Origin of the sequence: Streptomyces cacaoi, assembly GCF_006539165.1 — a bacterium.
In the GTDB taxonomy this organism is placed as follows: domain Bacteria; phylum Actinomycetota; class Actinomycetes; order Streptomycetales; family Streptomycetaceae; genus Streptomyces; species Streptomyces cacaoi.
Map to the genome: position 1 here is coordinate 690,825 of NZ_BJMM01000002.1, position 48,181 is coordinate 739,005.

The following is a 48,181-nucleotide window of genomic DNA, read 5'->3' on the forward strand; positions in this document are numbered from 1 at the left end:
CCAGCTGCGCGCCCATCTGCTGGCCCAGGCCGACGACTGGCACACCGTCGTCCTCACCCGGCCCTGGGGCGTCTTCGACGGCTGGTCGGTGCGGATCGTCCTGGGTGAACTCCTCGCCCACTACCACGCGTTCGTCCGCGGCGAGGAACCCGGCCTGGCGCCCCTGCCGCTCCGCTGCACCGACGTCGCACGCCGCCGCGGCCTGCACGACGCCGAAGCCGCCGCCGAGCGGGACCGCCAGCTGGACCACTGGCGCAAGCAGCTGGACGGCCTGCCCCGGTGCGTGTCGCTGCGCACCGACTACCCGCGGGGGCCCGTGAAGTCCTACCGCGGCGCCTCGGTCGACTTCGAGGCCGGAGCCGAACTGCTGGACCGGCTGCGGAAGACGAGCCAGGAGCACGGCGTCACCCTCTACATGACGCTGCTGTCGGCCTTCGCCGTCCTGACCGGCGGCCACACCGACGACCACGATCTGGCGATCGGCGCACCGGTGACCAACCGGCCCACGGAGGACGAGGAACGCCTCGTCGGCTACTTCGTCACCACCCTGGTGATGCGGCTGGACATCACACCGGAACGCGCCTTCACCGACGTGCTGGCGCAGGCCAGGGAGGTCGTCTCGCAGGCGCACGAGCACAAGGACGTGACCCTCACCGACCTCGTCGAGGCCCTGGCACCCGAGCCCGACCCGGCCCACTCCCCGCTGTTCCAGGTGATGTTCAACCTGATCCCCTCGCCCGACCCCGAGGTCGAGGCCGACGGCGGCACCGGGGACCTGTCGATCGTCCCGCTGCCCGCACACCCCGGCACCACCAGGTACGACCTGTCCCTGACGGTGCAGGAGACGGCGTCCGGGCTGCACGGCTCCCTGGAGTACAGCACCGACCTGTTCACCTCGCGGACCGCCGAGGACATGGCCCGCACCTACGAGCGCCTGCTCCAGGAGATCGCGCGCCACCCCGGCAGCGACCTGGCCCGGCTGCGGGCCGAGGCGAACACCAGCCACACCAGCGAAGGAGAGCAAGACCGGTGACCAGTCCGCACCACCCCGAGGACGCGCCGGTGGCCGATACGGATGTCGCCATCGTCGGCATGGCCGGCCGCTTCCCCGGCGCCGACGACCTGGACGCCTTCTGGCAGCTGCTCAGCGAGGGCCGGGAGGGCATCACCCGGTTCAGCCGCGAGGAGCTGGCGGCGGCCGGAGTGCCCGACCAGCTGCTGGACGACCCGGCGTACGTCCCGGCGCACGGCGTCATCCCCGACGTCGACCTGTTCGACACCGGGTACTTCGAACTGACGCCGTCCGAGGCCGCGATGACCGATCCGCAGCACCGCCTGCTGCTGACGGCCGGGCACGCGGCGCTGGAGCACGCCGGCTACGACCCGTCCCGCTACGACGGGCTGATCAGCGTCTACGCCGGCGCCGCGATCAACACCTATCTCCAGCAGCAGGTGCTGCCCCGCGTCGACCAGACCGTGACCTCCAACCACTTCGCCGTGATGGTCGGCAACGACAAGGACTTCCTGGCCACCCGGCTGTCCTACAAGCTCGACCTGAAGGGGCCGAGCTACGCCGTCCAGACGGCCTGCTCCACCTCGCTGGTGGCCATCCACCTCGCCTGCCAGGGGCTGATCAACGGCGAGTGCGACATGGCGCTCGCGGGCGGCGTCACCGTCAAACTCCCGCAGACGCGCGGCTATCTGTACGAAGAGGGCGCCATCCTCTCCCCGGACGGGCACGTCCGCGCCTTCGACGCGGAGGCCGGCGGCACCGTGCTCGGCAACGGTGTGGGCGTCCTGGTGCTCAAGCCGCTGCGGGACGCACTCGCCGACCGCGACACCGTGCACGCGGTCATCAAGGGCACGGCGACCAACAACGACGGCTCCGACAAGGTCAGCTTCGCCGCGCCCGGCGCGGCCGGACAGACGGCGGCCATCCGCGAGGCCCACGCGGTCTCCGGCGTCGACCCGCGCACCATCAGCTACGTCGAGACGCACGGCACCGGCACGCGGCTCGGCGACCCGGTCGAGGTGTCCGCGCTGACGAAGGCGTTCCGCGCCGCCACCGACGACACCGGCTTCTGCGCGATCGGTTCGGTCAAGTCCAACGTCGGCCACCTCGACGCCGCCGCCGGCGTCGCCGGGGTGATCAAGACCGCGCTGATGATGAAGCACCGCACCCTGGTGCCCACGCTGAACTACCACGAGCCCAACCCCGCCATCGACTTCGCCGCGGGCCCGTTCGAGGTGAGCAGCGCCACCGCGCCCTGGAACGCCGGCGGACCGCTCCGGGCGGGTGTCAGCTCCTTCGGCATCGGCGGCACCAACGCGCACGCCGTCCTGGAGGAGGCCCCGGCCACGGCCGCCACGGGCGACTCGCGCCCCGCCCAGGTCCTCGTGCTCTCGGCCCGCACGCCCACCGCGCTGCGCACCGCCGCCGGCCGGCTGGCCGCCCACCTCGAAGCGGAGGACGACCGGGAGACCGGAGCGGCACCGCTCGCCGACGTGGCGCACACCCTGGCGGTGGGCCGCAAGGCACACGAATACCGGCTGGCCGTCTGCGGCGACGACCGGCGCGGCCTGGCGGAGGCGCTGCGCGAGGCGGAGATTCCCGAGCGGCCCGCCACCGGCGGCATCGCGTTCGTCTTCGCCGAACACGTCGCCGACGCCGCGGCGCTCGCCCAGGAGTGGTCCGCGGCCGAGCCCGCCTTCGCCGCACACCACGAGGCCGCGCTGGCGGCCGGCGCCGGTGAACACGGCGAGCGCGGCGACACGTTCGCGCTCCAGTACGCGCTCGGGCGGCTCTGGCTCGACTGGGGCCTGCGCCCCGACGCGGTGCACGGCGACGGCGCCGCGGCGCTCGCCGCCGCCTGTGTGGCCGGGACGCTCACCCTGGAGACCGCCACCGCCCGACTGGCCGACGCCGACACCGACGCCGACAACTACGAAACCCACGCCGCCGCCGACGCGGACGCCGACTCCGGCGCCGCCGATGCCGCCTCCGCCGCCGGACCGCACATCCCGCTGCGCGGCGCACAGGACGAGGTGCGCGGCGTTGCCCTGGAGACCGCGCACGGCCCCTGGGAAGCCGTCGCCCGCGCCTGGGCGGCGGGCGCCGCGATCGACTGGGCCGCCTGGTTCGCCGGGCAGGAGCGCGCCCGGGTGCCGCTGCCGACCTACCCGTTCGAGGGCCGCCGCTGCTGGATCGAGGGCCGAGCCGGTGACCTCCTGCCCGCCGCCGACCCGCTCACCCCCGGCACGGGCGACGCCGAAGCGGCGCACACACCGTCCGGGCAGGGGCCGCACCCGATGCTGGACGAGAACGTCTCCACCCTGGACACGCTCGCCTACCGCAGCACCCGCACCGGCGACGAGTTCTACCTGGCCGACCACCGGGTCGGCGGCGAACCCGTGATGCCGGCCGTCGCCTACCTCGAACTCGCCCGCGCCGCAGGGGAATTGGCGACCGGCGGCACCGTCCGGCTGCGCGACGTCTCCTTCGACCGGCCGCTGTCCTTCGCCTCCGGCCCGCGCACCGCCCTGGTCGGACTGTGGGGCGACGACAGCGACGGCATCGGCTTCGAGGTCACCGAGGGCGAGCACGTCCACGCGACGGGCACCCTCCACACCGACAGCCACACCGACAGCCACACCGACACTCACACCGACAGCCGCACCGCCGAAGCGCCCGCTGCGGCCGACCCGTCCGCCGTCGCCGCCCGCTGCCCCGAGGTGCTCGACGGGCCCGCCTGCTACGACCTGCTGCGCCGCCGCGGCCTGGACTACGGGCCCCGGATGCGGGCGCTCACCGAGGTGGCACTCGGCGAACACGAGGCCCTGGCCACGCTCCGGCTCCCCGACGGGGCCGCGCTGGACGGCGCCCGCCTCAACCCCGCCGTGCTGGACGGCGCCCTGCACGCCGTGGTGGCCCTGCTCGCCGGGGCCTACGGCGAAGTCGCAGGCGGCTTCCTGCCCATGGCGCTCGGCGAACTGGCCGTGTACGGCCCGGTCACCGGTGCCTGCCGCGCCCATGTGACGGTCGGCCGGCTCGCCGAGCGCGCCGCACACGCCGAGGTGACGCTGCTGGACACCGAGGGGCGCCCGCTGGCCCGGCTCGACGACCTCACCGTCCGGGTGCTGCCCCGCACCGACGGTGCCGCACTGATGGCCCGCGACTGGACGGCGACCCCGGCGGAGCACGCCGGACACACCGGCACCGCCGTCACCACCGGCGCCGTCGTCGCCGCCGACGCCTCCCGCCGCACCGCGCTGGCCGGACTGCTGACCTCCCTGGGCGCCGAGGACGTCACCACGCTCGCCCCCGGAGCCGAGGACGAGCTGACCGCCGTGCCCGACGCCGTCCTCGTGGACGAACCCGGGCCGCGGGACGCCCTGCGCCTGGTGCAGCGCCTGCTGCACCACCGCCCCACCTCGCCCGTCCGCGTCCTGCTGATCCACCGGCACGACGCGGACGGCGCGCTGCCCGAACGGGCCGCCCTGGGCGGCTTCGCCCGCACCGTGCGCGCCGAGAACCCGCTGCTCGAACTCCAGGTCGTCGGACTCGGCCCGGACGTCCCCGCGACCGACGCGGCGGACCTCCCGGACGGCACGGACCCCGCGGGCGCCTCCGGCGAGGCCGCCGCCCTGGCCGCCGAACTCGCCGGGCCCGGCGGGGACACGGAGGTCCGGTACACCGGCACGGCGCGGCAGACCCCGCACGCCGTGCCCGCGCCGGCCACCGAGCCCGCACCCGTGCGCCCCGACGGCGTCTATGTGATCACCGGCGGCGCCGGCGGCGTCGGCAGGCTCGTCGCCGGCCGCCTGCTGGAGCGCGCCGCGGGCCGCGTGATCCTCCTGGGCCGCGGCGAGGACCCCGAGGGGGACGACGCCGCACAGCGGGACGAGCGGATCGCCTACCGCCGCGCCGACGTCACCGACGCCGAGGCGCTGGGCGCCTGCCTGGCCGCCGTACGCGAGGAGTTCGGCCCCCTCAACGGCGTCGTCCACGCCGCCGGCGTCCTGCGCGACGGCTTCGCCCTGACCAAGACGGCCGCCGACCTCGACGCCGTGCTCGCCCCCAAGACGGACGGGCTGCGCGCACTGCTCGACGCCACCGCGGACGACCCGCTGGACTTCTTCGTCGCGTTCTCCTCGATCGCCGCGCACATCGGCAGCGCCGGGCAGGCCGACTACGCCTACGCCAACGCCTTCCTGGAGGCGTACGCCGAGCGCGTGCCCGGCCTCACCGCCGTCGCATGGCCGCTGTGGGCCGAGGGCGGCATGCGCCAGTCGGCCGACGCGACGGCCCGGATCACCGCCCGCACCGGCTTCGGCGTCCTGCCCACGGCCACCGGGCTCGACCTCTTCGAGCAGGCGCTCGGCACCCCCGGCGCCCTCGTCGCCGCGTACGGCGACACCGCCGCCATCACCACGGCGCTCGCCGCCCCGGCCCCCACGGCGGCCGGCACCGCACGCCCCACCGCCGAGGGCGCCGACAGCGCCGAGGGCGCCGACGGCGGCACGGCCACCACGGGCGCCGGCGCCGACGACGACGGACAGGCGTACGCGCGCGCCCTGGCACTGCTGCGCGAGCTGATCGCCGCCGAGACGGGCCTCGAACCGGCCGAACTCACCGAGGACACGCCCTTCGACCGCTACGGGATCGACTCGCTGCGGATCACCAAGCTCAACGCGGAACTCGACCGCCACTTCACCGGCCTGTCCAAGACCCTGTTCTTCGAGTACGCCACCCTCGGCGAACTGGCCGGCCACTTCGCCGAACACCACGCGTCCGAACTGGCCGGCACATCCGGCGACAACGCCCACCCGGCCTCCGGCACCTCACCCGGGGCCGAAGCGCACACCGACGGCGCACCCCGCGCCCCGCGCACGCCCCGCACGCTGCGCCGCACCCGCGGCGCCACCGCGGCGGCCCGCCCCGCACCCGGCACCTCCCGCGACGGCGCCCCCGGCGACGACGCACCCGAGGACGACCACAGGATCGCCGTCATCGGCATCGCCGGCCGCTACCCGATGGCGGACGACGTGGACGAGTTCTGGCGCAACCTGCTGGAGGGCCGCGACTGCATCACGGAGATCCCCGAGGACCGCTGGGACCGCGACCGGTGGTACGACCCCGACCCGGCGGCACCCGGCCGCGCCCACACCCGCTGGGGCGGCTTCCTGCGCGACGTCGACCGCTTCGACCCGCTGTTCTTCGGCATCTCCCCGCGCCAGGCCGAACTGATGGACCCGCAGGAGCGGCTCTTCCTCCAGAACACCTGGCACGCGCTGGAGGACGCCGGCTACCGGCGTACCGACCTGTCCGGCCGCCCCGTCGGCGTGTACGTCGGCGTGATGTACGGCGAGTACCAGTTCCAGGGCGCCGTCGACGTGCTGCGCGGCGGACGGCCGCTGACCGGCTCGTCGTTCGCCAGCATCGCCAACCGCGTCAGCCACCAGTTCGACCTTTCGGGGCCGAGCCTGGCCCTCGACACCATGTGCTCCTCCTCGCTCACCGCCATCCACCTGGCGTGCGAGAGCCTGCGCCACGGCGAGAGCGAACTGGCCATCGCCGGCGGCGTCAACGTCTCCGTGCACCCGTACAAGTACGCCTTCCTCAGCCAGGGCCGCTATCTCTCCTCCGACGGCCGCTGCCGCTCCTTCGGCGAGGGCGGCGACGGCTACGTGCCCGGCGAAGGCGTCGGCGCCGTCCTGCTCAAGCCCTACCGGCAGGCGCTCGCCGACGGCGACCGCATCCACGGCGTCATCCTCGGCAGCGCCGTCAACCACGGCGCACGGACCAACGGTTACACCGTGCCCAGCCCGCGCGCCCAGGCCCGCGTCATCGGCGCCGCGATGGAACAGGCCGGGCTGGCACCCGAGCAGATCGGCTACGTCGAGGCGCACGGCACCGGCACCGCGCTGGGCGACCCGATCGAGCTGACCGGCCTCACCACCGCCTACGGCACGGCCCCCGAGACACCCGGCCACTGGCCGATCGGCTCCGTCAAGAGCAACATCGGCCACCTGGAGTCCGCCGCCGGCATGGCCGGACTGACCAAGACCCTGCTCCAGTTCACCCACCGCACCCTCGTGCCCTCCCTCCACTCCGAACAGCTCAACCCCAACATCGACTTCTCCCGCTCGCCGTTCCGCGTGCAGCGCGAACGCGCCGCCTGGACCGGCGGCGACGAGCCGCGCCGCGCCGGCCTCAGCTCCTTCGGCGCCGGCGGCGCCAACGCCCACCTGGTGCTGGAGGAATCGCCCCGCCCCGACCCGGCCGCCGGGGCGCCCGCCGCCGAGCAGTCCGCGGCCGAACCCGTGGCCTTCCTGCTGTCCGCACGCGACGAGGAGCGGCTGCGCGGCTACGCCGAACGGGCCGCCCGCTTCCTGGAGAGCGAGCACGTGCCGCTGACCGACCTCTGCTACACCACCCAGGTCGGCCGCGAGACCCTCGACGTCCGGCTGGCCGTGCTGGACACCGACGGCGCCGGGATCGCCGCCGCGCTGCGCCGCTTCGCCGAGGGCGGCCCGCTGCCCGAGGTCTCCGGCGACGGCGCGCTCGCCGAGCGGGCCCGCGCCTGGCTGGCGGGCGACCCGGTGGACTGGGCCGCCTGGCACGCCTCCCGCCCGGGCCCCGCGCCCCGCCGGGTACGCGCCCCGCACTACCCGTTCGCACCCGAACGCCACTGGGTCCCGCTGGACCCCGGCCCCCTCGCCGAGCCGGGCGGCGCGCCGCTGCACCCGCTGGTGGACGCCAACGAGTCCACCGTGGCGGAGGTGCGGTTCCGCAAGACGCTGCGCGCGGCCGACCCGCTGCTGCGCGACCACGTCATCGAGGAGCGCGGCATCCTCGCCGGCGCGGCGACGCTGGCGTTCGTCGCCGCCGCGGCCCGCCTGGCCGAGCCCGGCACCCGGCACGCACTCCGGGACGTGCTGTGGGGACGGCCGGTCGAACCGGCGGCCGGCGGCACGGCGCTGTACGTGTCCTTCCGCCGCGAGCCCGGCGGCCCGGACGCCCTGGCCTTCGAGGTCTACAGCGAGACCGGCGCCGGCCGGGTCACCCACGCCCGCGGCAGCGCGGCCCCCGACCCCGGCCCGCGGACCGGCACCGCCGTCAGCGACGACGCCGTCGACATCGGAGCGCTGCGTTCCCGGCTGCCGGTGCTCGCCGACAAGGACACCGCGTACGCCGACTACCACGCCGCCGGCTTCGCCTACGGCCCGTCGTTCCAGGTCATCGAGGAGGTCAGGGGCGGCCCCGAGGAGGCGCTGCTGCGCCTTCGCGGGGAAGGCGCCGGCCCCGACGACACGGTGCCGCCCCCGGCGCTGCTCGACGGCGCCCTGCGCGCCTGCCACTGGGTGGGCCGCACCGAGCCGTTCCGGGCGGGGGAGCTGGCGGTGCCGTTCAGCCTGGACGAACTGGTGATGTCCGCGCCCCTGCCCGCGGTCTGCTACGCCCACGCCCGGCTCGTCGGCGAGGCGCGTGGCGTCCGCCGCTTCGACCTCACCGTCCTGGACGAGCAGGGCCGGGCGCTGGCCGCCCTGCGCGACTTCGCGGGCCGACCTCCCGCCGGAACCGCCACGGCCGGAACGGCCGGGGAAGCCGGGGGAGTCGAGGAGGTGGAAACGGCCGAGGAGAACGCCGGGGAGAACGCCGAGGAGAACAAGGCCCGCTTCCACGAGCCGTACTGGCGTACCGACCCCGCCCCCGAGCCCGGCCCGGCCGCACCCACCCTCGCCCTGCTGGGTGAACTGCCCGGCCTGGAGGAGGAGTTGACGCGCACCGGGACGTGGAGCCGCGTGGTCCACCTGCCGGACGCCGTCGCGGATGCCGACAGCGCCGACAGCGCCGACGGGCTCGCTGAGCGGCTCGCCGAACTGGCCGGGCCCGAGGGGCTCGACCTCGTCCTCGCGCCCGCTGCCGCGCCGTCCCCGGCCACCGGGCCGGACGCGGAGACGGACGCGGAGACGGACGCCTCGGCCGTGGACACCCTGGAGCGGACCTGCTCCGCGCTGCTCGACGTGCTCACCGCCACCGCGTCCGGCGCGCTGCCCGGCCGCGTCCGCTGCGCCCTCGTCCACCCGCAGGACGACGGCGCGGACCGGCCCGAGCACGCCGCGGTGGCCGGCTTCGCCCGTTCGACCGCCGCGACGGCGCCCCGGCTCGAACTGCTCACCCTCGGCGTGCCCGCCGGGACGTCCGCCGCCGAACTCGCCTCCGCGGTGGCCGTGGAACTGCGGGCCGCGCCCCGCGCGGGCGGTCTGGAGGTGCGCAGGACGGCGGACGGCGACCGCCAGGTGCGGGCCCTCCGCCCGTTCGAGGAGCCCGCGGCCGGACCGGCGGAACCCGCGCTGCGCGAGCGCGGCGTCTATGTGATCACCGGTGGCCGCGGCGCCATCGGCGGGGTGCTGGCCGGACATCTGGCCCGCGCCCACCGGGCCCGGCTGGTCCTCATCGGCCGCACCGCACCGGACGCCGGGACGCTGCGGAGCCTGACCGACCAGGGCGCCGAGGTACTGGCGCTCCGCGCCGACGTGGCGCGGAGCGACGAACTCGCCACGGCCCTGGACGCCGCACGCGAACGCTTCGGCACGCTGCACGGCGTTTTCCACCTGGCCGGGGTCGGCGACGACGGCCGCGCGAGCGACGGCGACCGGCAGCGCTTCGCACGGGTGCTGGCCCCCAAGACCCGCGGCCTGGTCCAGCTGGACCGGCTGACGAGGGACGACGCACTCGACCTCTTCGTGGTGTTCTCCTCGGTGTCGTCGCTGCTCGGCGACTTCGGCGCCGCCAGCTACGCCACGGCCAACCGCTTCGCCGACCTGTTCACCGCCCGCCGCGACTCCCTGGTGCGCGCCGGCTCCCGGCACGGCCGCAGCCTGTCGCTGGCCTGGCCGCTGTGGTCCGTCGGCGGCGTCGACGCGCTGGTGAGCGAGGACGAACTGGCCGCCTACACCCGGCGCAGCGGCATGCGGGCGCTCACCGCCGAGCAGGGCCTCGACGCCTTCGAGCGCGCCTTGTCCACCACGGCGCCCTGGCTGCTGCCCGTCTTCGGCGACGCCACCACCGTCGACGCCGCACCGGCCGGGCCGGGAGCGCAGCCCGCACCGGCCACCCCGCGGGCCGGATCCCCGGCAGCTTCGGGCGACGGGCTGCGCAGCCGGCTGGTCGAGCACCTGCGCGGCGTGCTCGCCGGAGTGCTGAAGCTCGCACCGGAACGGCTCGATCCCCGGACCCCGCTGGACGCCTACGGCCTCGACTCGGTGCTGATCATGGAGTCCAACGCGGTGCTGGGGAAGGACTTCCCCGGGCTGCGCGGCACGGTCTTCTTCGAGTACCGCACGGTCGACGACCTCGCCGACCACCTCCTGGCAGAGCACCGCGACGCCGTCACCGCGCTGCTCCCCGAACCGGCCGCACCCCGGACACCGGCCGGGGAGCCGTCCACCGGCCGCGAACCGTCCGCACCCACCGGGCAGTCCGCCGCGGCCGGCACCGTGCCGCGCGACACACGCCGGAACAGCGACACACCCCGGAACGGCGAGGCACACGAGGACCGCGCAGCGCGCGAGGACGACGAGCCCATCGCCGTCGTCGGCGTCAGCGGCCGCTATCCCGGCGCCCGCGACCTCGACGAGTTCTGGGACAACCTCGTCGCGGGCCGCGACTGCGTGACCGGGATCCCCGCCGAACGCTGGGACGCCGACGCGCTGTTCGACCCCGACCCGTCCACCCCGGGCCGCAGCTACAGCCGCTGGGGCGGCTTCCTGTCCGACGTGGACGCCTTCGACTCGCTGTTCTTCCAGATCTCGCCCAAGCAGGCCCGCTCCATGGACCCGCAGGAGCGGCTGTTCCTGGAGACCGCCTGGTCGGCGCTGGAGAACGCCGGCTACCCGCCGTCACGCATCCCCGCGCCCAAGTTCGGCGGGCAGGGGCACGACGCCGGCGTCTTCGTCGGCGTCATGTGGGACGACTACGCGGTGCTGGCCGCCACCGAGTCCGCGCGCGGCAACCACCAGTCGGTGCTGGCCAACCGCTCCTCGATCGCCAACCAGGTCTCCTACGCGGGCGACTTCCGCGGCCCGAGCGTCGTCGTGGACACCGCCTGCTCGGCCTCCCTCGTGGCCGTGCACCAGGCGTGCGAGAGCATCCGCCGCGGCGAGTGCTCCTACGCCGTCGCCGGCGGCGTCAACGTCTCCGTGCACCCGGACAAGTACGTCCACCTCAGCCGCCGGAACATGCTCTCCACCGACGGCCGTTGCCGCGCCTTCGGCGCCGACGGCAGCGGCTACGTGCCCGGCGAGGGCGTCGGCGCCGTCGTGCTCAAGCGGCTCTCCGAGGCCGTCCGGGACGGCGACACCGTGCACGCCGTCATCCGGGCCACCGCCGTCAACCACGGCGGACGCACCAGCGGCTTCACCGTGCCCAACCCGCACGCCCAGCAGGCCCTGGTCGAGCAGGCGCTCGCCTCCGCGGGCATCGACGCCCGGACGATCGGCTACGTCGAGGCACACGGCACCGGCACGGCACTCGGCGACCCCATCGAACACACCGGGCTGGCCCAGGCGTTCGCCGGGCACACCGCCGACACCGGGTTCTGCGCGCTGGGTTCCGTGAAGTCCTCCGTGGGACACCTGGAGGGCGCCGCCGGGATCGCCGGACTCACCAAGGCCGTGCTCCAGTTGCGGCACGGCACACTCGTGCCCACCCTGCACGCCGAAGAGCTCAACCCCGTCATCGACTTCAGCCGTTCACCGTTCACCGTGCAGCGCGAGACCGCGCCCTGGCCGCGCGAACGGGCAGCGGACGGAGCCGAGTTGCCGCGCCGCGCCGCCGTCAGCTCCTTCGGCGCCGGCGGGACCAACGCCCACGTCATCCTGGAGGAGTACGTACCGCCCCGGCCCCCGGCCGACACGCCCGGGGAGCCCGAGCTGATCGTGCTCTCCGCCCGGGACGCCGACCGCCTGCGGGAGTACGCCGCGGAGCTGGGCCGCACCCTGGCCGAGCCCGCCGGGCCCCAGCCGCTGCGGCTCGCCGATGTCGCCTACACGCTGCGCGTGGGCCGGGAACCGCTCGCGGAGCGGCTGGCGTTCGTCGCCCACGACCTCACCGAGGCGGCCGAGCTGTTCACGGCCGCCGGCCGGGGCGAGAGCGGCCCGAGGCTGCACCGCGGCACCGTCGGCCAACACCCGCCGCTGGGCGGCCTGTTCACCGACGGCGTCGGCGGACAGGACTTCCTGACCGCGCAGATCACCGCCGGCGGCGACGATCTGCTCGCCCGGCTGTGGGCGTCCGGCGTCACCGTCGACTGGGAGCTGCTGCACCGGCTGCGGCCCGCGACCCGGCTCCGCGTGCCGCTGCCGACCTACCCGTTCGAGCGGGCACGCCACTGGCTCGACATCCCCGACAGGCCCGCGGACGCACTCCCCGGCACCGCTCCCGCCCTCGCCGCCGCCCCGCCCGGGGACGTGGCGCTGACCCTCGCCGCCGACGCGCCCGCCCTGCGGGACCACATCGTCGAGGGACGCCCCCTGCTGCCGGGGGTCGGCCACCTCGACCTGGTCGCCGGTGCCCGGGACCACCGGGACACCGCGGCCTTCACCGACGTGCGCTGGATCGCGCCGCTGACCGCCGACGGCGAACGGACACCCGTGCGCATCCGCCTCACCACCGAGGCCGGCCAGGAGCACTACCAGGTGCTGGGCGCCGACGGCACCGTCCGCTCCCGGGGCCGCCTCGCCGAGGCCGCCGGGCCGCCCGCGCCCGTCGACGTCGCACAGCTCACCACCCGCCTGGACAGCGGCCCCGAACACGACGCCTTCTACCGGCAGCTCGACGAACAGGGCCTGCCCTACGGGCCGTTCTACCGCCGGGTCCGCCAGGTGTGGACCGGCGAGAACGAGGTGCTCGGCCGGATCGGCACCGGCACCGGCACCGAGGACGCGGCACACCACCACCTGCACCCCGGCGTCCTGGACGCCGCGCTGCACACCGTGGCGGCGCTGCTGTTCCGCAGCAGGGGGACACAGGCCCCGCCGATGCTGCCCTTCGCCGCCGACCGCGTCGACGTGTTCGGCCCCGTACCGGACAGCGGCTGGTCCCACATCACCGGGACCGGCCAGGACCGCTGGGACGTCGTGCTCACCGACGAACACGGCACCGTCCGGGTCCGGTTCACCGGGCTGGTGTACCGCGAGGCCAAGCCCGCCGCCGTCGCCGGCTACCGGCCCGCGTGGACGGACCGGCCGGCCGAGGACACCGCACCGGCCGCGCACAGCGTGCTGCTCGTCGCCGAACAGCCCGGCAGCGGGCCGGCCTCCGCCCTCGCCCGGCAGCACCCGCAGGCCCGGATACGGCGCCTGACCGTCGGCCCCGACGGCCTGGCCGAGGCCGCGCTCGACGCGGCACTGGCCGAACCCGGCGGATACGACCTGGTCTACTTCGTCGCCACCGCGCCCGAACAGGAGCCCGACGGCCCGGCCGCGCTGCGCACCGCGGCGGACCGCGGCGTGATCGCGCTGTACCGCCTCGTGCGCGCCCTGGACCGGCACGGCCTGCTCGCCGCCGGCCTGCGGCTGAAGGTCGTCACCACCGGCGTCCACCCGCTGGAGCACGGCGAGGACGCCACCCCCTGGCCCGCCGGGCCGGGCGGCGTCGCGATGGTCCTCGCCAAGGAGTACCCGCAGCTGAAGGTCGCCCTCGTCGACGTCCGCGCCGCCGAAGCCGACGCGTCGGCACCGCTGGTCGCGGCCGAACCGTTCCCCGCCCGCACCGCACCGGTCTCCCTGCGCGGCGGCGTCCGGCGGGTGCGCACACTGGAGCGGGTGACGCTGCCGCAGAACGGCTCCCGGTTCCGGCAGGGCGGCGTCTACCTCGTCGTCGGCGGCCTCGGCGCCGTCGGCCGGGACACCTGCCGCCACCTCGCACGGACCTACGGCGCCGCGCTCGTCGTCGTCGGCCGGTCACCGCTGGACGACGAACGGCGCGCCGCCGTCGCCGAGTTCGAGGCGGCGGGCGCCCGGGTGCGCTACCTCGCCCTGGACGCCACGGACCCCGCCGCACTGGCCGAGGCCGTCCGCGTCGCCAAGCGCGAGTTCGGCGCCCTGCACGGCGTCATCAACGCCGCGATGGTGCTCGTCAACCAGGTGCTGCGGGAACTGCCCGAGGCGCAGCTGCGGGCCGCCCTCGACGCCAAGACCCACACCACCTGGGGCCTGCTGCACGCCGTCCGCGACGAGCCGCTGGACTTCGCGCTGATGTACTCCTCCGCCGTCGTCTTCGAAGGCAACCACGGCCAGGCCGGCTACGCCGCCGGCTGCTCCTTCGCCGACGCCTACGCGCTGCACGCCGCGCGCACCCTGCCCTTCCCGGTGCGGGTGCTCAACCTCGGCTACTGGCACGCCGGAGGCGACGAGGACAGGGAACGGGTGCTGCACCGGGTGCGGGCCGCGGGCATCAGGCCGCTCACCGCACGCGCCGGCATGGCAGCCGTCGAGCAGGTGCTCGCCGCGGACCTGCCCCAACTGCTCGCTCTCGACGCCGAGCCGCGCATCCTGGACAACCTCGGCGTGACCCAGGGGCAGGCGCTGACCGTGCTGCCCGGCAGCGCGCCGGACACCCCGCCCCGCGTCGGCTTCGCCGCGGAGACCGACCGCGCACTGGCCGGGCACCAGGCGGCCGTCGCCGAGGCGGAGGAGCTGGCACCCCGGCTCCTCGCGGCAGCCCTGCGCCCGACGGGGCTCTTCGAACAGGTGGCACGCGGGCAGGGCCCACGGGACGCACAGGACCTGGCGGCCGCCGTCGGCGTCGTCCCCGAGCACACCGCGCTGTTCGCCGCGCAGCTCGCCCTCCTGGCGGACTCGGGTCATCTGCACGCGGCGGGGGAGCGGTACGGGTCCGCCGGCCGCCCGGCCGGCACCTGGGCCGAGGAGGCACGCGCCGCCGACGAACTGATCGCCCGGCACCCGGGCATCGAGCCCGTCGTCGCGCTGCTGCGCGACTGCCTGGCCGCGCTGCCCGACGTGCTGACCGGGCGGCGCGAGGCCACGGACGTGCTCTTCCCCGAGGGCTCGCAGGAGCGGGTGGCCGCCGTCTACCGCGGCGACCCCGTCACCGACCGGTGCAACGCGGAGACCGCGCGGCTCGTCGTCGCCCAGGTGCGGGCCCGGCTGGCCGCCGAACCCGGAGCGCGGGTGCGGGTGCTGGAGGTCGGCGCCGGCACGGGCGGCACCAGCGCGGCCGTGCTCGCGGCCCTGGCCCCCTACGGCGCGTCCGTCGACTACGTGTTCACCGACGTCTCCCCGGCGTTCGTCCGCAAGGGGCGGGCCCGGTTCGGCGCCGACCACCCCTTCGCACGGTTCGAGACCCTCGACATCGAGTCGGACCCGGCGGCGGGCGACATGCCGGTCGGCAGCTGCGACGTGGTGTTCGGCACCAACGTCTTCCACGCCACGCGCCGGCTGACGCAGACCCTCACGCACGCCAAACGCCTGCTGCGCCGCGGCGGGGTGCTGCTGCTCACCGAGGGCACCCGCCCGCTGAGCCAGCTCGCGCTCGTCTTCGGCCTGACATCCGGCTGGTGGCGGTTCGCCGACCCGGGGCTGCGGATGCCGCACTCGCCGCTGGCCACCGAGCGCCAGTGGCGGGACGCGCTGGCCACCTGCGGCTTCACGGACATCGACGCCGGGGCGCCGACGAGCCAGGAGGGGCCCGCGTTCCAGAGCGTGATCGCCGCCGTCAGCGACGGCGTGGTGGCGGCGGGGACGAACGCGAACCCGCCTGCCGCCCCGGCACCCGGGCCCGCCCCGGGCACCGCGCGCAGCACGGCCGGCGCACCGGCGCCCGTACCGGCCGGTCCCGCGCCGGCCACCGCGGGCGAGGACGACGCGCTGGAGCAGGTGACCGCGGTCTTCGCCCGGGTGCTGGAGATGCCACCCGAGCGGCTCGACCCCGACCTCACCTTCGAGAACTACGGGGTCGACTCGCTGGTCGTGCTCGACCTGACCAAGCGTCTGGAAGAGGTGTACGGGCCGCTGCCGACGACGCTGCTGTTCGAGCGGATCACCATCGGGCAGCTCGCCGAGTTCTTCCGCACCCGCACCGCACCTCACGCCGCGGCCCCCGCACACGACCGGCCCCGGCCCCAGGCGTCCGCCCCGGCCCGGGAGCCGCAGCAGGAGCCGGAGCCACCCGCCGGTCCCGCGGGGTCCGGCGGTGTGGAGGGCCTCGTCTCGGGACTGTCCGACGAGGAGGTCGCGGGACTGCTGGCCGAACTGCTCCCCGACGACCGGGAGTCCGAAGGAGGAGACCGATGACCGCCGAGCCGTTCAGCTGCGTCGTGGTGGGAGAGGAGACGCTGCTGGTCGAGTGCACCAGGCTGCTGCGGCAGCGCGGGCACACGGTCGCCGCCGTGGTGTCACCGTCGGCGGAGCTGCTCGCCTGGGCCGAGGACGAGGGGCTGCCGGCCCTGCCGTTCGGCCGCGACCTCGCCGAACGCCTGGCACCCCTGCGCTTCGACTACCTCTTCAGCATCGCCAACCTGCGGATGCTGCCCGAGGAGGTGCTGGCCCTGCCGGCGCGGATGCCGGTCAACTTCCACGACGGGCCGCTGCCCCGGCACGCGGGCCTGTTCGCCACCAGCTGGGCCATCCTGGAGGGCGCCGAGCAGCACGGCGTCACCTGGCACGTGATGACCCGCGAGGCCGACAGCGGCGACGTGCTCAAGCAGCGCGAGGTGCCCGTCGACCCGGCGGCGACGGTGCGCGACCTCGACGTCGCCTGCTTCGACGCCGGTGTCGAATCCTTCGCCGAGCTGGTGGACGAGCTGGCCGCCGGCACCGCCACCCGGCAGCCCCAGGACCTCGGGCAGCGCACCTACCACGGCGCGTACGACGGTCCTCCCCGCGGCGGCCTCGTCGACTGGCGGCGCCCCGCCGCCGAGTTGGACGCGCTGGTGCGGGCCACCTCCTTCGGGCGCCGCCGCAACGACTTCGGCCTCGCGCTGCTGCCCCTCCCGGACGGGTTCGCCGCCGTGCGGGGCGTCGAGATCACCGACCGGCTCTCGACCGGCGAGCCCGGCACGGTGACCGGCTCGGACCCGGACGCGCTCACCGTCGCCACCGCCGACCGCGACGTCCGGCTCACCGCGCTGGCGGACCTGACCGGTGAACCGCTCGACCTCGTGGCGACGGCACAGGCCCTCGAACGGGACAACGGCGGCCGCTTCCCCGAGCTGTCCGGCACGGAAGCCGACCGGCTGGCGGAGGCCGTCCGCGCGGCCCACCGGCAGGAGCGCCGCTGGCTGCGCACCCTGCGCACCCTGGAACCCGCCCTCCCGCCCCGCTTCGGCGAGTTGGGCCCCGTCCCGGAGCCGGCCGGTCCGGTCCCGCTGCCCGAGGCCCTGCTCGGCGGAAACACCGGGATCGCCGGAAACGCAGGAGACACCGCGAACGCCGGGGGCGCCGGAAGCGCCGGAGACACCGGGAACGGCGGCGCGCGGGCCGAGGCGGTGGCGCTCGCCGCCGTCCTGGCGCTGCTGGCCCGCCTCGGCCGCGACGGGGAACGCGATGTCGCCCTCGCGGCGCCGCCCGTCGCCGGAAGCGGCGGCCTGCTGGCCGACGAGATACCGCTGCGTCCTCCCCACGGACTGCTGGAGCGGACGCTCGGGCAGCTCGCCGAGGAGACCGGCGAGCGGGTCGCCGCCCTGCGCTCCCGCTCGCCGTACCGCCGCGACCTCCTGCTCCGCCACCCGGAGCTGCCCGGCACCGCCCGGCACCGGCTCCCGGTCGCCGTCGTACTGCCCGCCACCGGGGCCGGGACCGCCACCGGAACCGGCGGCACCGGCGGCGCGGACCGCCCGCTCACCGTGCGGATCGACTCCGACGGCACCGTCACCTTCGACAACGGCCCCGGCCTGTCCGCGCCGCAGACCCGCTGGCTCGCCCACCGCCTGGCGCTGTTCCTCGACGCGGCGGCGGCCGAGCCCGGCAGCACGCTGGCCGCCCTCCCGCTCCTCACAGCCGACGAACAGGAACAGCTCACCGGCGCGTGGAACGACACCGCCGAGGAGTATCCACGCGAGCGGACCGTCACCGGGCTGATCTCCGACCTCGCGTGCGCGGCACCCACCGCGCCCGCCGTCCGGTTCGAGGACCGGGAACTCGGCTACGCCGCACTCGACCAGGCGGCCGACCGGCTGGCCTGGCGGCTCATCGAACTGGGCGCGGGCCCCGGCACCCTGGTCGGCGTCCATCTGCACCGCTCGGCGGAACTGGTCACCAGCCTCCTCGCCGTGCTCAAGACCGGCGCCGCCTACGTGCCGATCGACCCCGTCTACCCGCAGGCACGCATCGCCCACATGCTCCAGGACTCGGGCGCCCGGCTGGTGGTGACCGACGACGCGCTGCGCCCCACCCTCGCGGACCTCCCCGTCACACCCGTGCCCGCCGTGGACCCGGACGAGCGGACGCAGCCGGCCGCGCCCGTGGACCGCTCCCGGCCCGCGGCCCCGGCGTACGTCATCTACACCTCCGGCTCCACGGGGCGGCCCAAGGGCGTCCAGGTGCCGCACCGGGCGCTGGTCAACTTCCTGTGGACGATGGCCCGTCGGCCCGGCTTCGGCTCCCGTGACGCGCTGCTCGCGCTCACCACCGTGTGCTTCGACATCGCGGGCCTGGAGCTGTACCTGCCGCTGGTGCGCGGCGGCACCGTCGAGGTGCTGCCCGCCGAGGTGGCCGCCGACGGCTTCGCGCTGCGCGAGCGGATCGAGCGGTCGCGGCCCACCGTCGTGCAGGCCACGCCCACCACCTGGCAGATGCTCCTCACCGCCGGCTGGCCCGGCGACCCCGGGCTGCGGGTGCTGTGCGGCGGCGAGCCCCTGCCGCAGGAGCTGGCGGACCGGCTGGCGGACCGCGTCGGCGAACTGCACAACATGTACGGGCCCACCGAGACCACGATCTGGTCCACCTCCGACCGGGTGCGGCCCGGCCGGCCGGTCACCATCGGGCGGCCCATCGGCAACACCCGCTGCGACGTCCTCGACGAGCGCGGCGTCCCCGTGCCGCCCGGTATCCCCGGCGAGCTGTACCTGTCCGGGGACGGCGTCGCCGACGGCTACCTGGGCCGCCCCGAGCTGACCGGCGAGCGCTTCGGGCCCGCCGCCCGCGGCTCCGGCCGGGCCTACCGCACCGGGGACGTGGTGCGCCGGCTGCCCGACGGCCGGCTGGAACACCTGGAGCGCACCGACGGCCAGATCAAACTGAACGGCTACCGCATCGAACTCGGCGAGGTGGAGTCCGCACTCCGGCGGGCCCCGGGCGTCACCGCCGCCGTCGCGCTGGTGCGCGAGGACCGGCCCGGCGAGCGCCGGCTGGTCGCCTACGCGGCAGGCCGGGACGGCAAGCTGGACTCCGCTGCCCTCCGCGACGGGCTGCGCGACGTCCTGCCCGGCTACATGGTCCCCTCGGCCGTCGTGGTGCTGCCGAAGCTCCCGCTCACTGCGAACGGCAAGATCGACCGGGCGTCGCTGCCACGGCCCGGCACGGCCCCCGTCGCGGGCGCGGCGGCAGCGCTCCGCGGCGACCTGGAGCGCGGTATCGCCGACGTCTGGTGCGAGGTGCTCGGCCTCGAACGCGTCGGCGCCGAGGACAACTTCTTCGACCTGGGCGGCGACTCGCTCCGGCTCACCTCCGTGGTGGCCGCGTTGCGCGAGCGCCTGGGCAGGCCCGTCGGCCGCCTGGACATGTTCGCCCGGCCCACGGTCCGGGCCATGGCGGCCCATCTGTCCGGCGACGCGGAACCCGCGGCGCCGGCCAGGCGGCGCGGCCGGAACAACGCGGCGCTGGCACAGCGGCGCGGCCGCCGGAAGGGGCGCACATGACGGACGTCCCCCGCACAAGAAACCGAACACACACAACAGGGGGTTCCATGTCCCGCTGCACCGTTTGCTCGCTCAAGGACGATCACCCCGGCGTGGTGCTGGACGACCAGCAGGTGTGCAATCTCTGCAACTTCGACTTCGCCGAGGACCTGCTCGTCAACTACCGCTACACCAGCGAGGTGTTCGCCGAGTTCCAGCAGGCCCCGCCGGCCGACGGCGAGTTCGACTGCCTCTTCATGTACAGCGGCGGCAAGGACAGCACCTACATGCTGGACAAGTTCGTCAACGAGTACGGCAAGCGGGTCCTCGCCTACACCTTCGACGTGCCGTTCGAGAGCGTGCACGCCGCGCAGAACATCTCCCTCGCCCAGGAGAAGATCCCGGCGACGTTCCTGCTGGACGCCGACGACGACAACATCAAGCTGATGATGCGCGAGGTCTTCAACCGGCCCGCGCCCAAGCCGGGCCGCTACCTCGACGAGAAACTGCCCTGCGTCTCCTGCCGCACCTTCTTCGTGCTGCGGGCCATCCTCAACGCCTACGAGCGGAAGATCCCCTACATCGCGCTGTGCGCCGACCCGCAGCAGATCCTCACCATGGAGTCCAACGTCCGCGAGATCGTCCGCGGCTTCTACGAGACCTTCGGCGAGCGGCTGACCGGCACCCTCTTCGGCGAACGCCTGGAGGACCTGCTCTTCGAGGACGACGAGGACCTCCCGAAGATCGTGTTCCCGTTCATCGCGATGCGGCACGACTACGACCCCGACCACATCGTCGCCGAACTCCAGGCCAAGGGGCTGTACGAGTCCTCGCCGCTGGAGACCCACTGCACGCTGTTCCCGCTGCTGAACTACTACTCGTTCAAGAACTGGGACTGCATGTTCTACAAGCTCAACGCGTCCAGCCATGTGCGCTCGGTGCGGCGCAACGGCGACCAGGCGAGGAACACCTTCAGCATCAAGTTCCCCCGCGCGCTGGACCTCGCGCCCGTCGAGGACCAGCTCGGCGAGGTCGTCATGGCCATCGCCGCCGGCGAGGGAAGCCGCGAGGAGCACGAGAAGACCCTGATCGACGTGTTCCAGCGCATGGACGCGACCGAGGACGCCGCCCGGTTCGTGGCGCAGAGCTTCCTCGACATGCGCTCGGTCGCCGACGACCTCGGCATCCGGCTGAGCTGACGGACGCGAACGGACGCTGAGGAGGAAACCATGACCTATTCCGACACCGACGTCGCCATCATCGGTATGGCCTGCCGCTTCCCGGGCGCCGACTCCGTCGAGCAGTTCTGGAACGTGCTGCACGAGGGCCGCGAGACCCTGACCCGCTACACCGACGAGGAACTCCTCGCCGCGGGCGTGCCCCCCGAACGCCTCGCCGACCCCGGCTATGTGAAGGCCGGCCAGGAGATACCCGACGTCGACCTGTTCGACGCCGACCTGTTCCAGATCACCCCGGACGAGGCCGAGATCCTCGACCCGCAGCACCGGATCTTCCTGGAGTGCGCCCTCACGGCACTGGAACGCTCCGGCTACGACCCGGACCGCACCGACGGCCACATCGGCGTCTACGCCGGCGCCGGCCTCAACACCTACATGCTCAGCAACCTCAGCGAGCGCTACCGGGCCGCGTCCTCCGTCGACCACTACCGGCTGATGCTCGCCAACGACAAGGACTTCCTGGCGACCCGCACCTCCTACAAGCTCAACCTGCGCGGCCCCAGCCTCAGCGTGAACACCGCGTGCTCCACCTCCCTCGTCGCCGTGCACACCGCATGCCTCGCACTGCTCGGCGGGGAGTGCGACATGGCCCTCGTCGGCGCCGTGCACCTCGCCCCGCGGGGGCAGGGCTACCAGTACCAGGAAGGCATGATCTTCTCCCCGGACGGCCACTGCCGGGCCTTCGACGCCCAGGCGCAGGGCACCGTCATCGGCAGCGGCGCCGGCGTCGTCGTCCTCAAGCGCCTCAAGGAAGCGCTGGCCGACGGCGACTGGATCCACGCCGTCGTCAAGGGATCGGCCGTCAACAACGACGGCGCCAACAAGACCGGCTACACCGCCCCCAGCATCGCCGGGCAGGCCGAAGTCATCGCCGACGCCCACGAGGTCGCCGATGTGACGCCCGACAGCATCGGTTACGTCGAGGCACACGGCACCGGCACCCCGCTCGGCGACCCCATCGAAGTCGCTGCGCTCACCCAGGCGTTCCGCCAGAGCACCGACGACACCGGCTTCTGCGGCCTCGGCTCGGTCAAGACCAACGTCGGCCACCTGGACACCGCCGCCGGCATGGCGGGACTCATCAAGACCGCGCTGATGCTGGAGAAGCGCAGCCTCGTGCCCAGCCTCCACTTCACCGAGCCCAACCCGGAGATCGACTTCGCGTCGAGCCCCTTCTACGTCAGCACCGGCACCGCCGACTGGCCCGCCACCGACGGACCCCGCCGGGCCGGCGTCAGCTCCTTCGGCATCGGCGGCACCAACGCGCACATCGTGCTCCAGGAACCCCCCGCCGCCCCCGAGCCCGCCCCGGCCGCCCGCACACACGAACTGCTCGTCCTGTCCGCCGGCACCGAGGCCGGGCTGCGCCGCGCCACCACAGCGCTCGCCCGCCATCTGCGGCAGCACAAGGACCTCGACCTCGGCGACGTCGCCGCGACCCTCGGCCTCGGCCGCCGCGGACACCGCCACCGGCTCGCCCTCGTCGCGGACGGCGCACGCGACGCCGCCATGGCGCTGGCCCTCGGCAAGGAGGAACGGCTGCTGCGCGGAACGGCCGGCACGGAGGAGACCGGCGACCCCGTGCTCGTCCTGACCGGCGCCGGCGCCGCCGCGGCCGACAGCGCGGAGCTGTACCGCGCCGTGCCCGCCTACCGGTCCGCCGTCGACGCCTGCGCCGCCGCGCTCCCCGGGGGAGTGGAACCGGAGGCCCTGCCGGCCGGTGGCGGGGTACGCGCCGCCTTCTGCCACGAGTACGCGGTCGCCACCGCACTCCTCGACTGGGGCGTCACCCCCGCCGGGCTGGCCGCCGCCGGCACCGGCCTCGCCGTCGCCGCCGCCCTGACCGGCGCCCTCGCGCTGCCGGACGCCCTCGCCCTCGCCGAGGGCGGCACACCCACCGCGGTGCAGCCGCCGCGGCTGCCCGTGCTCAGCGCCCGCACCGGTGGCTGGCTGACCGAGGACGAGAGCCGGCAGCCCGCCAACTGGGCGGCGGACACGGCCGGTTCGCCCTCGGCGGCAGCCGCGGACGCCCTGGAGGGGCTGCTCGCCGACGAGGAACGGCCGCTGCTGCGGCTCGCCCCCGACGAGGGCGCCCCGGCGGGAGCCGCCCACCTGCTCACGCTCGCCGGACAGCAGTGGGTGCGCGGCGCCGCCCTCGACTTCGCGGCCGTGCACGCCGGCCGGAACCTGAGGCGACTGCCGCTGCCCACCTACCCGTTCGAGCGCAGCAGGTACTGGGTCGAGCCCGGCCGCACCGGCGAGAGCACGGAGACGGACGACAGCGGCCGGCTGGTCGCACAGTTCGACCCGGCCGACCCCGCCCGCAGCGTGGAGCTGATCACCGACTGGCTCGTCGAGGAGGCCGGACGGCTGCTCGGCGGCCGCGACCGGGTCGGGCTCGACGCCAACCTCTTCGACATGGGCGTCGACTCGCTGGTGCTGATCGAGGTCGTCTCCAAGCTCAGCAAGGAGGTGGACTTCACCGTTCCGCCCACCTCCTTCATCGAATTCCCCACCGTCCGCGCCTTCGTGGACAACCTCGCCGAACTGATGGGCCTCACCACCGGGCCGCAGGCAGGCGCCGCCGCAGCCGCCGGCCGCGTCTCCCGGCGCGCACGCAGGGCCCAGGCCAGGCAGGCCGACAACCAGGATCTGTGAGAGAGAACACCGTGGACGACAAGCGAAAGCTCCTGGCCGAACTGCTGGCGCGGGCCACCTCGGCCCCGCAGCGCGAAGGCGTGGCGATCGTCGGCGTGGCCGGCCGCTACCCGCTGGCCGGGAACATCGGCGAACTGTGGGACAACCTGGCAGCCGGACGCGACTGCATCCGCGAAGTGCCTGCCGCCCGCTGGGACGCCGACGCGCACCACGACCCGGACGGGGTGCGCGGCAGTTACAGCAAATGGGCCGGATTCCTCGACGACGTCGACGCGTTCGACCCGCAGTTCTTCCAGATCTCGCCCGCCGACGCCGAGGCCATGGACCCCCAGGAACGGCTGTTCCTACAGACCGCGGCGGCCACTCTGGACGACGCGGGACACCCGGCCGCCCGGCTCACCGCGCGCGGCCCCGTCGGGGTGTTCGTGGGCGTGATGAACAACGACTACGAGTGGATGGGCGGTGAGGCCGCCGCACGCGGCGTCACCACCGACGCCCGTACCAGCCACTGGTCGATCGCCAACCGGGTCTCGTACTTCTTCGACTTCACCGGCCCCAGCATGGCCGTCGACACGGCCTGCTCCGCCTCGCTCACCGCGCTCCACCTGGCCTGCGAGAGCATCAGGACCGGCGAGTGCGCCGCCGCGATCGCCGGCGGCGTCAACCTGATCCTGCACCCCTCCCACCTGGACACCCTGGCGCGGCGCGGCATGATCTCCCGCGGTGACCGGCTGCGGGCGTTCGGCGCGGGCGCCGACGGATTCGTCGACGGTGAGGGCGTCGGTGCCGTGCTGCTCAGGCCGCTGTCGGCGGCGCTCGCCGACGGGGACCGCGTCCTGGGCGTCATCCGCGGCTCGGCCGTCAACGCGAACGGCAAGACCGGCGGCTACACCGTGCCCAGCTCGGCCGCGCAGGCCCGGGTGATCCGCTCCGCGCTCAAGCGCGCCGGGGTCGAGGCCGGCAGCATCGGCTACATCGAGGCACACGGCACCGGCACCCCGCTCGGCGACCCGATCGAAATCGCCGGCCTGACCGAGGTGTTCGGCCACCGGACCGGCGACGACGCCGAGGACGGCGAGCGGCAGACCGTGCCGATCGGCTCGGTGAAGTCCGCCATGGGCCACCTGGAGTCGGCCGCCGGCATCGCCGGACTCACCAAGGTCCTGCTCCAGTTCCGGCACGGCACGCTCGTACCGTCCCTGCACGCGGACCCGCCCAACCCCGACATCGACTTCGCCGCCACCCCGTTCGCGGTGCAGCACGACCGGAGCCCGTGGCCGCGCGCCACCGCCACCGGGCAGGACGGCGCCCCGCAGGAACAGCCCCGGCGGGCCCTGGTCAGCTCCTTCGGCGGCGGCGGCGCCAACGCCTGCGTGATCCTGGAGGAGCACGTCGCGGCCGACTGGTCGCGGTCCGAGCCGGACACCGCACCGCAACTGCTCGTGCTGTCCGCGAAGAACGAGGACCGGCTGCGTGCCTCCGCGCACGACCTCGCGGCCCATCTGCGCCGTGGCGCCACACCCTCCGGCGGCACCCCGGCCGGTGACGCGCCCGCCGCGGCGGCGGACCCCGAGGCGCTGTCCTGGGCACGGAGCCTGTGCCTGCGGCTGGCCGCCGAGACGATCGGCGTCTCCCAGGACGACCTCGACCTGGAGACCGACCTGGCCGACTACGGGTTCGGCGTCACCGAACGGGCCCGGCTGTCGGCCCTGTTGGCCGTCGAGTCGGGCGCGGAGCCGCCCGCGACCGTCACCACGGCACACTCCCTGGAACGGGTGGCGCGCGCCGTCGCCGCGGCCATGCCGTCCACGGCACCCACCGGCCCGCAGGCACCGCAGCTGGCCGACGTCGCCCACACCCTCCAGGTGGGCCGCACCGCATACGAGTTCCGGCTGGCGCTGCCCGCCGTCTCCCTGGACGAGGCCGCCGGGCTGCTGGAGCAGTACGCCGCGGGCGAGCACCCGGCGGACGTCGTCACCGGGCGCGCTCCCCGGGCCGGCGCCGCGCCGCTCACCGAGGCCGCCGCCGCCGAGCTCGACCAGGCGCTCGGCCGGCGGGACCTGGCCGCCGTCGCCGGGCACTGGGTGACCGGCGCCGAGATCGACTGGCCGCGCCTGACGCCCTCCGGGGCCCGCCGTATCGAGCTGCCCACCTACCCGTTCGCCCGCGAGCGCTACTGGATCCCGGTGCCCGGCCCGCTGGCACCGGCACCCGCCGATGCGGCGGCCGCACTCCCGGCAGCCGCCGGACAGGAGACGGCCGGCCCCGACTTCTACCGCCCGCTGTGGGTACGTGCCGCACCGGCCGCGGAACCGGCCACGCGCCGCGACGGGCGCATCGCCGTGCTGGTGACCGGCGCGTCGCTCCCGCTCGGTGAGGCGCTCGCGGCCCGGCTCCCCGAGGGCCGCGTCGAACTCCTGCGGCTGGACGAGGAGTCCACCGACGCGTGGCTCGACCGGGCCGGGCAGGCCGATCTGGTCTACCACCTGGGCGGAGTGACCCGGGTGCCGGACGGCATCGGCGCCGACGAGGTGGCCGGGCAGGTCCGGCACGGCGCGCTGTCCCTCTTCCACCTGCTGCGTGCCGGCGCCGCCGAACGGATCGTGGTCGTCACCAGCGGTGTGCACGCGGTCGCCGGCAGCGCCGTGGACAACCCCTTCGCCGCCGGGCTGCACGGCCTCGTCCAGGTCGCCCCGAAGGAGCGGACGGGCCTGGCGGTCACCGGTGTCGACCTCGCCCCGGACGCCACCGCCGGCGACGCCGGGCTCCGCGCGGCCGTGGACGCGATCCTGGCCGAGCCGGCCGACACGGCGGGCCGCACCGTGGCCGTGCGCGACGGCGTCAGGTACGTGCGCCGCCTCGGCCGGGTGGCGCTGCCCGCGGCCCCGCCCGCGCCGGTGTTCCGGGACGGCGGCGTGTATCTGCTCATCGGCGGTACCGGCGGTATCGCCCGCGAGCTGAGCCTGCACCTGGCCCGCACGCACCGGGCCCGACTGGTGTGGTTCAGCCGGCACGAGCCGGGCCCCGAGCAGCTGGCGGCCATGGACGCGATCCGCGCCCACGGCGGCGAGGTGCTGCACGTGCGCGGCGACGTGTGCGCGGCGGACGACGTGGCGGCCGCCGTCGCCCAGGCGCACCGCACGTTCGGGGCGCTGCACGGGGCCGTGCACGCGGCCATGGCCTTCGACAACCACCGGCTCGCCGACCTGGACGAGGCCACGTTCACCACGGTGACCGGCGTCAAGACCGAGGGCGCCGCCGCGCTGGCCGCCGCCGTCGCCGGGGAGACGCTGGACTTCCTGGCGTTCTTCTCCTCGGCCGGTGCCTTCGGCGCCTTCGCCGGGAACGGCGCCTACATCTGCGCGTCCGCCGCCGAGGACGCCTACGGGCTGTTCCTGCGTGAGCGGCTGGCCTTCCCCGTCGTCGTGATCAATCAGGGCTACTGGGGCCAGGTCGGCTCCGGTGCCCGCTCGGGCCTCTCCGACATCTTCGCGGGCCTGGGGATCGACGCCTTCAGCACCGAACAGGGCACCGAGGCGGTGGCCCGGATCCTGGGCAGCGGCCTCCCGCAGGTCATGCCGATCATCGCGGGGCGCCGGGCGCTGGAGGCCATGGGCCACGACCCGGCCTGCGACGGCGAGGCGCTGCCCGGCGGCCACCCGCCCGCGCTGGCCGCGGCCGGTGAACGCCTGGACGAGGAGACGGACACCGACCCCGCCGCCACCCGTGTGCTCACCGGCTACGAGGAACTGGAGGCGGTCTCCGCGCGGGTGCTGCTCGGCGTCTACCAGCGCATGGGCGTCTTCCACCGCCCCCAGGAGCGGCACGGGGCCGGGGAGTTGCGCGGCAGGCTGCGCATCCTGGACCGGTTCGCGCGGCTGCACGAGGCGCTGCTGACCATCCTGGCCGGCGCGGGCTTCCTCACCCGGGACGGTGACCGGGTCACCACCACCGACGCGGTCGCCGGGGTGGACGAGGCCGCCTCCGCGCAGGAGTGGGAGGCGGAGTTCGACCGGATCGCCGCCGCCTACCCGGACATCGAGCCGACGGTCACCCTCAACCGCCTGTTCCTGGCGGAGTATCCGCGGATCCTGCGGGGCGAGGTGAACGCCACCGAGATCATGTTCCCGGGCACGTCGATGTCGCTGGTGCAGAACTTCTACCGCGGCAACGCCCTCACCGATTCCTTCAACCGGCAGGTCCGCACGGCCGTCAGTGCCTTCCTGGACCTGCGACCGGCCGGGCTCGGCGCGGGCGAGCGGATCGAGGTCGTCGAGCTGGGCGCCGGGACCGGCGCCACCAGCGAGCGGGTGCTGCCCGTCCTGGCACAGCACCCGGGCAGGGCCGGCTACGTCTACACCGACATCTCGCCGCGCTTCCTCGAACACGGGCGGGAACGGTTCGCCGACGACTACCCGTTCACCCGTTTCGAGGTCCTCAACCTCGACCGCGGACTCGACGTACAGGGCTTCACCCCCGGCTCGGCCGACCTCGTCCTGGCCACCAACGTCGTGCACGCCACGCAGAACCTGCGGGCCACCCTCCGCAAGGCGAAGGCGCTGCTGCGGCCTGGCGGCTGGCTGGTGCTGAACGAACTGACCACGGCCCGGCCGCTGCTGACGATCGGCGGTGGCGTCCTGGAGGGCTGGTGGGCGTTCGACGACGCCGAACTGCGTATTCCCGACTCGCCGTTGGTCTCGCCGTCGGGCTGGCGGCGTCTGCTGTCGGAGGAGGGTTTCACGACGGTCCGGCTCCTCGGCGCGGATGCCGGCGAGGCAGCCGGCGTGGCCGTGGGCGGCGGGCTCGGTCAGAGTGTGCTGGTCGCCGAGAGCGACGGTGTGGCGTCCTGCGCCGCGTTGCCGTCCGCCGCACCGGCGTCCCCGGCCTCGTCCGCTCCGGCTGCTGCGGCCGTCCCGTCCGTCCCGGCGGCGGGTGACGCCGACGCGGTCGCCGATCGGCTGGGCGCGCTGGTCGAGGGTGTGCTGAAGCTGAACGAGCGGATCGATCCGGACCGGCCGTTGGCCGACTACGGCTTCGACTCGCTCAGCGGTATGAAGATCGTCGCCGCTGTCGACGAGGCGTTCGGTGTCACCGTCCCGCTCGGGGACTTCTTCGAACGGCCCACCCTGCGCGAGCTGGCCGCGCACCTGGCGGAGTCCTGGCTCTCCGAAGTGGTGGCGGAAACCACCACCGCGGAGGCCGCGCCCGCGGCGGCGCCCGCGCCCGTCGTGCCGGCGGGCCCTTCCCGCGCCGCCGGTCCGGCCGGTGCCGTCCTGCGGCCCCGTACCGACGCCGAGGCGTCCCGGCACGCGCTCTCCGAGGGGCAGCGCGCGCTGTGGGTGATCGAGCGGATCACGCCCGGCACCTACGCCTACAACCTGCCGCTCGCGCTGTGGCTCGATCCCGGCGTCGACGTCCTGGCCCTGCGCGTGGCGCTCCAGGACCTCCTCGACCGGCACGACGAACTGCGCGCCACTGTGCGCTGCGACGACGACACGCCGTGCATGCGGATCGCGGCCGAGCCCGAACTGCCTTTCCAGCAGGTCTATCTGACCGCGCGGGACGACGACGAGGTCCGCGCACGCATGGACGCCGATCTGCGGCGCCCCTTCGATCTGGCGGCCGGGCCGCTGGTGCGCGCCACGCTCTACACCCTCGGCGACGGCCGTCAGGCGCTGCTGCTGACGTTCCACCACATGGTGTTCGACGGGGTCTCCATCGCCCTGCTGCTCAGGGAGCTGGAGGACGGCTACCGCGCGGCACGTGAGGGCCTCCCGCTGCCGCAGGAGCGCCCCGCGCGTACCTTCGCCGACTTCGTCGCCTGGCAGCGCGACCTGCTCGCCGGACCGGAGGGAGAGCGGCTGCGCGACTACTGGCTGGGACGGCTGACCGGCCGCGCCACGACGGTGCCGCTGCCGCTGGACCGCCCCCGCCGGGCCGAGCCCGGTCACCGGGGCGCCAGCGTGGACGGGCGTGTCCCGGCCGCCGTGGCCGACGCGGCGCGTGCTCTGGCCTCGGCGGAGCGCACGTCCCTGTTCGGGGTGCTGCTGGCCGCGTACTTCGGTGTGCTGCGCCGCTACAGCGGGCAGGCCGAGCTGGCTGTCGGTACGCCCACGGCGGGCCGGCCGGCCTCCGGCTGGGACGACGTGCTGGGCTACTTCATGAACATGGTCGTGCTGGCCGAACACGTCCCGCAGGACGAGTCGTTCCGCACGCTGACGGGCCGGGTGCACCGCACCACGCTGGAGGCGCTCGACCACGGCGCCTACCCGCTGATCACCCTGGCCCAGCAGCTGCGGCAGGCCGATCCGGCCGCGTCCGGCGCGCCGTTCAACGTGGCGTTCTACTTCCAGAACTGGGTGCGCGACACCGGGCAGGGCAGCCTCGTGCAGGCACCCGTCGAAGGTGTCCACCAGGTCGGTGAGTTCGATCTGACGCTGGAGGTCGTCGAGGAGGCCGAGGGCTGCCGCTACACCGTCAAGTACGACCCCGACCTGTTCGACGCCGCGACCGTGGAGCGGTTCGGCGAGCACTTCGTGACCCTGCTCGCCGACGCCGTGGACCGGCCGGATACCGCCCTGGGCGAGCTGGACGTCCTGACGGCGCAGGAGAAGGCGGCGCTGGCGCCTCCGGCGCCTGTGCCCTACGAGCAGGACGCCACGGTGTGGACGCTGGTGCGGCGGCAGGCGGCCGCGAGCCCGGGCGCCGTCGCCGTCCGCTACCGGGACGAGGAGCTGACCTACCGCCAACTGGCCGGCCGGGTCACGGACCTGGCGGCGCGGCTGCGTGCCGCGGGTGTCGCCCGGGGCCGTACCGTCGGTGTGCTGCTGGGCCGGGACGCGGACCTGCCGGTGGCGCTGCTGGCGGTGCAGGCCGCCGGCGGCACCTACGTACCGCTCGACCCGTCCTACCCGGCGGAGCGGCTCGCCTACATGGCCGAGGACGCCGGGCTGCACCTGGTGCTCACCCACTCCCGGGCCCCCGCGATACCGGGGTCGGTGCCCCGGCTGCCGATCGACGGCGACGGCCGGCCCGCCCCGGCCGACCCGTCCGCCGTGGAACCCGCTGTGGAACCCGGCGGGGAGGTGGGGGGCGCGGACATCGCGTACGTCATCTACACCTCGGGCTCCACGGGGCGGCCCAAGGGCGTCCAGGTGCCGCACCGCGCGCTGGTCAACTTCCTGGCCTCGATGGGCCGCGAGCCCGGCTTCGGGCCCGGGGACACCCTGCTCGCGCTGACCACGGTGTGTTTCGACATCTCCGCGCTGGAGCTGTATCTGCCGCTGGTCAGCGGCGGCACCGTGGAGATCCTGCCGGACGGCGTCGCGCGGGACGGGATGCGGCTGCGCGAGGCCGTCGAGCGCAGTAGCGCCACCGTGGTGCAGGCCACTCCCGCGACGTGGAGCATGCTGCTGGCCGCCGGCTGGCGCGGCGATGCCGGGCTGACCGTGCTGTGCGGGGGAGAGGCGCTGCCCGGCGAGCTGGCCGAAGCGCTGCTGGCGGGCAACCGGGCGGTGTGGAACCTCTACGGGCCCACCGAGACCACCATCTGGTCGGCGGCGAGCCGGCTCGTCCCGGGCGAACGCGTCACCCTGGGCGCGCCGTTGGCCAACACCGGCCTGTACGTCCTCGACGGCGCGTTCCGGCCCGTGCCCACCGGGGTGGCGGGCGAGCTGTGCATCAGCGGGCACGGTGTGGCCGCCGGCTATCTGGGCCGGCCCGGGCTGACCGCCGAGCGGTTCGTGCCCGACCCGTTCGCCGACGGGGCGCGGATGTACCGCACCGGTGATCTGGTGCGCAGGCTGGCCGACGGGCGTATCGAGTACCTGGGCAGGGCCGACGCACAGGTCAAGGTGCGCGGCTTCCGGGTCGAGCTGGAGGAGATCGAGACGGCCCTGCGCCGCCTGGACGGTGTCCGGGAAGCCGTCGTGGTGGCCCGCCGCACCGGCGGCGGCCACTCGCTGCTGGCGTGCTACGTCCTCGACGACGGCGCGGCCGAGCCCTCCCGTGAGGAGCTCGCGGGCTGGCTGCCCGAGCACATGGTCCCCGAGGCGCTGGTGCGGGTGGCCACGTTCCCGCACACGCTCAACGGGAAGATCGACCGGACCCGTCTGGCCGGTCTGGCCCCTGCCCGGATCCGGGAGCAGTACGGCCCCGCGCAGGACGCCCCGGCACAGCACGCGGGTGGTGCGCAGCCGCCGGCGGGCCAGGGTTCCGTCCAGGCGCCGGTGGACGAAGGAACGACGGCGGCGCCGGCGGGCCGCGGCCCGGTGGCGGAGCTGGAAGCCGAACTCACCGGCACGATCGCGGAGTTGACGGGTCTTGCGGCCGAGGAGATCGGCCCGCACACGCCGCTGGGCGAGACGGGGATGAACTCCGTCAGCTTCACCGCGCTGAGCAGCGCCCTGCGTACCGCGTACGGGATCGAGGTCTATCCCACGCTGTTCTACCGCAAGGGCACCGTGCACGCGCTGGCCGCCCATCTGTGGGACGAGCACCGCGACGCGCTCGTCCCCCGCTTCGGCGCCCCCGCTGCGGCACCCGCCGCGGGGGAGACCGCCCTGCCCGCGGGCGCCCCCGGCGAGCGGGGCGGGGCCGCCGGCGGGCAGGTGCCGGGCGGGGCCGACGCGGACATCGCCGTGATCGGTATGGCCGGGCGGATGCCCGACTCCGCCGACCTGGAGGAGTTCTGGCAGCACCTGGCCGACGGCGACGATCTGGTGCGGGAGGTCCCGCCGGAGCGGTTCGGGCGGCCCGCGCGGCCCGACGCCCCGAAACGCTGGGGCGCCTTCGTGCCCGACGTGGACCGTTTCGACGCCGCGTTCTTCGGGATCTCCCCGCGCGAGGCCGAACTGATGGACCCGCAGCAGCGGTTGATGCTGGAGCTGGCCTGGTCGGCCGTGGAGGACGCCGGCTACCGCCCGTCCCAGCTGGCCGGGAAACGCGTCGGGGTGTTCGTCGCGGTCACCAACTCCGACTATCTGGAGGTGCAGCGGGCCGCCGGCCGCGGGGCCGAGGGCCACACCCTCACCGGGGCCGCGCTGTCGATCGTGCCCAACCGGATCTCCTACGTGCTGGATCTGCGCGGCCCCAGCGTCGCCGTGGACACCGCCTGTTCCGGTTCGCTGACCGCCGTCCACCAGGCCGTCGCCGCGCTGCGGGACGGCACCTGTGACATGGCGCTCGCCGGCGGTGTCAGCCTCATCCTGTCCCCGGCGGTCTACGAGGCCCTCGACCAGGGCGAGATGCTCAGCCCCGACGGCCGCTGCAAGACGTTCGACAGCCGCGCCGACGGCTATGTGCGCGGCGAGGGCGCGGGCGCCGTCCTGCTCAAGCCGCACTCCGCCGCCCGGCGGGACGGGGACGCCGTGCACACGGTGATCAAGGCGGTCGCCGCCGGGCACGGCGGCCGGACCACCTCGCTGACCGCGCCCAACCCCGATGCGCAGGCCGACCTGCTCGTCGAGGCGTACCAGGCGGCCGGTGTCCCCACCTCGACGGTCGGCTACATCGAGGCGCACGGCACCGGCACCGCCCTGGGCGACCCGATCGAGACGGCCGGTCTGAGCACCGCGTTCCGCAGGCTGCGCGCGGGCGGCCCGGCCGATTACGGGCCCGGCTGCGCGATCGGCTCGGTCAAGACGAACATCGGCCACCTGGAGGCCGCGGCCGGCATCGCGGGGCTGTTCAAGGTGGTGCTGGCGCAGCAGCACGGCACCATTCCCGCCAGCCTGCACTTCCGGGAGCAGAACCCCTATCTGGAACTCGACGGCGGCCCCTTCGAGGTGGCCGCCACCGCCCGGCCCTGGCCGCGGCCCCGTGACGCCTCCGGACGCGAACTGCCGCGCCGGGGCGGGGTCAGCTCCTTCGGCTTCGGCGGAGCGAACGCGCACATCGTGCTGGAGGAACCGACCGTGCCGGACACCCGCGAGGAAGCAGCCCGTGAACAGGGCGCCGGTGAGCACCTGTTCGTGCTCTCCGCCGGCGACCCGGAGGGGCTGCGGCGCACCGCCGAGCGGCTCGCCGACCACCTGCACACCCGCGACGTGGCCCCGGGGGATCTGGCCTTCACCCTTCAGACCGGGCGGGAGGCGATGGCCCACCGGCTGGCCGTGATCGCCTCCAGCACCGCGGGCCTGTGCGCGGAGCTGGCCGCGTATCTGTCGGGCCGGCCCTCGGCGGTACGCACCGGGCACACCGGGCAGCGCCGCCCCACGGACACGGCCACGGACGCGGAGGCCGTGGAGCCCGAGGGCGACCTGGACGCCGTGGCCCTGGCGTGGGTGGCGGGCGCCCGGATCGACTGGGCCGCGCTCCACCGGGGTGTTGCGCGCCGCCGTGTGCACCTGCCCGCCTACCCCTTCGCGCGGGCCCGGCACTGGGTGGCGCCCGGCCCCTCCGGGCAGCCGGTCCGGCAGGGCTCGGGCCCGCTGCATCCGGTGCTGCTGGACGCCGAGGCGGGCGACGTGTCCGCCGCGGCCGGCCAGGGGCGGGTCTTCACCAAGAAGCTGACCGGTGAGGAGTTCTTCCTCGCCGACCACGTCGTCGAGGGCGCGCGGGTGCTGCCCGGCGTGGTGTATCTGGAGATGGCCCGGCTGGCCGGTGAACTGGCCGCGGGCGGCCGGGTGCACGGCGTCGAGGGCCTGGTGTGGGCGGCGCCCGTGACCCTGCCGGCCGGCGCGGCACACGAGCTGGCGGTACGTGTCACCCGCGACGGCGCACACGCCGCTACGGGCGGGACCGGCGCTACGGGCGGGAGCGGCGGCGCGGTGTCGTTCGAGGTGTACGACGCGCGGGACAGCGCCCGTACGAACGCCGCGGGCACCCTGCTCCTCGGTGAGCCGCACCAGCGTCCCGGGCCTGTCGACCCGGAGGCCGTACGCGCCCGCTGCACCGTCCGCCACGACGCCGGGGAGGCGTACGCACGCTTCTCCCGGCTGGGCTTCGACTACGGCGAGAGCTTCCGCACGATCGAGGAACTCGCCGTGGGCCAGGGCGAGGTCCTGGCGACGCTGTGCCTGCCCCCGGCACGCGAGGCGGACGCCGGCGCGTTCGTCTTCCACCCCTCACTGCTGGACGCGGCGCTCCAGACGGCGGGCATGCTGGCCCCGGACCCCACCGGCACGGCCGACACCGGCGACACCGGCGACACCGCCGGTTTTGCGGGCTATCTGCCGTTCTCGCTGGGCTCGGTGCGCCACTACGCCGACTGGCCGTCCCGGCTGTACGCCTACGCCACCCCCTCCGAGCGGCCCGCCCGGGAGGGGATGCTCTGCTTCGACGTCCTGCTGCTGGACCCGGCGGGCGACGTGGTCGCCGCCATCGACGCGTTCACGCTGCGGGCCACCACCGGCACCACCGGCGCGGCGCCCCGCGCAGGCGTGGACGCGGACGCGGTGTTCGCTTTCGAGCCGGTGTGGGAGCCGGCCCCGCACACCCCGGCGGCGCCGCAGGGCAGTGTGCTCGTGCTGGACGCGGGTGCGCACGGGGCCGCGGTCGTCGACGCGTTGACGGCGGCGGGTGCGCAGGCGCGGCGTCTTGCGCTGGAGGGGCCGCTGGATGTGGAGGCGGCCCTGGCCGCGCTGCCCGCCGACGGCCCTGCCCATGTGGTGCACCTGGCCTCGGAACATGCGGAGGACGCGGGGGGCGCGCGGGAGACCGCTCATGGTGCGGCGGTCGAGTACGGCTTCCACACCGCGGCCGCCTTCGTGCAGGGGTGGCAGGAGGCGCGGCGCGGGGCGCTGCGATACCTGTTCGTCCACCCGGAGACCGGCGGGACGCCCGCCGGTCCGGCGATGGCCGCACTGGCGCGGTCGGTCGGCCAGGAGCACCCGTCGGTCGACTTCGGCGTGCTCGCCGTCGCCGATGAAGCCCCCGCCCGCGCGGTGGTGGACGAACTCGGCGTCGCGGGCGAGCCCGAGGTGCGCCGTGCCGCGGGGGAACGCTCCCGCCGGTCCTGGCGCCGTACGGACCTTCCCTCGGCCGGGTCGTCGTTCCTGGGCGGGGGAGCGCATGTGATCACCGGCGGGACGGGTGCGCTCGGGCTGCTGCTGGCCGAGCATCTCGCGGGCGCGCGCCGGGAGGCGGGCGTCACCGAGGGCGGGATCGTGCTGGCGGCCCGTTCCGAGCCGGGGCCGCAGGTCCGGGCGCGTATCGAGGCTGCCGGTGCCCGCTTCGTGCGGGCGGATGTGACCGATCCGGACGAGGTGCGCGAGCTGTTCGACCGGGCACGGGGTGCCTTCGGCGGGATCGGTGGTGTCGTGCACACCGCGGGGCTGCTGCGTGACGGGCTGCTGGCGGGCAAGGACCGGGCGGACGCGGAGGCCGTGCTGGCCCCCAAGGTCGACGGCACCGTCCTGCTGGACGAGGCGACCCGGGACGACGAGCTGGACTACTTCGTGGTCTTCTCCTCGGCCGCCGTGGTCTTCGGGAACGCCGGGCAGACCGACTACGCGTTCGCCAACGCCTTCCTGGACCATTTCGCCGAGCGGCGTGAGGAGTTGCGCCGGCGCGGTGAGCGGCACGGCCGTACCCTGTCGGCCGCCTGGCCGGTGTGGGCCGAGGGCGGGATGCGTCTGGGCGCGGCGTCCGAGGCGGCGATGGGCCGGCTGTTCGGCATGCGGCCGGTGCGTACTCGGCCGGGTCTGGAGGCGCTGGAGCGGGCGCTGGCGGGTGACGCGCCCCGGCTGCTGCTGACCGCGGGCGACCCGGCGCGGATCCAGGCGGCGCTCGAAGCCGCTCAGGTGGCGCCGCGGGCCGGCGGCCCGTCCGGTTCCCCTGCCCCGTCCCCGGCGTCCCCGGCATCCCCGTCCGGGGCCGACGGGGTGCGGGCCGAGGCGGAACAGTTCGTGCTGCGCGTCCTGGCGGAGGAGTTGAAGCTCCCCGAGGGGGAGATCGCGCTCACCGAGCCCTTCGACCACCTGGGCGTGGACTCGCTGATCACCATGAGCGTGGTGCGGCGTCTGGAGGAGCGGGTGGGCCCGCTGTCGAAGACGCTGCTGTTCGAGTACGTGACGGCCGAGGAGCTGATCGACCACCTGGCCTCGGCCCACCCGCAGGCGTTCACCGCCCCGGCCGGGGCGGAGGCCCATCCGCTCCAGCCGTCCGCCGCCCGGTCCACGGACGCGGTGTCCGCCACGGCGTTCCCGGCGGTCTCCGTGGCCTCTTCGCGGGCGGAACAGGACGAGCCCTCCGGGGCGGGTGCGGGGGATATCGCCATCATCGGTGTGGCGGGCCGGTATCCGCAGGCCGATGACGTGGAGGAGTTCTGGCGGAACCTGTCCGCGGGCCGGGACTGCATCGAGGAGGTGCCCGGTGACCGGTGGGACCACAGCCAGTTCTACGATCCGGACAAGAGCACGCCCGGTAGGACGTATGGCAAGTGGGGCGGCTTTGTCCGGGGTGCGGACCGGTTCGATCCGTTGTTCTTCCGGATGTCGCAGATCGAGGCCGAGCACATCGACCCCCAGGAGCGGGTGTTCCTGGAGACGGTGTGGCACACCCTGGAGGACGCGGGCTATCCGCGGGCGGAGCTGAGCGGTTCCCGGGTGGGTGTGTTCGTCGGCATGATGTACGGCCACTACCAGCTCTACGGGGTGCGTGACGCGCTGCGGGACGGCGGTATCGCGACGTCTTCCTCGTATGCGGCGGTGGCCAACCGGGTGTCGTACTTCTTCGATTTCACCGGGCCGAGTGTCGCTGTGGACACGATGTGTTCCTCGTCGCTGGTCACCATCCACCAGGCGTGCCAGGCCATCCGGGACGGCGACTGCGAGGTCGCTGTCGCCGGTGGTGTGAACATCACCAGCCATCCGGTGAAGTATCTCCAGCTCGCGCAGCGCGGTTTCCTGTCCGAGGACGGCCGTTGCCGCAGTTTCGGTGCGGGGGGCACGGGTTATGTGCCGGCGGAGGGCTCGGGGGCTGTGTTCCTCAAGCGGCTGGATGCCGCGGTGGCCGACGGCGACCGGGTCCTGGCCGTCGTCAAGGCGTCCGCGGTCAACCACGGCGGCACCGGCAAGGGGTTCAGCGTGCCCAACCCCCGAGCGCAGGGCGATCTGGTGCGCACCGCGCTGGACCGCGCCGGGCTGGGCCCCGAAGACCTCGACTATCTGGAGGCGCACGGCACGGGGACCGCGCTGGGTGACCCGGTGGAGGTGGCCGGGATGCGGCGCGCGTTCGGTGACACGCTGCCGCAGACGCTGCCGGTCGGTTCGGTCAAGTCGCTGATCGGGCATGCCGAGTCGGCTGCGGGGATCGCGGCGGTCACCAAGGTGCTGCTCCAGATGCGGCACGGGCAGTTGACGCCGTCGCTGCATGCGCAGGAGCTGAATCCCGACATCGATTTCGAGGCGACGCCGTTCCGGCTCCAGCGCGAGGCGGCGCCCTGGCCGCGCAGGAGCCGCGAGGACGGCACGGTCCGTCCCCGGACGGCGGGGGTGAGTTCCTTCGGTGCGGGCGGTACCAACGCGCATCTGATCCTCCAGGAACACCTTGACCAGTCCGCTCCGGTGGCTGCCGGGCCGGGCCCCTACCTCGCGGTGCTCTCCGCCCGGGACGCGGGCCGGCTGGCCTCCCAGGCCCGTCGTCTGGCCGCCCATTTGCGGGCGGAGGGCGCCGGCGCGCAGCCGCACGAGGTGGCCTGGACGTTGCAGGCGGGCCGGGAGGCGATGGAGCACCGTCTCGCGCTGCTGTTTGATGACCTGCCCGAACTCGCGGACCGGTTGGAGGAGTTCGCCGGTGGCGGCGACCCGGCCCGGACCTGGCAGGGGGTGGCGGATCTGCGCAGGCCCCCGGCCGGGGAGGCCCCCGCGGCCGATCCCGTCTCCTGCGCCCGTGCGTGGACGGCGGGCCGTCGTGTCGACTGGGCGGCGCTGTACCCGGCGGGGCGGCCGCGGCGGGTGTCCCTGCCCGGCTACCCCTTCGAGGGGGACCGGATCCGGCTGGCGGTGGCGGAGGCCGAACTGGCCGCTCCCGCGGCGGGGCCGGGGGTGCAGGCCGCTGCCGGCCGTGCCCGGCTGCTGACTCGTGGCTGGGTCCCGTCCGCTCTCGCGCCCGGGGAGGAGGCGGGGCTTCCGGCCCGGACGGCCGTGCTGGCGGTGCCGGGTACCGAGGAGACGGCTGCTGCTCTTGCCGCGGCGCTGCCCGGCGCGGAGGTCCTGCATCCCGAGCGGCTCGCGGCCGATCTGGCCGCTGAGGACACCGCCTGGGACCGGTTCGACGCGGTCGTCGACCTGGCGGGCTGTGCCGGGCCGGGCGCGGGGCCGAAGCGGGAGGCGCTGCTGGCGTGGACGCGTTGGATGCAGCAGGTGGTCGATCATGTGCGGCCCCGGCTGCGTGCGGTGCTCCTCTCCCGCGGCCCGGCGACCGGCGGCCCGGCGACCGGCGGTGAGGTGTCCGGTGGCCCGGTGTCCGGTGGTGCGGCCAGGGCGGGCCTGTATCGCATGTTGCAGAGCGAGTACCGCCATGTGACGTCCCGCCAGGTGCACGTGGAAGGGGCCGTGACGGGTGAGGAGTTGTCCCGGCTGGTGGCCGAGGAGCTGCGCAGCGGGTCGGAGGAGGCCGAGGTGGCCTACCTCGACGGCCGCCGGCACCACGCCGCGCTCCACGAGGTCGCCGAGGACGCCCCCGCGCCGCCGCGTTTCCCCGAGGGGCACGTGTTGTGGGTGACGGGCGGCACGCGGGGCCTGGGCCTGCTGACGGCCCGGCATTTCGTCGCCCGGTACGGCGTGCGCAAGCTGGTCCTCACCGGCCGGGAGCAGCTCCCGCCGCGCGAGGAGTGGGCCACGCACATCGCCGCGGGGACCGCGCTGGGCGAGAAGCTGCGTCCGCTGGCGGAGCTGGCCGACAGCGGGGTCGAGTTGGAGGTGGTGGCGGTTCCGCTGGAGGACCGGGCGGCGCTGGCCGAGGCCGTGGCCGGGGTCCGGGAGCGGATGGGCCCGGCCGGGGGCGTGATCCACAGTGCCGGTGTCACCGATTTCGACAACCCGGCGTTCGTGCGGAAGCCGGAGGGTGATGTGGCCCGGGTGCTGGGCCCGAAGGTGTTCGGGACCGACGCGCTCATCGAGTGTTTCCGCGACGAGCCGTTGAGCCTGTTCGTGCTGTATTCCTCTCTCGTTGCGTCCGTCCCGGCGCTCGCGGTCGGCCAGAGCGACTACGCGATGGCCAATGCCTATCTGGACGCGGCCGCCGAGGCCCGCCCGTATGGGCTGCCGTTGGTGAGTATCGAGTGGCCGAGCTGGAGGGACACCGGTATGGGGGAGGTGCGCAGTGCCGCCTACCGGGCGTCGGGGCTGGCGCCGCTGGGCGACGAGGACGGTCTCGCGCTGCTGGACCGGGCGCTGGCCAGCGGTGCCCGGGTGGTGCTGCCGGCGCTGCCCCGGGAGGAGGTGTGGAGCCCGGAGGGTCTGACGGCCCGCCGTCTGGAGCCGCAGGCGGCGCCGTCCGCGTCCTCGGCGGTGCCGTCCGCACCGGTCGGCCCGGCCGCGCCCACAGCGTCTGCTGCGTCTGCTGCGTCTGCTGTGTCCGGTGGGTCTGCGAGTGCGGAGGTGGTGGCTGCTGCGGCCTCCTGGCTGCTGGACCAGCTGGCGCGGGAGTTGCGTTTCGACCGTGCCCGCCTGGCGGCTGATGTGCCGGTCCACGATTTCGGGGTGGACTCGATCATGGTCAGCCAGATGGTGCAGATGGCCGCGAAGGAACTGGACGTCTCGATCGATCCGTCGGCGTTGCTGGAGCATCCGACGGCGGAGGGGTTCGCTGCCTACCTGGCCGAGGAGTTCCCCGAGGCACTGCACACGGCTTTCGCTCCGGCGTCTTCGGCGTCTTCGGGGTCTCAGGCGGCCGGCGGTGCAGCCGTGTCCGCGGCCGGGGCCGCCACCGCGCCGGGGGAGAACCCCGCAGCGGTGGCGTCCGCGGCCGGCGGACCGGCGGGCGCGAGCGCCGTGCCGGAGGGTGTGGCGGTGGTGGGCCTCTCCTGCCGGTTCCCCGGGGCCGAGTCCGCCGACGCCTACTGGGACCTGCTGCGCGAGGGCCGCTCCGCGGTGCGCCCGATCCCCGCGACACGTTTCGGCAGCGCGGACGGCCGGCACGCGGGACGCTCCGGCGGCCACCACGCGGGGCTGCTGCCGGAGGTGCTGCGGTTCGACCCGGAGGCGTTCTTGCTCTCCGAGGCGGACGTGGCTGCCATGGACCCGCAGGCACTCCTCCTCCTGGAAGAGGTCAGCGGCGCCCTGCACCACGCCGGGTATGCGCCGGCCGAGATGCGGGGCCGCCGGGTGGGCGTGTATGTGGGCGGCCGTACGACGTTCTCCCCGGACGGGGAGCGGCTGGGGCAGGCGAAGAACCCGGTCGCGGTCACCGGGCAGAACTATCTGGCGGCCAACGTCTCGCAGTTCTTCGATTTCCGCGGGCCCGGTCTGGTGGTCGACACGGCGTGTTCGTCGGCGTTGACGGCGATGGACATGGCCGTGCAGGCGCTGCGGGCGGGCGCGATCGAGTCGGCTGTCGTGGCCGGGGTGAGTCTGCTGGCGGACGACCGGGCGCTGCGGGTCTTCGGCCAGCGGGGTCTGCTCAACCCCACGGGCGAGTTCCATGTCTTCGACCGCCGGGCGTCCGGCGTGGTCCTGGGCGAGGGCATCGGTGCCGTGGTCCTCAAGCCGCTGTCGCGGGCGCGGGCCGACGGCGACCGCATCCTCGCGGTCCTGGAGGGCATCGCGATCAACAACGACGGCCGGACGGCCGGTCCCGCGACACCGAACCCGGAGGCGCAGCGCGAGGTCATGGCCGAGGCGCTGGCCCGCAGCGGTCACAGCCCGCACGACGTCGGCTGGGTCGAGGCCAACGGTTCGGGATCGGCCATCACCGATCTGATCGAACTCAAGGCGATCCAGGCGGTCTACCGCTCCGAGTCGAAGGAGCCGGTGGCGCTGGGGTCGATCAAGCCGAACATCGGCCATCCGCTGGCCGCTGAGGGGATCGCGGCGTTCATCAAGGTGGTGCTGATGTTGCAGCACGGGCGGCAGGTGCCGTTCCGTTCGGGGCAGGAGCCGCTGGACCACTTCGATGTGGCTTCCTCGCCGCTGTATTTCCCCCGCGGGTCGGAGCCGTGGCCGCACGAGGGCGGCATCGCGGCGCTGAACTGCTTCGCCGACGGCGGCACGAACGCGCATGTGCTGCTCGCTCCCGCGCCGGCCGGTCACCAGGCGGTGCGCGGGCCGCTGGAGCTGCCCGTGCTCGACCGCCGGGTCGTCATCCGCGGTACCGAGCAGCAACCGAGCCCGGACACCGGCCTGTTCTGGACCGGCCACCGCCCCGACGACGAGAACACCCCCGACGGCGAGGGGGTCTCCGGCGGCGAGGGTGCGTCCGGTGACGGGTTGTACTGGGACACCTTCCGCGGGGGTGCGTGATGGCGATGAGCGGCGACACCGAGGCCGCCGAGGTCACCGGGGCCACGAAGGTCACCGGGGCCACCGGGGTGGCCGGGACCACCGGGGTGACCGGAGCCGTCGGGGCCTCCGGGGTGGCCAGGGACACCAGGGCGACCGAGGACGCCGGGGTGGCCGGGCGAGGCCGGCTGCCGGTGGTGTTCATGTTCTCCGGGCAGGGCTCGCAGTACTACCAGATGGGCCGGGAACTCTACGACGCCCACGAGGGCTTCCGCGCCGCGCTGGACCGCTACGACGCGGTCGTCGCGGAAGAGCTGGGCGAGTCGGTCCTCGCCCGGGTCTTCGACCCCGCGAAACCCCGCAGCGAGCCGTTCACCGACACCCGTATCACTCATCCGGCGATTGTGATGACGGAGCTGGCACTCGCCGACACTCTGCGCGGGGAGGGCATCGAGCCCGACCTGCTGCTCGGCTCCAGCCTGGGGGAGTACGCGGCCGCCGCGGTGGCCGGGAGTGTGGATCCGGCGGTGTGCCTGCGCCAGCTGGTGCGCCAGGCGGGGGTTCTGCGCGCGGCACCCCGCGGCGGCATGCTCGCCGTCCTCGACCACCTCGATGTGATCGAGAGGCTCCCGGCACTGGGCGCGTGCGAGGTCGCGGCCCGCAACTACCCGGGACACTTCGTCCTCGCCGGCTCGGAGGACGATCTGGCCGCCGCGCAGGCCGAGTTGTCCGCCGCGGGCGTCCTGCATCAGCGGATACCGGTCGAGTACGCCTACCACTCCGGCCAGATGGACGGTGTCCGGGCCGCCTCGCGGGAGGCGTTCGGCGGGCTGGAATTCGCTCCGCCCCGTATCCCCTGGATCTCGTGTGTGGGCGGCGAGGAGGTCCGCCACCCCACGGCCGGGCACTTCTGGCAGGTCGCGCGCCGGCCCATCGAGTTCCAGGCGGCGATGGACACGGTGCGCGGCCGGGGCGATTTCCTCTACCTGGACCTCGGCCCGGCCGGAACCCTGCACAACTTCGCGCGCCAGAACCTGCCGACGGGCACCCGCGCCCGGTCCCTGGCGCTGCTCAGCCCGTTCGGGCACGACCCCGGCCTGCTGGCCAGGGTGCGCTCTTCGGCGGCATCTCCGACACGCTCCACGGCACCAAGGAAGGCACACGGCATGAAGGTCTACGGTTTCCCCGGCCAAGGGTCGCAGCAGCGTGGTATGGGCCGGGAGTTGTTCGATGCCTACCCGGAGTGGACCGGGATCGCCGATGAGGTACTCGGCTACTCGATCCGGGAGTTGTGTGTCGAGGACCCCGAACGCAAGCTGGGACGGACGGAGTTCACCCAGCCCGCGCTCTACGTCGTCGAGGCGCTCTCCTTCCTGCGGCGGCAGGAGGAGGATCCGGAGCCTGCCGACTACCTGGCCGGTCACAGCCTCGGGGAGTACGTGGCTCTCTTCGCCGCGGGCGTCTTCGATTTCGCTACGGGTCTGCGGCTGGTGCAGCGTCGTGGGGAGTTGATGGCGGCTGCGGGGGGCGGCACGATGGCCGCGGTCGTCGGTACGGACGAGGCGACGGTGACCCGGGTACTGGCCGACTCCGGCCTGGAGGGTGTCGATCTGGCCAATCACAACGCTGTGGACCAGTTCGTCCTCTCCGGCCCGGACCAGCAGATCGACGCGGCCTGCACCGCGTTCGAGGCGGCCGGGGCGCGTGCGGTCCGTCTCAATGTCAGTGCCCCGTTCCATTCGCGGTATATGCGGGCGGCGGCTGAGGAGTTCGCGGATTTCCTGGACGGTTTCGCGTTGCGTGCGCCCGAGGTGCCGGTGCTGGCCAATGTGGACGCGCGTCCGCACGCGGCTGCGACGCTGAAGGAGAGCCTGGCGGCGCAGATCGCCTCCCCGGTGCGCTGGACCGACACGGTGCGGGGGCTGATGGGGCATGGCGACTTCGATTTCATCGAGCTGGGCCCTGGCCGGGTTCTCACCAAACTCGTCTCCCGTATCCGGGCGGCCGCCGAACCGCTCCCCGTCCCGGCCCCGCACCCGGAACCGGCCGCGCCGACCGTCTCCCGGCCGGCCCCGGACGCGGTGACGGATGCGGCCGCCGGGACCGGCCTGGAGCCGGCCGAAGGGCGGGGCGCGGCACAGTCCGCGCAGCCGGTCCCGGCCGGTGCCGCAGGGGCTGCGGGGGGTGCATCGGCGGAAGGTCTTGGACCGGAGGCTTCTGTCTCTGTGGGTGTCGGGGCGGCGGCAGTGTCCCGTCTCTCGGTCACCGCCGACGACCTGGGTGCGGTGAGTTTCCGTGAGCGTTACCAGCTGCGCCGCTCGTATGTGCTGGGCTCGCTGTGGGGCGGTATATCCGGCCCGGCCATGCTGCGTGCTTCTGCGAAGGCGGGTCTGCTGGGCTTCCTGGGTACGGGCGGGATGACGCGGGCCGCCATCGAGGGCCAGTTGTCGGAACTGGTCGGGGACCTGGGCCTGGGTGGCTGTTTCGGTGTCAACCTTCCCTACCGGCACCGCGCGCCCGAGGAAGAGTCAGCGCTGGTCGATCTGCTGTTGCGCTATGGCGTCGACCTGATCGAGGCGTCCGGCTTCCCTTTGATCACTGCGTCTTTGGTCCGGTTCCGTCTCAAGGGCGGCCGTATCCTGGCGAAGGTCTCGCGTACCGATGTGGCGGCCGCGTTCCTGGCCCCGCCCCCGGAGCACCTGGTCGCCCAGCTGCTGGATGCCGGGGAGGTCACGGGGGAGGAGGCCCGTGCGGCTGCCGGGCGTCCCATGGCCGACGACGTGTGTGTGGAAGCCGACGGTGGCTGGCTGAGCAATTCGGCCGACCTGATGTCCCTGCTGCCTGCCGTGCTGCGGTTGCGGGATGAGTCGGCACTGCCCGGCCACCACGTCCACGTCGGCTGCGCCGGCGGTATCGGCACCCCGGAAGCCGCCGCCGCGGCCTTCCTCCTGGGAGCCGACTTCGTGCTGACCGGATCGGTCAACCAGTGTTCCGCGGAGGCGGCTACCAGTCCGGTGGTGAAGGACCTGCTGGAGGCGGCGCACGAATACGACGTGGATACTGCTCCGTGGGGGGAGATGTTCGAGTTGGGGGTGCGGGCCCGCTACCTCAAGCGCGGGCTGTTCTTCCCCGCCCGGGCCGCCCAGTTGCACGAACTGTGGCGCCGCCACGCTTCTTTGGGCGAGCTGGACGAGGCGACCCGCACGAAGGTTCTGGATCGTTACCTGGAGGGCGACTATCCGGCCACTCCGGGGGTTGATCCGAAGGCGGAGCTGGCCGAGGTGTTCCGCCGCTACTTCACCCGCGGCTTCCGTCTGGCCACCACCGGCGAGGGCTCTTCCAAGGTGGACTATCTGATCCATTGCGGTCCGGCGATGGGTGCGTTCAACCAGCTGGTCGCCGGCACTCCTCTCCAGCCCTGGCGCGCCCGGACGGTGGAAGCGATCGCCGACACCCTGCTGGAGGGCGCAGCCGACCACCTCACCACCCGCCTGCGCACCTTCCCCACCACGCCCTGACCCCGCCCACCCCTGCCGCCTCCTGCCGCGGGCTCTTCCCCGACGACCGGGCACACCCGTTCCCGGGGGAGGGCCCGCGGCCTTCGGCTGCCCGCCACACCCCGCCGGGTGCCTCAACCTCGCCGGGTGCTTCCGGTCTCGCGGGGTGCTTATGAGCTGGCGGTTTCTGGGGGCTGGGGGAGCGGGGGGCGCTTGGTGGGGGTGGTGCGGGGGTGAGGGCTTGTGGTGCCGCTCCGGGGGTTCGGCTGGCGGGGGGTGGGGGTCTGGTGCCTGCTTGTATCGAGGTGGGGGGCGTCTTCGGTGGTGAGTCCGCCGTGTATGCCTGTCGTGTGGCCGGCTGGTGTCTTGGCGGAGTTGTGTGTCCGTCCCGGCTGTCCCCGTGGGTGTGGGCGCTTCGCTCCTCGGGCGGGTCTCTGCCGGTGCTCGCGCTGTGACCGTCTGCCGCTGTGACCGTCTGCGTGTGTTTGCTTCGTTGTGGCCGTGTGCGGGAGGAGGGCCGGGGGGTCAGTTGTCGTCGAGGAGGGAGTGGCAGGCGAATCCGTGGATTTCGGTGTTGTCGGTGGGGGAGGGGTCGGCGGATTCGCATTCGTAGATCCAGTGCCTTTGACCGCGGTATTTGAACAGTACTCCGGAGGGTTCGTGGTTGGCGTACAGGCGTTGGCAGCCGGTGGCTTCCAGCATGACGTTCTCCGGGAGGGGCCGGAATTCCTCGCATGCGTAGTCGTAGGGGGGTGCGGCAGTGGCTGCCGGTGCGGTGACTCCGGTGGCGACGGCGGTGGCGAGACCGAGGGCTGCGGCTGCGCAGATCGGGCGGTGGAAGCGGGGGCGCGGGTTCACGTCGTTGTTCCTTTCCGGCTCGGCGGGCCTGCTGCCGCGTCCGGTGTCCGTGCTGCGGCGGCGGGCCGGTGATGTGGGCTGTCCTGTTACGGGCGTGCCCGGGATGCTGCCGGGGGATCCTGCACGGCGCCGGGTCTCACTCGAAGGGGGGCCCGCGCAGGGCGGTTTGGGGCTTCTGCCCCGGCCGGGGACGGGGTGCTGGGCGCCGGCTGTCGGACTTTCCGGTCTGTCTTCTCCCGTGCGGCGCAGGCCGGGCCGGGTGGCCGCGTCTCGCGGGACCAGCATGGACCACGCATGCGGAATGTGCGGGTTGTGGATGCCCTCTGCCGGTGTGCGAGGCGGAACATCACGAACACGAGGCCCTCCTGCCGGGCTCCGTCCGCCCGGACGCTGCTGGGGGATGCCGTATGTCTTGTCTCTTCCCAAGGGCGCCTGCGGCAGCGCGGGTTGGCACCTTTGGTGGTCACGTGCGGGTGAAATCCCGCGGTGTTTCTCGTCCCGTGACACGGTGCCGGGCATGCCCGTCTCCGGGAGGTTTTCCCGCCCGGCCCGCGGCATCCGGTGCTTGTGCAGGGTGTTGGTCTCAAACGGGCTGGGACGGGGCCGGGGAGAGTAAAAGGGAGTGGTCATGAAGCTGCGTTCATTCGTCCCTCGTCCGCTCGTTGCCGCCTTCGCCGTAGGGCTCGCGGCCGCGGTGTCGGTCGGCGCTGCCGCGCCGCAGGCCGACGCTGTCGCCTTCCGCGACTACCGGTGCCGGCACCTGGAGTACACCCCGCATCTGCGCATGCTGGACGGATACGACTGCACGCCTTTGTTCGTCAACCACGAGCCGATGGACAACACTTTGATCATGAAGACGGGCGGCAGGCGCTGGCTGTATGAATGCGAGATCGTCAAAGTCGTCGTGGGCAGTGAGAAGGACATTGTCGGTGCTCACTGCAAACCGATTTAGCCGCGTGCTGGGACACCGCCGCGGAACAGCCCGCTCCATGGGCTGTTCCAGCGTGGGCCGGCCCCGCACCGTTTTCGCGGTGTCGGTCTGGCGGCGGTTGTCCTTGCGAGCGGCCGCCCCGCGGCGTGCGGGTGTTGCCGCGTCGGTACCGGTTCCTCGGCTGGTGTGTGTGCGGAGCCGGGGATCTCAAGACCCCGGCAGCGGTGAGGAGTTCACAGCCGTCTCTCCTCGGTGCCCGCGCCGCGCCGCATAGCCGGCTGCCGGGATCTGGTCCGCCGCATGTGGTGCTGTGCCGCCGCCGCTGGCCCGGCACTCGGTCACTGGGCCGGAACAGGGGGCAGAACCGGAGAGCCGGAGCAGAGCCAGGGCAAGAGCCAGAGGGCCAGCGGCGGAACCGGGCCGGGATGTGAGGGCCGGGGGGCCGGGCCGGGGGTGGATGAACCGCGCTGACTGCTCCTCTGGCAGAAGGTTGCTGCGGCTGCGGCTGCGGCTGCGGCTGCGGCTGCGTCGGCGTGGTCGGCGTGTGGCCGGGCGCGGGTCGGTTGCCGGTGTTGTGGGGTTCTGGTTGGTGGGGGTGGTGGTGCTGTTGTGTCTGGAGTTGTGTGAGGGTCTTTGGTGGTGCGGTTTTGTGCCGGGGGTTTTTCGGGGGGGTGTTGACTGTTTGGGGGGTGTGTTTGTCGGTGGGTTCGGGGGTGAGTTGGTGGTCGTTCGGTTTCGGGTTGCCGCCGGAGGG

The 48,181-nt window shown here is 74.3% G+C and carries 9 protein-coding genes (1 of these 9 running past the window's edge); 8 read left to right on the top strand and 1 reads right to left on the bottom strand.

Going from position 1 to position 48,181, the window contains the following annotated elements; genetic code table 11:
* The 7 genes in view from SCA03_RS03245 to fabD are tightly spaced (at most 47 nt apart) and all read left to right on the top strand, a layout consistent with a single transcriptional unit that may run on beyond the window.
* Positions 1-1,033, top strand: partial view of a non-ribosomal peptide synthetase gene (locus SCA03_RS03245; RefSeq protein ID WP_086814604.1) — the final stretch only. 8,438 nt of this gene lie to the left of the window's left edge; the window shows 1,033 of its 9,471 coding nt (coding positions 8,439-9,471); its start codon lies off the left edge, out of view; the stop codon is at positions 1,031-1,033.
* Positions 1,030-16,320 carry an SDR family NAD(P)-dependent oxidoreductase gene (locus SCA03_RS03250; RefSeq protein ID WP_230988462.1) on the top strand — a complete coding sequence of 5,097 codons (15,291 nt, stop codon included), beginning with the start codon at positions 1,030-1,032 and terminating at the stop codon, positions 16,318-16,320. Before SCA03_RS03245 ends, SCA03_RS03250 begins: the two co-directional genes overlap by 4 nt.
* Entirely contained in the window at positions 16,317-19,883 is a 3,567-nt protein-coding gene (locus SCA03_RS03255; protein WP_086814603.1) for an amino acid adenylation domain-containing protein, read from the top strand. Before SCA03_RS03250 ends, SCA03_RS03255 begins: the two co-directional genes overlap by 4 nt.
* A gap of 47 nt (positions 19,884-19,930) precedes the next feature.
* The gene (locus SCA03_RS03260; protein WP_030884594.1) at positions 19,931-21,061 is read left to right on the top strand and encodes an adenine nucleotide alpha hydrolase family protein; all 1,131 of its coding nucleotides are present in this window, start codon (positions 19,931-19,933) and stop codon (positions 21,059-21,061) included.
* A gap of 30 nt (positions 21,062-21,091) precedes the next feature.
* On the top strand, positions 21,092-23,758 hold the full coding sequence (locus SCA03_RS03265; protein WP_141275185.1) for a type I polyketide synthase: 2,667 nt from the start codon (positions 21,092-21,094) through the stop codon (positions 23,756-23,758).
* 11 nt (positions 23,759-23,769) lie between these two features.
* The gene (locus SCA03_RS03270; protein WP_158102358.1) at positions 23,770-42,162 is read left to right on the top strand and encodes a non-ribosomal peptide synthetase; all 18,393 of its coding nucleotides are present in this window, start codon (positions 23,770-23,772) and stop codon (positions 42,160-42,162) included.
* 5 nt (positions 42,163-42,167) lie between these two features.
* A complete protein-coding gene (gene fabD, locus SCA03_RS03275; RefSeq protein ID WP_230988463.1) occupies positions 42,168-45,659 on the top strand; it encodes an ACP S-malonyltransferase in 3,492 nt (1,163 codons plus the stop codon).
* Between the two features lie 504 nt (positions 45,660-46,163).
* On the opposite strand, the gene SCA03_RS03280 is transcribed toward fabD, so the two are convergent.
* Positions 46,164-46,496 carry a hypothetical protein gene (locus tag SCA03_RS03280; RefSeq protein WP_086817980.1) on the bottom strand — a complete coding sequence of 111 codons (333 nt, stop codon included), beginning with the start codon at positions 46,494-46,496 and terminating at the stop codon, positions 46,164-46,166.
* A 628-nt stretch (positions 46,497-47,124) separates the two neighbouring features.
* Between SCA03_RS03280 and SCA03_RS03285 the strand changes: the two genes are divergently transcribed.
* Positions 47,125-47,448, top strand: coding sequence for a hypothetical protein (locus tag SCA03_RS03285; RefSeq protein ID WP_141275187.1), 324 nt, complete (start codon positions 47,125-47,127; stop codon positions 47,446-47,448).
* Positions 47,449-48,181: the final 733 nt, after the last annotated feature.

What these genes read in the sequence shown, in the direction of transcription:
- SCA03_RS03255 (WP_086814603.1), top strand. Translation starts at nt 16,317, where the DNA reads ATGACCGCCGAGCCGTTCAGCTGCGTCGTGGTGGGAGAGGAGACGCTG.
- fabD (WP_230988463.1), top strand. Translation starts at nt 42,168, where the DNA reads ATGAGCGGCGACACCGAGGCCGCCGAGGTCACCGGGGCCACGAAGGTC.
- SCA03_RS03260 (WP_030884594.1), top strand. Translation starts at nt 19,931, where the DNA reads ATGTCCCGCTGCACCGTTTGCTCGCTCAAGGACGATCACCCCGGCGTG.
- SCA03_RS03265 (WP_141275185.1), top strand. Translation starts at nt 21,092, where the DNA reads ATGACCTATTCCGACACCGACGTCGCCATCATCGGTATGGCCTGCCGC.
- SCA03_RS03285 (WP_141275187.1), top strand. Translation starts at nt 47,125, where the DNA reads ATGAAGCTGCGTTCATTCGTCCCTCGTCCGCTCGTTGCCGCCTTCGCC.